This window comes from Pseudolysinimonas sp., from assembly GCF_044239695.1.
GTDB lineage: Bacteria > Actinomycetota > Actinomycetes > Actinomycetales > Microbacteriaceae > Pseudolysinimonas_A.
In genome coordinates this window covers 1-46490 of record NZ_JBIIAW010000012.1, presented here as the reverse complement: position 1 = coordinate 46490, position 46490 = coordinate 1, and the positions used below count along the sequence as shown (strand labels likewise).

The 46490-nt window shown below is 71.0% G+C and carries 44 protein-coding genes; 33 read left to right on the top strand and 11 right to left on the bottom strand.

Translation table 11 applies throughout. The annotated features are described in order from the left end of the window. Positions 1-986: hypothetical protein (locus tag ACILQS_RS03595; protein ID WP_395638728.1), on the top strand; the 986-nt coding region annotated here is incomplete at its 5' end. After that, complete coding sequence (locus ACILQS_RS03590; protein WP_395638727.1) at positions 944-2131, top strand: DNA adenine methylase; 1188 nt, start codon at positions 944-946, stop codon at positions 2129-2131. The genes ACILQS_RS03595 and ACILQS_RS03590, both read left to right, overlap by 43 nt. Here the strand turns inward: ACILQS_RS03590 and ACILQS_RS03585 are convergent. Continuing rightward, on the bottom strand, positions 2128-2508 hold the full coding sequence (locus ACILQS_RS03585; protein WP_395638726.1) for a VOC family protein: 381 nt from the start codon (positions 2506-2508) through the stop codon (positions 2128-2130). The genes ACILQS_RS03590 and ACILQS_RS03585 overlap by 4 nt on opposite strands. 150 nt (positions 2509-2658) lie before the next feature. Here ACILQS_RS03585 and ACILQS_RS03580 point away from each other — a divergent pair, with 150 nt between their 5' ends. Further along, complete coding sequence (locus tag ACILQS_RS03580; protein WP_395638732.1) at positions 2659-3624, top strand: TIGR03557 family F420-dependent LLM class oxidoreductase; 966 nt, start codon at positions 2659-2661, stop codon at positions 3622-3624. Continuing rightward, entirely contained in the window at positions 3624-4367 is a 744-nt protein-coding gene (locus tag ACILQS_RS03575; RefSeq protein WP_395638731.1) for a coenzyme F420-0:L-glutamate ligase, read from the top strand. Before ACILQS_RS03580 ends, ACILQS_RS03575 begins: the two co-directional genes overlap by 1 nt. A 149-nt stretch (positions 4368-4516) precedes the next feature. Here ACILQS_RS03575 and ACILQS_RS03570 read toward each other — a convergent pair whose 3' ends face one another. After that, complete coding sequence (locus ACILQS_RS03570) at positions 4517-4882, bottom strand: iron chaperone (protein ID WP_395638725.1); 366 nt, start codon at positions 4880-4882, stop codon at positions 4517-4519. A gap of 51 nt (positions 4883-4933) precedes the next feature. On the opposite strand from ACILQS_RS03570, the gene ACILQS_RS03565 reads away from it, so the two are divergent. Genes ACILQS_RS03565 through ACILQS_RS03555 form a run of 3 tightly spaced genes read left to right on the top strand, consistent with a single transcriptional unit; the run spans position 4934 to position 9448 of the window. After that, on the top strand, positions 4934-5956 hold the full coding sequence (locus ACILQS_RS03565; protein ID WP_395638724.1) for an AAA family ATPase: 1023 nt from the start codon (positions 4934-4936) through the stop codon (positions 5954-5956). A 17-nt stretch (positions 5957-5973) separates the two neighbouring features. After that, a complete protein-coding gene (locus tag ACILQS_RS03560) occupies positions 5974-7275 on the top strand; it encodes a DUF58 domain-containing protein (RefSeq protein ID WP_395638723.1) in 1302 nt (433 codons plus the stop codon). Then, positions 7265-9448 (top strand): transglutaminaseTgpA domain-containing protein, encoded by a 2184-nt coding sequence (locus tag ACILQS_RS03555; protein WP_395638722.1) that lies wholly within the window; start codon positions 7265-7267, stop codon positions 9446-9448. The genes ACILQS_RS03560 and ACILQS_RS03555 overlap by 11 nt, the downstream gene beginning before the upstream one ends. 77 nt (positions 9449-9525) lie before the next feature. Here the strand turns inward: ACILQS_RS03555 and ACILQS_RS03550 are convergent, their stop codons facing one another. The 3 genes from ACILQS_RS03550 to ACILQS_RS03540 are packed head-to-tail and all read right to left on the bottom strand — an operon-like array spanning position 9526 to position 12262. Beyond that, positions 9526-10293: an ABC transporter ATP-binding protein gene (locus ACILQS_RS03550; RefSeq protein WP_395638721.1), complete on the bottom strand. Its 768-nt coding sequence runs from the start codon at positions 10291-10293 to the stop codon at positions 9526-9528. After that, positions 10290-11306: a putative F420-0 ABC transporter permease subunit gene (locus tag ACILQS_RS03545; protein WP_395638720.1), complete on the bottom strand. Its 1017-nt coding sequence runs from the start codon at positions 11304-11306 to the stop codon at positions 10290-10292. Before ACILQS_RS03545 ends, ACILQS_RS03550 begins: the two co-directional genes overlap by 4 nt. Further along, entirely contained in the window at positions 11303-12262 is a 960-nt protein-coding gene (locus ACILQS_RS03540; protein WP_395638719.1) for a putative F420-0 ABC transporter substrate-binding protein, read from the bottom strand. The genes ACILQS_RS03545 and ACILQS_RS03540 overlap by 4 nt, the downstream gene beginning before the upstream one ends. Before the next feature lie 146 nt (positions 12263-12408). On the opposite strand from ACILQS_RS03540, the gene ACILQS_RS03535 reads away from it, so the two are divergent. Beyond that, on the top strand, positions 12409-12990 hold the full coding sequence (locus ACILQS_RS03535) for an NTP transferase domain-containing protein (protein ID WP_395638718.1): 582 nt from the start codon (positions 12409-12411) through the stop codon (positions 12988-12990). Here the strand turns inward: ACILQS_RS03535 and cofD are convergent. Further along, positions 12954-13934, bottom strand: a complete 981-nt coding sequence (cofD, locus tag ACILQS_RS03530) for a 2-phospho-L-lactate transferase (protein WP_395638717.1) — start codon at positions 13932-13934, stop codon at positions 12954-12956. The genes ACILQS_RS03535 and cofD overlap by 37 nt on opposite strands. A gap of 9 nt (positions 13935-13943) precedes the next feature. Then, positions 13944-15269 carry a PLP-dependent aminotransferase family protein gene (locus ACILQS_RS03525; protein ID WP_395638716.1) on the bottom strand — a complete coding sequence of 442 codons (1326 nt, stop codon included), beginning with the start codon at positions 15267-15269 and terminating at the stop codon, positions 13944-13946. Positions 15270-15371: 102 nt separating this feature from the next. Between ACILQS_RS03525 and ACILQS_RS03520 the strand changes: the two genes are divergently transcribed. The 15 genes from ACILQS_RS03520 to ACILQS_RS03450 all read left to right on the top strand — a co-directional run bounded on the left by ACILQS_RS03520 (position 15372) and on the right by ACILQS_RS03450 (position 29644). Continuing rightward, positions 15372-16223, top strand: a complete 852-nt coding sequence (locus ACILQS_RS03520) for a nitrilase-related carbon-nitrogen hydrolase (RefSeq protein WP_395638715.1) — start codon at positions 15372-15374, stop codon at positions 16221-16223. Next, complete coding sequence (gene hydA, locus ACILQS_RS03515; RefSeq protein WP_395638714.1) at positions 16223-17656, top strand: dihydropyrimidinase; 1434 nt, start codon at positions 16223-16225, stop codon at positions 17654-17656. Before ACILQS_RS03520 ends, hydA begins: the two co-directional genes overlap by 1 nt. 19 nt (positions 17657-17675) lie before the next feature. Continuing rightward, a complete protein-coding gene (locus tag ACILQS_RS03510; RefSeq protein ID WP_395638713.1) occupies positions 17676-18704 on the top strand; it encodes a TIGR03842 family LLM class F420-dependent oxidoreductase in 1029 nt (342 codons plus the stop codon). Positions 18705-18709: 5 nt separating this feature from the next. Further along, entirely contained in the window at positions 18710-19600 is an 891-nt protein-coding gene (locus tag ACILQS_RS03505) for an ABC transporter permease (RefSeq protein ID WP_395638712.1), read from the top strand. Continuing rightward, entirely contained in the window at positions 19597-20388 is a 792-nt protein-coding gene (locus tag ACILQS_RS03500; protein WP_395638711.1) for an ABC transporter ATP-binding protein, read from the top strand. Before ACILQS_RS03505 ends, ACILQS_RS03500 begins: the two co-directional genes overlap by 4 nt. Beyond that, positions 20385-21167: an ABC transporter permease gene (locus ACILQS_RS03495; protein ID WP_395638710.1), complete on the top strand. Its 783-nt coding sequence runs from the start codon at positions 20385-20387 to the stop codon at positions 21165-21167. Before ACILQS_RS03500 ends, ACILQS_RS03495 begins: the two co-directional genes overlap by 4 nt. Positions 21168-21216: 49 nt before the next feature. After that, positions 21217-22434, top strand: a complete 1218-nt coding sequence (locus ACILQS_RS03490) for an ABC transporter substrate-binding protein (protein WP_395638709.1) — start codon at positions 21217-21219, stop codon at positions 22432-22434. Positions 22435-22522: 88 nt separating this feature from the next. Then, positions 22523-23869: an aspartate aminotransferase family protein gene (locus tag ACILQS_RS03485; RefSeq protein WP_395638708.1), complete on the top strand. Its 1347-nt coding sequence runs from the start codon at positions 22523-22525 to the stop codon at positions 23867-23869. A 166-nt stretch (positions 23870-24035) separates the two neighbouring features. Beyond that, positions 24036-24515, top strand: a complete 480-nt coding sequence (locus ACILQS_RS03480; RefSeq protein ID WP_395638730.1) for a YceD family protein — start codon at positions 24036-24038, stop codon at positions 24513-24515. A gap of 2 nt (positions 24516-24517) precedes the next feature. Continuing rightward, the gene (gene rpmF / locus ACILQS_RS03475; RefSeq protein WP_191281622.1) at positions 24518-24721 is read left to right on the top strand and encodes a 50S ribosomal protein L32; all 204 of its coding nucleotides are present in this window, start codon (positions 24518-24520) and stop codon (positions 24719-24721) included. A 77-nt stretch (positions 24722-24798) separates the two neighbouring features. Then, positions 24799-25467 (top strand): ribonuclease III, encoded by a 669-nt coding sequence (rnc, locus tag ACILQS_RS03470; RefSeq protein ID WP_395638729.1) that lies wholly within the window; start codon positions 24799-24801, stop codon positions 25465-25467. A gap of 3 nt (positions 25468-25470) precedes the next feature. After that, complete coding sequence (gene mutM / locus ACILQS_RS03465; RefSeq protein ID WP_395638707.1) at positions 25471-26349, top strand: bifunctional DNA-formamidopyrimidine glycosylase/DNA-(apurinic or apyrimidinic site) lyase; 879 nt, start codon at positions 25471-25473, stop codon at positions 26347-26349. After that, positions 26346-28001 carry a LuxR C-terminal-related transcriptional regulator gene (locus tag ACILQS_RS03460; protein ID WP_395638706.1) on the top strand — a complete coding sequence of 552 codons (1656 nt, stop codon included), beginning with the start codon at positions 26346-26348 and terminating at the stop codon, positions 27999-28001. The genes mutM and ACILQS_RS03460 overlap by 4 nt, the downstream gene beginning before the upstream one ends. A 49-nt stretch (positions 28002-28050) precedes the next feature. After that, on the top strand, positions 28051-28545 hold the full coding sequence (locus ACILQS_RS03455; RefSeq protein WP_395638705.1) for a hypothetical protein: 495 nt from the start codon (positions 28051-28053) through the stop codon (positions 28543-28545). A 19-nt stretch (positions 28546-28564) separates the two neighbouring features. Next, positions 28565-29644, top strand: a complete 1080-nt coding sequence (locus ACILQS_RS03450; RefSeq protein ID WP_395638704.1) for a hypothetical protein — start codon at positions 28565-28567, stop codon at positions 29642-29644. Here ACILQS_RS03450 and ACILQS_RS03445 read toward each other — a convergent pair. The 3 genes from ACILQS_RS03445 to ACILQS_RS03435 are packed head-to-tail and all read right to left on the bottom strand — an operon-like array spanning position 29641 to position 32863. Next, positions 29641-30729: a GNAT family N-acetyltransferase gene (locus ACILQS_RS03445; protein ID WP_395638703.1), complete on the bottom strand. Its 1089-nt coding sequence runs from the start codon at positions 30727-30729 to the stop codon at positions 29641-29643. The genes ACILQS_RS03450 and ACILQS_RS03445 overlap by 4 nt on opposite strands. Next, entirely contained in the window at positions 30726-31805 is a 1080-nt protein-coding gene (locus ACILQS_RS03440) for a GNAT family N-acetyltransferase (RefSeq protein ID WP_395638702.1), read from the bottom strand. Before ACILQS_RS03440 ends, ACILQS_RS03445 begins: the two co-directional genes overlap by 4 nt. Next, positions 31802-32863, bottom strand: coding sequence for a GNAT family N-acetyltransferase (locus ACILQS_RS03435; protein ID WP_395638701.1), 1062 nt, complete (start codon positions 32861-32863; stop codon positions 31802-31804). The genes ACILQS_RS03440 and ACILQS_RS03435 overlap by 4 nt, the downstream gene beginning before the upstream one ends. Before the next feature lie 91 nt (positions 32864-32954). Between ACILQS_RS03435 and smc the strand changes: the two genes are divergently transcribed. The 3 genes from smc to ACILQS_RS03420 all read left to right on the top strand — a co-directional run bounded on the left by smc (position 32955) and on the right by ACILQS_RS03420 (position 38970). Next, the gene (gene smc, locus ACILQS_RS03430) at positions 32955-36470 is read left to right on the top strand and encodes a chromosome segregation protein SMC (protein ID WP_395638700.1); all 3516 of its coding nucleotides are present in this window, start codon (positions 32955-32957) and stop codon (positions 36468-36470) included. Between the two features lie 84 nt (positions 36471-36554). After that, positions 36555-38222, top strand: a complete 1668-nt coding sequence (locus tag ACILQS_RS03425; protein WP_395638699.1) for a hypothetical protein — start codon at positions 36555-36557, stop codon at positions 38220-38222. 19 nt (positions 38223-38241) lie between these two features. Then, positions 38242-38970 carry a hypothetical protein gene (locus ACILQS_RS03420; protein WP_395638698.1) on the top strand — a complete coding sequence of 243 codons (729 nt, stop codon included), beginning with the start codon at positions 38242-38244 and terminating at the stop codon, positions 38968-38970. A 13-nt stretch (positions 38971-38983) separates the two neighbouring features. On the opposite strand, the gene ACILQS_RS03415 is transcribed toward ACILQS_RS03420, so the two are convergent. Beyond that, positions 38984-39646, bottom strand: a complete 663-nt coding sequence (locus ACILQS_RS03415; protein ID WP_395638697.1) for a histidine phosphatase family protein — start codon at positions 39644-39646, stop codon at positions 38984-38986. On the opposite strand from ACILQS_RS03415, the gene ftsY reads away from it, so the two are divergent. The 7 genes from ftsY to ACILQS_RS03380 form a co-directional block, all read left to right on the top strand. Beyond that, entirely contained in the window at positions 39645-40514 is an 870-nt protein-coding gene (gene ftsY, locus ACILQS_RS03410) for a signal recognition particle-docking protein FtsY (protein ID WP_395638696.1), read from the top strand. The genes ACILQS_RS03415 and ftsY overlap by 2 nt on opposite strands. Before the next feature lie 121 nt (positions 40515-40635). Next, a complete protein-coding gene (locus ACILQS_RS03405) occupies positions 40636-41676 on the top strand; it encodes a Bug family tripartite tricarboxylate transporter substrate binding protein (protein WP_395638695.1) in 1041 nt (346 codons plus the stop codon). A 22-nt stretch (positions 41677-41698) separates the two neighbouring features. After that, positions 41699-42220 (top strand): tripartite tricarboxylate transporter TctB family protein, encoded by a 522-nt coding sequence (locus ACILQS_RS03400; RefSeq protein WP_395638694.1) that lies wholly within the window; start codon positions 41699-41701, stop codon positions 42218-42220. Beyond that, a complete protein-coding gene (locus tag ACILQS_RS03395) occupies positions 42221-43768 on the top strand; it encodes a tripartite tricarboxylate transporter permease (RefSeq protein WP_395638693.1) in 1548 nt (515 codons plus the stop codon). Next, on the top strand, positions 43765-44514 hold the full coding sequence (locus ACILQS_RS03390; protein ID WP_395638692.1) for an SDR family NAD(P)-dependent oxidoreductase: 750 nt from the start codon (positions 43765-43767) through the stop codon (positions 44512-44514). The genes ACILQS_RS03395 and ACILQS_RS03390 overlap by 4 nt, the downstream gene beginning before the upstream one ends. Next, complete coding sequence (locus tag ACILQS_RS03385) at positions 44511-45872, top strand: MmgE/PrpD family protein (RefSeq protein WP_395638691.1); 1362 nt, start codon at positions 44511-44513, stop codon at positions 45870-45872. The genes ACILQS_RS03390 and ACILQS_RS03385 overlap by 4 nt, the downstream gene beginning before the upstream one ends. Next, positions 45869-46490 (top strand): CaiB/BaiF CoA transferase family protein (locus ACILQS_RS03380; protein WP_395638690.1); only part of this gene is annotated, 622 nt, incomplete at its 3' end. The genes ACILQS_RS03385 and ACILQS_RS03380, both read left to right, overlap by 4 nt.

Here is a 46490-nt window from a genome sequence, read left to right as displayed (position 1 = left end):
CGCGCCACGGTGTTCTAATCAGAAGCAATTCCCACGTGGTACTGCGAACCGATCGGACGATCGCGCATTTGGCAGGTGAAGGTACGCATGAGGCAGTCTGGCAGGCGTTGAAGGCGTGGATGAAGACTGCCGACTCTAAGAAGTTCTTTCTTGAGGGCGTATTCCTTGACCAAAGTTCGCTGGCGGATTGGACCGCGACCCAGGGGACTGACGAGTTCCTTGATCGCCCGATGGATGAGATACTCGGTCTGATCGGGTACGACTTGCGAGAGTTCACTCGAGACCGCGCCCGACGGAACGCGTCGAGCTACGGCGCTTCCGATCTGAGGGGCCTGAGCAGTCCGAGCGACCTAGAGTGGCTGGTGAATGGCGTCCAAGACTTTTGGTCAGCCGCTGAGCCGCTGCTTTCCAACGGATTTGAGAGGCTCGACGCTCAGTTCTGTCTTCGGGTCCTCCTCCGAGCGCGAGAAGCGGCCGGCAAGAGCATGAAGCCCGAGCGGATCGATTCTGACTTCGCAAGGTTCGCGAGCAATCTAGGTGCCGCGCAACCTCGGGTGATTGGCCAGCAAGCGGCCGGCGTCGAGAATTTGCTTGGCTCGACGGTGTTTGAGTACGCGCTGAGTCGCGACCCATCGGTTCCCGAGGCGGCCGGAATGATTGCAAGAGCACTAATTCTAGCTAGGTTCGCCACATTGGCTGTGGATGGTTTGATTGTCGATTCGGGATTGAACGTCTCCGACCTCGATCCCTGGGCGGCGAGCGTTGGGATCGAAGCCGGACTTTGGAACTCGACACGTCAAACGTCGCTCTCTGACTTGTGGCACGACAGTGAATTCGCCGCCTCCGAGATGCTCGCCTTCGCTAGCGAGCCAACGCTCTCGGATTTCATGAGCCAGGCGAACGATCGAGTCTTTGGCGCAACATCATTTGGGCTCCTGTCGCTGTGGTGGCGCCGCAGCTGGAACGATCCGTTGCCGGTCGCATAGATATGAAGTACATGGGATCCAAGGCGGCCATGCTCAAGGTCGGCCTCGGAAGTCTGCTGCTGCGCGAGGTGACTAATCGCGACCGTTTCGTGGATCTCTTCTCGGGGTCCGCGGTAGTCGCATCAACCCTTGCGGTCTCGTATCCAACGGAGGTCGTTGCCGTCGACACTCAGGCGTACTCGGGCGTTCTTGCCGGCGCGGTACTTGAACGCACGGATCCAATTTCGATCGACGTCGTCAGCGAATGGCTCGAGAGAGCCAAGCTCCGCCGCATCCGCCACGGGGTGAGGTCCTATGCGGCGGGCGAGCCCCTTACGCGGTCCGCCGCGCTCAATGAACGCGAACTCGCGAGCTCGCTCGGCTCTTCTGGTTGGGTCACGAGAGCTTATGCCGGCCACTACTTTTCGCTTCAACAGACCCTCGAGATCGATTCGCTCATTGAGTCGATTGAGGATGCGCCTAAAGAGTCGAAGATTGTCTTACTCGCGGCGGTATTGGAAGCCTGCTCCAGCGCTGCTGCCGCGCCAGGGCATACGGCTCAACCGTTCCAACCGAGCGAACGCCTACTCCCGCACATATCCAGTGCTTGGTCCCGTAGCGTTTCGACGCTCGCTGAGAAGAGCGCAATCCGAATCGCCTCAATCCACGCGCAGCGAACCGGGTTAGCGGTCGTCGACGACGCTCAGCACTTTGCGGAGGAGTTTGTTCGCTCGAGCGACCTAGTCTTCTGTGACCCCCCATACTCAGAAGTTCAGTACAGCCGCTTCTACCATGTACTTGAGGGCATAGCACGTGGTGGTTGGGAAGAACTACAGGGAGCCGGCCGCGCGCCAGCGTTACGAGATAGGTTCACTTCGGATTTCAGTTCACGTCGCAATTCTTCTCGGGCATTTCGTGATCTGTTTCGGGCCCTAGCCGATGCGGGATCAACAGTGGTCCTAACGTTCCCGAACCACGCTTGTAGCAACGGCCAGAGTGCAGCAAGCCTTGAAGCGTTCGCGGCCGAGTTTTTCGCGGTGGAAAGATTGACGATCAGCGTCCCGCACAGTTCGTTGGGAGGTGCCCGAGCAACGGACTCGAAATCCTCCAGGTCTGCGCGGCGCAACGTCGAGGAGATGGTTCTCACCCTCCGCCCTAGGCGCTAGTCGATTCGTTTCGCGAACTCCCACACGTGACCCGAGGGGTCGGCGATCGCGGCTGTGCGGATACCCCAGGGCCGATCAATCGAACCGTTGAGCACCTTGATCCCGGCGGCGAAAAGGGACGCGACGGCGGCGTCGACATCCTCGACCTCCAGCGTGTACTGCGCGCGCACGCCGGCATCCCGACCACCGACCGGCGCGGGGGTGATGAGCTCGGGCGCCTCCGAGACCTTCAGCAGGTTGACCATCGTGCCGTCGAACATGAACACGACCGAGTCGTCGTCGGAGTAGTGCTCGGCGAGGCCGAACGCGCGGGCGTACCAGTCGCGGGAGGCGGCGAGGTCTTCGGTGAAGAGGGTGATGGCGATGATCGTCGGCATGCGGCGAGGGTACTCGGGGGTGGGTTTCGATACACCGCCTGCGGCGGCACTCAACCCGCGGAACCTCTCGGTTTCGATACACCCGCTACGCGGGCACTCAACCCGCGGAGGGCGCGATAATCGAGTGTGGGTGTGATCGGGTATGCGGCGATGCTCGAGCAGTTCCACCCGACCGAGATCATCGAGATCACGAAGGTCGCCGAACAGCACGGATTCACCGGCGTGATGGCGGCCGACCACTTCCAGCCGTGGGTGCCGCAGCAGGGGCAGGCCTCCTTCGTCTGGAACGTGCTGAGCGCCCTCGGGCAGACGACGACCGGTGACCTCGGCACGGGGGTGACGGCGCCGACGTTCCGATTCCACCCCGCGGTCGTCGCCCAGGCCTCCGCGACCCTCGCCGCCATGTACCCGGGACGCCACTGGCTCGGCCTCGGCAGCGGCGAAGCGCTCAACGAGCACGTCGTCGGGCAGTACTGGCCGGATGCGCCGGAACGCATCGACCGGATGTTCGAGGCGATCGACATCATCCGCAAGCTCTTTGTCTCCGGGTCGACGGGCAAGGACGTGCGGCACGAGGGCAAGTACTACCGACTCGAGTCGACGCGACTGTGGACCGTGCCGGCCACCCCGCCGCCGATCTACGTCGCGGCATCCGGACCCGTCACCGCCAAGCGGGCGGGCCGCGTCGCCGACGGCGTCATCACCGAGACGGCTCCGCGAGAGAAGCTCGAGAACCTCTTCCGGCGCTTCGACGAGGGTGCGCGGGAGGTCGGCCGCACGGGCGGGCAGCGCATCATGCGCGTGCACGTGAGCTGGGCGCCGACCGACGAGGAGGCGACCCGCAACGCCCTCGAACAGTGGCCGAACCTCGGGCTGCGGTTTCCGAAGGCCGACATCCGCTCGCCGTACGAGATCGAGCAGATGGCGCGGATGGTGCGTCCGGAACACTTCGAGGGGCGGCTGCACATCTCCGCCGATCCCGACTCGCACCGGGCGTACCTCCAGGGATTCTTCGACCTCGGTGTCGACCGCCTCTACCTGCACAACGTCGGTCGCAACCAGGCGGAGTTCCTCGAGGTGTTCGGGCGCGACGTGCTGCCGGGGCTGAACCCGTGATGACCGTGTGGGCGGTCGAAGGCCTGCCCGAGATCCACCCCGGCGATGACCTCGCACAGCTGATCGCCGACAGAGCCGGGGAACTGCAGGATGGCGACATCCTCGCCGTCACCTCCAAGATCGTGAGCAAGGCCGAGGGTCGCATCGTGCAGGCCGCGGATCGGGAGGACGCGATCACCGCCGAAGCCGTGCGCATCGTCGCGACTCGTGGCACGACCCGCATCGTGCAGAACCGCTGGGGGCAGGTGATGGCGGCCGCGGGTGTCGATGCGAGCAACACCGACGACGGCACGGTGTTGCTACTACCGGAGGACCCGGATGCCTCCGCCCGTGCACTCTGCGCCGCCCTCCGGGAACGCTTCGGCATCCGTCTCGGCGTTCTCATCACCGACACCTTCGGGCGGCCCTGGCGCGACGGGCAGACCGATGTCGCCATCGGTGCCGCCGGGCTGCGCGTGCTCGATGACCTGCGCGGCACCCGCGACGCGTCGGGTCACGAACTCGCCGTCACCCAGCCCGCCGTCGGCGACGAGATCGCCGCCGCCGCCGACCTCGTCAAGGGCAAGGCGAACGGCACCCCCGTCGCCGTCGTGCGGGGGCTCGGGCGCTACGTCACCGAGGGGATCGACCCGCACGGAGCGCAGGCGCTGATCCGGTCGGCCGACACCGACATGTTCCGCGTCGGTTCGACGGAGGCGTGGGACGAGGGGTATCGCGCGGGGCTCGAGGCCGGCGGGCCCTAGAAACGCAGCGGTGTCCAGCCGCGGAAGCGGGCCGCGCATATCGGCCCGCCGCCGGACGGCGTCGTCGAGCGATCGTGACGCCGTCCCCAACTCTCGGGATTCCGGGGACTCATCGACCAGACGTCGACAAAGCGTCGGAATCCCGAGAGTTACGAACGCACCGGCCCGAGCGCCGCGTCGATCTCGGCCTGTCGAGCCCGCACGAGGTGGTCGAATGCGGCGGTCGACAGCGGGTCGGCGTCGGTGAACCTGATCGCGCCCTTCGTCGCGGCCAGGCCGGTCGCGAGCGGGAGGGTGGAGGCGACGACGTCGGCGCTGAACGGGTACGCCGAATAGCCGCGCTGCGTGTGCACCACCGAGATGAGCGGACGGCCCCGGTAGCGCAACGCCGGCATGCCGTAACTGACGCCCTCGTCGGCGTCGGGCACGAGTTCGAGCGCCCGCGTGCGGAAGGTCTCGACGGTCACGGCGGACGCCTTCGACAGACCGGAGATGTAGCTGCTGTATTCGCCCATGACGGCACATTCTCAGCTGACGTATCGGGAATGCAATGGCAGACTCGCGGGATGAGTGAGTACTCCGGATCAGGGACCGGGACGCACGCAGAGACGAACCCCGCGCTGTCGCCGGGCGAGTTCCTGCTGGATGCCCGCGCCGTCGTCGCCGCGATCGAGACCGTCATCGACGGCAAGCGTTCCGTCATCGAGACCGCGGTGACGGTGCTGCTGAGCGAAGGGCACCTCCTCATGGAAGACGTGCCGGGCGTCGGCAAGACGATGCTCGCCCGGGCTCTCGCCCGCAGCGTCGACTGCTCGGTCAGCCGCATCCAGTTCACGCCCGATCTGCTGCCGGCCGACATCACCGGCGTCAGCATCTACAACCAGAGCGACCGCGAGTTCGAGTTCAAGCCGGGGCCGGTGTTCGCGAACATCGTCATCGGCGACGAGATCAACCGCGCCTCCCCGAAGACGCAGAGCGCGCTGCTGGAGAGCATGGAGGAACGGCAGGTGACGGTGGATGGTGCGAGCTACGCGCTACCCGACCCGTTCACCGTGATCGCCACGCAGAATCCGATCGAGATGGAGGGCACCTACGCCCTCCCCGAAGCGCAGCGCGACCGGTTCACCGCCCGCATCTCGATGGGCTACCCCGACCAGGCTGCCGAGGCCGCGATGCTGCGGCAGCGCGAGACCGGCAGCCCGCTCGACCGGCTCGCCCCTGTCGTCACCCTCGAGCGCCTGCGGAAGATGATCGACACCGTGCGCGCGGTGTTCGTGAGCCCTGCCGTCGAGCAGTACGCGGTGGCGATCGCCGCGGCGACCCGCGTCGATCGCGAGCTGCGTCTCGGCGCCAGCCCGCGCGCGACGCTGCAACTGGTGCGGGCGAGCAAGGCCCGGGCCGCGCTCGACGGGCGCGACTTCGTGCTTCCCGACGACGTCGACGCCCTCGCCGTGCCGGTGCTCGCGCACCGCCTCATCCCCGCCCGGTCGGGGGCGAGCGGCGCCCTCGGCGGGGAGGCGCTCGCCGAGATCACGTCGCGCATCGTCGCGAGCACCCCGGTGCCGCTCGGCGCCTCGGGCGCGGTCTGAACCCGGAGCCCCGCACCGTGGCCCGCACGTCCGTCGCGGTCGGCGATCCGGGTACCCGCGCGCTCGCGCGCACCCGGTCGATCCGCCTGACCTGGCGCGCCGGCACGTCGCTGGCGCTCGGGCTGCTCGCGGTGGTGCTCGGCTACAGCTTCGGCCGTCGGGAGTACTTCGTCGCCGCGTCGATCGCCCTCCTGCTGCCGGCCGTCGGGCTGCTCTTCGTGCGTCTGCGGCGGCCCAAGCTCGAGGTCTCCCGCCTGTTCTCGCCCCCCGTCGTTGCGGTCGGCGGCGTCACGCAGGTGACGGTGCGCGTCACCAACGTCGGATCGTCGCGCACGACCCCGTTCGCCTGGGACGAGTCGCTGCCCTGGTTCGAGCCGCTCGGGGCGCGCGAGATCGGCTGGATCAACCCGGGCCGGCGGCATCCCCGGCTCGTGACGTACGACCTGCATCCGCCCCGGCGTGGTCTCTACGCGATCGGCCCGTTCGTCGTGCAGCACGAGGACCCGTTCGGCATGGCGGTCTCGACGCTCGCCCTCGGGCGACCGGAACGGCTGGTCGTCGTCCCCGCCGTCTCGTCGCTCACCGAAGGCGGCCCGACGCTCGCCGACGGCGACGGCGAGGCGCAGCTCGTGCAGCGCAAGGTCGCCGGCAACGACGACGACCTCACCACCCGTGAGTACCGGAGGGGCGACGCGCTGCGCCGGGTGCACTGGCGCGCGTCGGCCCGCCACGGCGAGCTGATGGTGCGCCAGGAGGAGCACCGCAGCCACCCGGATGCCCGCATCCTCGTCGACACCCGCCGCCAGGGGTATCCCGACGCCGCGCGCGACACCGGGATGTCGTGGTCGGCCGACTGGGCGAGCGACGATTTCGAATGGGCCGTCAGGATGGTGGCCTCCCTCGGCCTCCACCTGGAGTCCGCCGGGTTCCGGGTCGGCGTCGAGGAGTCGGCGCGGTCGCAGATCGAGGGGATGGGCGACCGCTGGGAGGGGCGTCGCGCGGAGGGGTTCCTGACGAGCCTCGCGGGCGTGCAACTGCTCGATCCCGACCTGCGGGCGCCGTCCGCCTTCGCGCCGATCGACGGCGCGGGGCCGATGTTCGCGGTGCTCGGCGACCCGGAGGATGCCACCGTCGACTGGCTGATCCGTCGGCGGCTGCAGGGGGAGGCGGCCTACGCGTTCCTCGTCGGGGCGCGACCGGAGGTGCTCGAACGGCTGCGTGACGCCGGCTGGATCTGCGTCGCCGTCGACGACCGCGACGATCCCGGCGACGCCTGGCGGGCGGCCTCGAGCCAGACGGGCTACGTCCGTGGCCGCTGATCTCGTGACCCGTCGTGCCGCGGCCAACCGCACGTCGCTGCGCCTCGTGCTGTTCACCGTCGCGCTGCTCGTGGCCTTCGGCGGACTCGCTCCGCTGCTCGAGGGCGAGAACTGGTTTGCGCCCGCCGCCCTGCCCGTCATCCTGCCGGTGCTCGCGATCGGGATCGCCGCCCGGATCGGCCGCCGCCCCTGGCAGCCCTTCGTCGCCGGACTCGTCGCCGGCGTCGCCACCCTCACCTTCGGCTACGCCCGCGACGTCGCGTTGCTCGGGGTCATCCCGACGGTCGAGACCGTCGGCCGCTGGGGCGAGCTGGTCGGCCAGGGGGCCGCCGCCATCTCGACGCAACGCACCCCGGCGACCGCCACCGACGGCATCCTCTTCCTGCTGGCGATCCTCGCGGTCGTCGCGGTCGTCTTCATCGCGCCGGTGCTCGACCGCCTGCCCGCGACGGCCGCTCTGCCGCTGCTCGTCGTGCTCGACATCCCGGTGGCGGTGCGGGGCGGCCTCGCCGAGCCGGTGTGGTTCGTGCTCGCCGCCGTTGCGTTCCTCGCGTTGCTGCGGGTGGGGCGCCGACCGATGCCGCTGCCGGGCGTGCTCGCCACGGCGGCCGTCGTCATCGTGGGGTCGCTCGTGCTGCCGGCGGTGTTCCCCGAACCTCCCGACGCCCCGACCGCATCCGGGAACGGCATCGGCACCGGACTCAACCCGCTCGTCGACCTCGGCGACGACCTGCGCCGCGACGAGATCGTGCCGGCGCTGACCTACTCGAGCGACGCCCCCGGCGGGCTGTACCTGCGCCTCGCGACCCTCGACGAGTTCACCGGGATCACCTGGACGCCCGACACCGACACCGACCCCGCGAACGACGTCGCCGACTTCCCGCCGCCGCAGGGGCTCGACGACGCGGTGCCCCGCGCGGCCTACACCGCCGACATCCAGATCGCGGATGTCGGCGGACGCTGGCTGCCGGTGCCATACCCGGCGACCGCGGTCACCGGGGTCGAGGGTGCCTGGCGCTGGGAACCCGACGGGCTCTCGGTGCGCAGCGGGGGAGCGGATGCCCGCGGGCAGGACTACTCGGTGTCGTTCCTCGACATCCAGCCCGACCTCGCGCAGCTCAACGCCGACGCCCCGGTCGAGGATCTCGAGCGGTACCTGGAGCTGCCCGACTTGCCGACGAGCATCCAGCAGGTCGCCGACACGGTCGCGGGCAGCGGGACGACGTACGAGCGGGCGATCGCGCTGCAGAGCTACTTCGCCGACGGCGACTTCGAGTACTCGATCGACACCCCGGTCGAGCAGGACTACGACGGCACCGGCATCGGCGTCATCGAGCAGTTCCTCGAGACCAAGAGCGGCTACTGCGTGCACTTCGCGTCGTCGATGGCCGTGATGGCGCGGGCGGTCGGCATCCCGTCGCGGATGGTCGTCGGCTTCCAGCCGGGGGTGCGCAACAGCCTCGGCGATCGCAACGAGTTCCTCGTCGACTCGAGCGACCTGCACGCGTGGCCGGAACTGTTCTTCGAGGGCATCGGCTGGCTGCGCTTCGAGCCGACCCCGGGACGCGGGGCGGCGCCGTCGTATTCGACCGCGGCCGGTGTCGACGACCCCGCGACGCCCGAGAACGAGGCAGAGAATCCGGAGGCCGCGCCGGTGACGCCGGCTCCCGCGGCCCCGACGACGGCGCCCGAGGAGGAGACGGTCGACGACTCGCCCGTCGTCGCCGCGGCGCAGAGCCCGGTACCGGTGGTGCTCCTCGTCGCGCTCGGCGGCATCCTGTTGCTGCTCGTGCCCGCGATCTGGCGGGTCGTCGTGCGCTCACGCCGGATGCGGCTCGTTCTCGCCGGGGATGCCGCGGCGGCCTGGGCGGAGGTGCGCGACACCGCGCACGACCACGACTGGGTCGCCCCCGACTCCGAGACGCCGCGGCAGCTCGGCGCCCGACTCGCGGTCGTCGTCGGCGACGCGGCCGTGCGGTCGGTGCGACACGGGGTCGAGGCGGCGGCGTACGACCGACCCGGCGCGCGGGCGATGACGCCCGAGGATGTCGACGCCCTCCGCCGCGCGATCGCCTCCGCCGCGCCGCTCCGGGTGCGGCTGCGGGCGATCTTCCTGCCGCCGTCGCTCACGGCGCGCGTCGGTCTCACCCGCCGCGACGACCTCGGTGGTTGAGGAGCGCCGCATGCGCGTGTCGAAACCGCGAGGTTCCGCGGGTTGAGTGCCGCCGGAGGCGGTGTATCGAAACCGGCTCAGCCGAGCGCGAGCAGCGGCGTCCCGGTGAGCGGATTCGTCGTCCACGCCGCGCGCACGCCGTAGACCGCGTGGATGAGCTCGGGCGTCAGCGTCTCGGCGGTCGGGCCGGATGCCACGACCTGTCCGGCGGCTAGCACCACGACCTGGTCGGCGTGGGAGGCGGCGAGGGCGAGGTCGTGCATCGCGGCGACGACCGTCACCCCGTCGGCGGCGAGCCGCGCGAGCAGGGTGAGCACGTCGAGCTGGGCGGCGATGTCGAGGTGGTTCATCGGTTCGTCGAGCAGCAGCAGGCGCGGCTGCTGGGCGAGTGCCCGGGCGAGCAGCACGCGCTGGCGCTCACCGCCGGAGAGCGAGGGGACTTCGCGGTCGGCGAGCTCGAACGCGCCGGCATCCGTCAGCGCCTTCGTGACGAGATCGTCCGACGACGGGTCGCGACCGCCGAGCAGCGCCTCGTGCGGGGTGCGGCCGAGGCCCGCCACGGCGCGGGAGGTGAGGGGGAGTTCGGTCGACGCCTCCTGCTCGACGAGCGCGACGCGCCGGGCGCGGTCGCGGCGCCGCATCGCGAGGAGGTCGACGCCGTCGAGGTGCACGGTGCCGACCGCGGGGCGGCGGATGCCGGCGATCGCCCGCAGCAGCGTCGACTTGCCCGCGCCGTTGGGTCCGAGGAGCGCGGTGACCCGGCCCGCCGGGGCGTCGAAGGTGGCCTCGTCGACGAGGGTCGTCCCGTCGACGACGACGGTGACGGCGGCGACCGAGAGGCTCATGCCTCGCTCCGACGCCGCACGAGCAGGGCCGCGAACACCGGCGCCCCGATGATCGCCGTGACGATGCCCACCGGCAGCTCCCGCGGCTCGAACACGGTGCGGGCGAGGGTGTCGGCCCAGACCAGGAACACCGCCCCGGTGAGGGCCGAGAGCGGCAGCAGCGCGCGGTGTCCCGGACCGACGAGCAGCCGCACCGCGTGCGGCAGCACGAGTCCGACGAAGCCGATCGACCCGCTCACCGCGACGAGCGCTCCGGTGAGCAGGGCTCCCGCGCCGAGCAGCGTCCAGCGCACGCCCTGCACCGGGATGCCGACGCTCGCCGCCGTCGTGTCACCGAGGGCGAAGGCATCCAAGATGCGTCCGGTGAGCGCGAGCGGCACGCCGAGCACGAGCACCGCGATGCCGGCGATCGCCACGGAATCCCAGCGCGCGCCGGCGAGCGACCCGAGCAGCCAGGAGAGCACTTCGCGGTAGGCGTCGCCGGTGGCCACCCAGAAGATGACGAACGACGTGATCGCCGCGGCGAGAGACGAGACGGCGACGCCGGCGAGCACGGTGCGGGTCGGGGTGATGCGCCCGAAGGCCCCGGCGAGGGCGAGGGTCGCGGCGAGGGCGAGCACGGCGCCGGCGAACGCGGCGACCGGCAGCAGCACCGCGGCGCCGAGCAGCAGCACGGTGACGGCACCGAGGGAGGCTCCCGACGAGATGCCCAGCAGGTAGGGGTCCGCGAGCTGGTTGCGGGTGAGCGCCTGCATGATCGCGCCGACGAGGGCGAGTCCGGCGCCGACCGCCGCGGCGGTGAGGATGCGGGGCAGCCGCAGCTCCCAGACGATCCCGTCGCGCAGCACGGTGAGCTGCGAGTCCGCACCGGTGAGGTGCGCGCCGATCGAGCCCCAGACCTCGCCGACGGTGAGGTCGGCGGGGCCGATCGTGACCGCGAACGAGATCGAGAGCACGAGGGCGACCGCCAGCACGCCGCCGGCGATCACCCCTCGTGCCGTCGTGCGGGTCACGGCAGGTCGAGCTCCGCGAGTTGCGTCGCGACCGACGTCGCCGCGGAGACCGTGCGCACGCCCGCCTCGCCCGCCGGGAACGGCAGCACGAGGTACCGCGCGTTCCGCACCGCCGACAGGGCGGCGGTCGCCGGGTTGGATTCGAGCAGATCGATCTTCGACGCCGCGGTGTTCCAGTCGGCGTCGATCAGCACGATCACGTCGGGGTCCGCCGCGACGACCGACTCCCAGCCGAAGCTCGACCAGGTCATCTCGATGTCGGCGGCGATGTTGGTCAGCCCGGCGGTCTCCAGCACGAGCTGGGGGGCGCCGAGCCCGGCGCCGACGTACGGGATGTCGGTGCCCGACGAGTACCAGAGCGCGGTGAGTCCGCGGTCGTCGGGCTCGACGGCCGCCAGTTCCGCCTGCTGCGCGGCGAGCAGTTCGTCGGCGGAGACGCCGAAGATGTCGGCGGCCTCCTGGATCTCGCGGAACACCTCGTCGAAGGTCAGCTTCCCGGGAACCCCGGCCGACCGGCAGGCGGCGGGTTGCACGTAGGAGGCGACACCGAGGGCGGCGAGCTCGTCGCGTTCGCCGGCCGCATCGGCGGCGAACGCCGACTCCCACCCCGAGTACACGAGGTCGGGTTCGAGCTCGAGCACGGCCTCCTCGCTCGGCATGAAGTCGCTGATCTCGGGGATCCCGGCGGCATCGACCGCCCACTCGTCGGGAACCGGCCCGTCTTGGAACGCCGTGCCGACGATGCGGTCGCCGACGCCGAGCGCGAGCATCATCTCGGTCGACGTCGACTTGATCGCGACCACGCGCTGCGGCGGCTCGGTGAAGGCGACCGGCACGCCGCAGTTGTCGACGGTGACGGCGTCGGCGGTGGGCGACTCGACGGGAGGCGACGCGGCGGGAACCGCGCATCCGGCGAGGAGGACGAGAGGGACGAGCAGGAAGGGAACACGGGTCATGGGATCTCCGGGAGGGCGCGCAGGGACGAGGAGCGCCGAGACAGGCGCCGGTCGTCGCCCCAGAAACGGGAGCGCGAACCGCAGGCCAGAGTGAGCCCGGGGACCGGATTCCAGCCTAGCCGGGCGACCTGGTCTACCGTCGAGTGGTGGTGAGGCGCGGCGGATGGACGATCGTCGTGCCGCTCAAGCCCGCGGCCGCCGGCAAGTCGCGCCTGGGCGCCACGGAATCGGTCGTGCGGGCGCTCGGCGTCTCGACCGTCCGTGCGGCGTCGCGCGCGGTCGGAGTCGCCGCGGTCGTGGTCGTCACGGCCGATCCGGCGACCGCGGCCGACCTCGACGGGATGCCGCAGGTGCGCGTCGTGCGGGAGCTCGCGCCGCGCGGGCTGGCGGCCGCGATCGCGTCGGCCCTCGCCACGATCCCGGCGTCAGCACCCCGGGCGGTGCTGCTCGGCGACCTCCCGAACCTCGTCCCGGCCGAGCTCGCGCGTGCGCTCGCCGCGGCGGCCCGGCATCCCCGGTGCTACGTCGCCGACGCGGCCGGAACGGGAACGACCCTCGTCACCGCCCGCGCCCGGGTGTCCTGGCTCTCCGCGTTCGGACGGGGGTCGGCATCCCGTCACCGGGCGCTCGGGCTGCACCGGCTGCCGGTGCCGCGACGCTCGCCCCTGCGGCACGACGTCGACACCCCCGCTCAGTTGGCGAGGTCGACGGCGTCCGCCACGAGCTGAGCCGTCGTCGCGGGATCGGTCATCCACAGCGGCACGGCCCGGGTCGGGATGCCGTCCGCCGTGAGCGCGTCGACGACTCCGGCATCCACCGTGTCGACGAGCCAGCCGTCGAGCAGCCCGCCGTCGGTGCGCGACCCGTACCGTCGGGCGACCGCATCGGCGCTCGTCGCGACGCCGATCGCGGTGAGGCAGGCGTCGGCCATGCCGCGCACGACGGCGCCTCCGATGATCGGTGAGACGCCGACGACTCTCGCCGTCGTGCGGCCGAGTGCGTCGCGGATCCCGGGGATCTCCAGGATCGACCCGATCGACACCACGGGGTTCGACGGAGCCAGGAGCACGACATCCGCCGTGGCGATCGCGTCGAGCACCCCGTCCGCCGGGCGGGCGTCGGCGGCACCGCGCACCTCGAACGACGCGGCGGGCAGGGCCGCCCGGTAGCGCACCCACCACTCCTGGAAATGCAGCTCGGTGCGGCCGTCGTCGGCGGGTGCGGCGAGGTGCACGATCGTCTCGGCCTCGTCGCCGGTGGCCGGCAGGAGCCTCGCCCCGACGTCCCACCGGGCGGCGAGCCGGGTGACGACCTCGGCGAGCGGAAGCCCATCGCGCAGCCACGCCGTGCGGGCGAGAGAGGCGGCGATGTCGAGGTCGCCGAGCGTGAACCACGGCCAGGCGGCGCCCCACGCCGCGAGCTCGGTGTTGACCACTTCGGTGTCGCCCGCGCGGCCCCAGCCCCGGGCGGTGTCGTTGACGCCGGCGAGGGCGTAGAGGATCGAGTCGAGATCGGGGGTGACGCGCAGGCCGGCGAGCCAGAGATCGTCGGCGGTGTTGACGATCGCGGTGAGGTCGGCCGCCGGATCGGCCCCGGCATCCCGTAGGTACTGGCGGGCGCCGAGCAGGAAGCGGGCACCGCCTACTCCGCCGGCGAGCACGGTGATCTTCACCCGGCCACGCTAGCCCGCGGCGGCGGCGAGTGCGGCGGCGACGAGGGATGCGGAGGCGACCGGCACGACACCGACGGTCACCCGCACGTGCGGCGTCACGTCGTCGCCGAGCAGGAACGGCGTCCCCGGGGCGACGCGGATGCCCGCCGCGGCGAGGTGCACGAGGGCATCCCGTTCGTCGGCGACCGGCAGCCAGGCGTTGATGCCGTCGCCGGGCGGCAGGTCGATGCCGCGGTCAAGGAGTTCGGCCCGCAGCGCGAGTCGGCGCTGGAGGTAGGTCTCGCGGGCCGCCTCGACCTGCGCCACGGCACGCGTGTCGGTGAGCAGCCCGTGCAGGATCGACTGGATCGTGCGCGACGTCCACCCGGGCCCGAGCAAGCGGCGGGCGACGACCTTGTCGACGAGGGTCCGCGGCCCGCCGAGCGCTCCGATCCGGAGATCTGGTCCGTGAGATTTCGAGAACGACCGCACGTGGATGACGCGCTCCGGGATCGTCGTCGCGAGCGTCACGTCGGGGGAGGACGAGATCGACCCGGAGTGGTCGTCCTCGATCACGATCGCGTGAGGCGCGGTGCGGCTGCGGGCCAGCAGACGGCCCAACTGGGCGGCGCGCTCGGGGGAGAGCGACGCCCCCGTCGGATTGTGGGCGCGGGTCTGGAGCAGCACGACGGAGGGCGAGGTGCCGAGCGCCGCGGCGAACGCGTCGGGGAGCATGCCCTCGGCATCCATCTCGACCCCTACCGGTTCCAGACCGTAGGCGTCGAGCAGGTCGAGGAAGGGCGGGAACGTCGGATTTTCGACGAGCACCCGGTCGCCGTAGCGCACGAGCGTCGCGAGGACGCGGTCGATGCCGTCGAGGGCGCCGTTGGTCACCGTGATCGACTCCACCTCGGCCGGCCAGGTCGCGCGCAGCAGGTCGTGCAGCTCCGGGATGTCGGGCTTGGCCTGGTACGAGATCGTGTCGGCGTGCACCTCGAGCGACGCGAACAGCGGCCCGAGCCGGGGGAGCAGCGCCGGATCCGGGGTGCCGCGCGACAGGTCCAGCGCCGCCTCGAGAGAGCCGTCGAGTCCCTGGTAGCGCCGCGGCATCCACTCGCGGGGCATCGAGCGCACGAAGCTTCCCGATCGTCCGCGGGAGGTGATGAGCCCGGCGGCGGCGAGCGTCTGCCAGGCGTGGCTGACGGTCGCCGGTGAGACGCCGAGGTCGCGGGCGAGGTCGCGCACCGTGGGAAGGCGGTCGCCGGGGGCGAGGTCGCCGGTCGTGATGAGCCGGGAGATCGCCGAGGCGATGCCGTGCGGCGACCGCTCCTCGATCGCGAGAGCTACCGACTTCACCCGGAACCCCCCACACTTCTGTTACGCCAGCGTCACGGAATGAAACATCAGAGAAATGTTTACGGCGAACAATAACAAAAGGCAACCCTCGGAAGGACCGGCATGAGCAACGTGGTTCGCGCGGCGATCACCCAGACGACCTGGACCGGCGACAAGGAGTCCATGCTCGACAAGCATGAGGGCTTCGCGCGCGAGGCAGCGGCGCAGGGCGCGCAGGTGGTCTGCTTCCAGGAACTCTTCTACGGGCCCTACTTCGGCATCACGGAAGACAAGAAGTACTACCGGTACGCGGAGCCCGCCGACGGTCCCATCGTGCAGCGCTTCGCGGCGCTCGCGAAGGAACTCGGCGTCGTGATGATCCTCCCCATCTACGAGGAGGACATGACCGGCGTGTACTACAACACCGCGGTGGTGGTGGATGCCGACGGCGAGATCCTCGGCAAGTACCGCAAGCACCACATCCCGCACCTCGACCGTTTCTGGGAGAAGTTCTACTTCCGCCCGGGCAACCTCGGCTACCCGGTCTTCGACACCAAGGTCGGCAAGATCGGCGTCTACATCTGCTACGACCGGCACTTCCCGGAGGGCTGGCGCGAGCTCGGGCTCAACGGGGCGCACATGGTGTTCAACCCGAACGCGACGAAGCCGGGGCTGAGCAACCGCCTGTGGGAGGTCGAGGGGCCGGCCGCCGCGGTCGCCAACGGCTACTTCGTGCTCCAGCCGAACCGCGTCGGGCGCGAAGACAACGAGTACGGCGAACTCGCCGTCGACTTCTACGGCACCTCGCAGGTGATCGACCCGCGCGGCAACTTCGTCGGCGAGCGCGGTTCGGGCCAGACCGAGGAGATCCTCATCCGCGATCTCGACCTGGACATGGTGCAGCAGATGCGCGACGACTGGCAGTTCTACCGGGACCGCCGCCCCGAGTCGTACACCTCGACGGTGAAGCCCTGATGGCGACCACGCTGATCACCGGCGGCACCGTCGTCTCCGCCACCGGCCGGGTCGAGGCCGACGTGCTCATCGACGGCGAGAAGATCGTCGCCGTCGTGCACCCGGGCTCGAACGTCTTCGGCAGCGACCTCGCCGCGTCCGCCGACACCGTCGTGGATGCCACCGGCAAGTACGTCATCCCTGGCGGGATCGACGCGCACACCCACTTCGAGCTGCCGTTCGGCGGCACCGAGGCGTCCGACAGTTTCGAGTCCGGCACCCGGGCCGCGGCGTGGGGCGGAACGACCTCGGTCATCGACTTCGCGGTGCAGACCGCAGGCACCCGCGTGCCCGACGGCCTCGCCGCCTGGCACGAGAAGGCCGCCGGCAACTGCGCGATCGACTACGGCTTCCACCAGATCGTCGGCGGCGTCGACGACGCGTCCCTCGCCTACCTGCCGACGCTCGTGGATGAAGGCATCACGAGTTACAAGCTCTTCATGGCCTACCCGGGGGTGTTCTACTCCGACGACGGCCAGATCCTGCGGGCGATGCAGAAGGCCGCCGACCTCGGGCTGCTGACGATGATGCACGCCGAGAACGGTCCCGCGATCGATGTGCTCGCAGCTCAGCTCGCCGAGTCGGGCAAGACGACGCCGTACTACCACGGCATCGCCCGCGCTTGGCAGATGGAGGAAGAGGCGACGCACCGGGCGATCATGCTCTCCCACCTCACCGGCGCTCCGCTCTACGTCGTGCACGTGAGCGCGAAGCAGGCGGTCGCGCAGTTGGCCGCCGCCCGCGACAACGGCCAGAACGTCTTCGGCGAGACCTGCCCGCAGTACCTCTACCTCTCGCTTGAGGAGCAGCTCGGCGCGACCTCGGAGGAGTGGGGCGACTTCGAAGGCGCCAAGTGGGTGTGCTCGACGCCGCTGCGCTCCCGGGAGGAGGGGCACCAGGACCACATGTGGCAGGCCCTGCGCACGAACGACCTGCAGATGGTCTCGACCGACCACTGCCCGTTCTGCATGAAGGGCCAGAAGGAGCTCGGCACGGACGACTTCCGCAAGATCCCGAACGGCATCGGCAGCGTCGAGCACCGGATGGATCTGCTCTACCAGGGCGTCGTCACCGGGCAGATCACGCTCGAGCGCTGGGTGGAGATCACGAGCACGACCCCCGCGCGCATGTTCGGTCTCTACGGACGCAAGGGCGTCATCCAGCCCGGGGCGGATGCGGACGTCGTCGTCTACGACCCGAACGGGCGCACGACGATCTCGGCCGCGACGCACCACATGAACATGGACCACTCCGCGTGGGAGGGCTTCCAGGTCGACGGCCACGTCGACACGGTGCTCAGTCGCGGCAAGGTCATCGTCGACGACAACCAGTACCTCGGTCGGAAGGGCGACGGCAGCTACCTCAAGCGCGGCCTGTCGCAGTACCTGGTCTGAGTTCACGAGAGACGAGCGCATGGACTTCGGAGCAGTACTTCAGACCAACCCGCCGGCGAGCCGGACGGTGCACCTCGCCAAGCTCGCCGAGCAGCACGGCTTCAGTCACGTCTGGACGTTCGACTCGCACCTGCTCTGGCAGGAGCCGTACGTCATCTACAGCGCGATCCTCGCCGAGACGCGGCGGGTGAAGGTCGGCCCGTTCGTCACCAACCCGGCGACGCGCGACTGGACCGTCACGGCATCCGTCTTCGCGACGCTCAACGAGATGTACGGCAACCGCACGGTCGTCGGCATCGGCCGCGGCGACTCGGCGGTGCGCGTCACCAACGGCAAGCCGACGACGCTCAAGGAGCTGCGCGAGTCGATCCACGTCATCCGCGAACTCGGCAACTCACGCAGCGTCGAGTACAACGGCGCGGAGCTGCGGTTCCCGTGGTCGACCGGCTCGGAGCTCGAGGTCTGGGTCGCCGCCTACGGCCCGCTCGCGCTCAAGCTGACGGGGGAGGTCGGCGACGGCTTCATCCTGCAGCTCGCCGACGTCGACATCGCGAAATGGATGATCGCGACGGTGCGGTCGGCGGCCGAAGCGGCCGGACGCGACCCCGACGCGATCACCTTCTGCGTCGCGGCACCGTTCTACATCACCGATGGCACGGAGGCCGGCCTCGCCCACGCCCGCGAGCAGTCCCGCTGGTTCGGCGGGATGGTCGGCAACCACGTCGCCGACATCGTCGCGAAGTACGGGGACTCGGGTGCCGTGCCGCAGGCGCTCACCGACTACATCAAGGGTCGCGAGGGCTACGACTACAACTCGCACGGCAAGGCCGAGAACGACCACGTCGACTTCGTGCCCGACGAGATCGTCGACCGGTTCTGCGTGCTCGGCACCGCCGAGGAGCACGTCGCGAAGTTGAAGGAACTCGAGGCGATCGGCGTGCACCAGTTCGCCGGTTACCTCCAGCACGACAACAAGGAGGAGACCCTCCGCGTGTACGGCGAGACCGTCATCCCCGCCATGTCCGCACACATCACCGCGAAGAGCTGACCTACGTGAAGCACGCGCGCGCGATCCTGCTGGGCCTGGCAGGCATCGTCGCGCTCGTCGCCGCGTGGGAGTTGTACAAGTACCTCGGGCCGGCGGACGGCGTCGTGATCGGCGCCGTCGAGGGCGACCGGGGATCGGGCATCCGCATCCTGCCGCGCACGCATGACCGCGCGATGCCGCACGTCTGGGACATGGTGTCGCGACTGTTCGGAGCCTCCAGCGGCGGGGACTCGACGCCGATGTGGCAACTCGTGCTCGCCGCCGCGCTCACCACCCTCGGCGTCGCCGCCGTCGGCTGGCTGCTCGGGCTCGTCGTCGCGGCGGTGCTCGCGCTCGTCATGCAGCGCTGGCGGCTCGCCGAGTGGGGCATCCTGCCCTGGATCGTCGTCAGCCAGACGGTGCCGCTCGTCGCCTTCGCGCCGCTCATCGCGAGCCTCGGTCGGCAGGCGTCGCAGGGCGGCGTGCCCTGGCCGGAATGGATGTCGGTCGCCGTCGTCGCCTCGTATCTCGCGTTCTTCCCGATGACGGTCGGCATCCTGCGCGGCCTCTCGGCGCCCGACCGCATCCATCTCGAGCTGCTGCACAGCTACGGCGCCGGCTACTGGACGACCCTGCGGAAGCTGCGCCTGCCCGCCGCGGTGCCGTACCTGCTGCCCGCCCTGCGCCTCGGGGCGGCGAACGCCGTCGTCGGCGCGATCGTCGCCGAGGTGTCGATCAACATGGAGGGCGGCATCGGCCGGATGATCATCGGGCTCGCCAGCCAGGGCTCCTCCGACCCCGCGAAGCCCTGGTCGCCGATCTTCGGCGCCGTCGTGCTCGGGCTCGTCGCGGCGGGATCCGTCGCGCTGCTCGGCCTGTTCCTGAACCGCTACCGCCGAGGAGAAGTGCCCGCATGAGTGAGTTCGCCGTGAGGGCCGTCGGCGTCACCAAGACGTTCGCGTCGAAGGCGGGGGAGGTGCACGCCCTCGAAGGGATCGACCTGGAGGTCGCCGCGGGGGAGTTCGTCGCGCTCATCGGCCCCTCGGGCTGCGGCAAGTCGACCCTCATGCGCCTCATCGCCGACCTCGACGCGGTGAGCGCGGGCACCCTCGAGGTGTTCGGCAAGACGCCGACGAAGGCGCGCCTCGACCAGGACTACGGCATCGCGTTCCAACAGGCCGGGCTGCTGCCCTGGCGCACGGTCGCGGCGAACATCGCGTTGCCGCTCGAACTGCACGTCGCGTCGAAGACCGAACGCGCCGCCCGGGTCGCCGACCTCGCGGCGATGGTCGGGCTGTCGGACTTCGTCGGGCACTACCCCGACCAGCTCTCCGGGGGGATGCAGCAGCGCGTCGCGATCGCCCGGGCTCTCGCCGAAGGCCCGCGGCTGCTGCTCATGGACGAGCCGTTCGGCGCGCTGGATGAGATGACCCGCGAGCGGATGCAGACCGAGCTCGCCCGCATCTGCGCCGAAACCGGCGCCGCTGTCGTGTTCGTGACCCACTCGATCCCCGAAGCGGTCTACCTCGCCGACCGTGTCGTCGTGATGTCGCCGCGACCCGGCCGCATCACCGAGGTCGTCGACATCCCGTTCGGGGCGTCGCGCGCGGAGTCGCTGCGTGAGAGCCCGGAGTTCTTCGCAAAGGTCACCGCCGTCCGTGAGGCGCTGCACGGCACCCCCGTCACCCGGGCGGACGAGCGATGACCCTTCGACAGGCTCAGGGCAAGGCGGTGGCCGGCAGGATCGTCGCCCCGGTCGTCGTCGGGCTGCTGCTGCTCGGGGTCTGGGTGCTGCTGACGGATGTCGTGCGCCTGGCCCCCACGATGATCCCGAGTCCCGCGGCGATCGCCGGCCAGGTCGGCGAGTTCGGTGGAGTCATCGTCGAAGACGCGCTCATCACCGGCACGAACGCCGTCATCGGCCTGGCCGGCGGCACCCTCCTCGGCATCACGGCGGCGGCCCTCGCCGCGCGGTTCCGCCTCTTCGACGGCATGGTCGCCCCGCTCATCGCGGCGCTCGCCGTCGTGCCGATCGTGGCGCTCACCCCGATCCTCAACACGATGCTCGGCGCCTCCACCCAGTCGGGTCGCCAGGTCATCGCCGGCATCGCGGCCTTCATCCCGGTGTTCGTCAACGTGCTGCGCGGCCTGCGGCAGACGCGTCCCGTGCATCGCGACCTGTTACGTGCCTACGCCGCGAACGGCCGCCAGACCTTCCGCAAGCTGACGCTGCCGACGGCGATGCCCTATCTGCTCACCGGGGTGCGCATCGCCTCGTCGCTCGCCGTCATCTCCGCCCTCGTCGCCGAGTACTTCGGCGGCCCCGCGGAGGGTCTCGGTACCCCGATCGTCAGTTACGCGAAATCCGGCAAGACCGCCCTGGCGTGGGGCTACGTCGGCGCCGCGATCGCCATCGGCCTCGCCCTGTTCCTCCTCACGATGCTGCTCGAGTGGCTCGTGACGCGTCATCGTCCGTCGACGTAGCCGGAAGCAGTTGTTCCACCCCTGCATCCCACACCAGAGAGGAATCACCATGATCCACCGCAAGAGAAGCGCCCTCGCGCTGGCGACCGGCACCGCGCTCGCCGCGCTGCTGCTCGCCGGCTGCACGACCCCGACCGCCGAGGAGACCCCCGAGGCTCTCGACGACACCCCCACCGAGCTCCCCGCCGTCGATTGCGTCGAGCCCGACCCCGCGGCGACGCTCGCCCCGGTCACCCTCATGCTGCAGTGGTTGCCGCAGGCGCAGTTCGCCGGGTACTACGCCGCCGACTGCCTCGGCTACTTCGCCGAGGCCGGACTCGACGTGACGATCGTGCCGACCGGCGGCGACATCGTTCCGCAGGAGGCGCTGTTCGCCGGCGAGGCCGACTACGCGATCGCCTGGGTGCCGAAGGTGCTCGGCTCGATCGAGGCCAACAGCATCGAGGTCACCAACGTCGCGCAGATCTTCCAGACCTCCGGCACCCTCCAGGTCTCATTCGCCGGCGAGGGCATCGACACGGTCGCCGGGTTCGAGGGGAAGCGCATCGGCTCGTGGGGCTTCGGCAACGAGTGGGAGATCTTCGCCGCGATGGCGGCCGAGGGCCTCGACTCCACGTCGGTCTCGATCACGACGCAGGACTTCTCGATGAACGCGCTCCTCGACGGCGACGTCGATGCCGCCCAGGCGATGACCTACAACGAGTGGGCGCAGGTGCTCGAGACGGTCAACCCCGACACCGGTGAGCTGTACCAGCCGGAGGATTTCGACGTCGTCAGCTACGCCGACACCGTCGGCGCCATGCTGCAGGATGCGATCTGGGCCCGCACCGAGGCGCTCGGTGACCCGGCGTTCGAGGCGCAGACGGTCGAGTTCCTCAAGGCCGTCATCAAGGGCTGGGTCTACACCCGTGACAACCCCGAGGAAGGCGCGTCGATCTCCTACGCCGCCGCCCTCGACGCGGACGCCGCGTTCCCCGTCGGCCCCGGCCACCAGCTGTGGCAGATGAACGAGGTCAACAAGCTGGTCTGGCCGGCCGCGAACGGCATCGGCGTCGTCGACGCCAACGCCTGGGCGCAGACAGTCGACGGTTCGCTGGCGTCGGTCAACCAGGATGGTGTGAAGCTGATCACCACCGAACCGCCGACCACGGCGTACTCGAACGACTACATCCTGGAGGCGATCGCGGCTCTCGAAGCCGAAGGCGTCGACGTCACGGGTGCCTCGTTCAGCCCGATCACCGTCACCCTCAAGGCCGGCGGAATCTAAGCAGCACCGGATGCGGGGGGAGGCGTCCCGCCGGACGTCCCCCCGCATCCCTCCGCATTCGCACCACCGCACGAAAGGCACCACCCCGATGACCGACAACGCCGCCGACCTCGATCCCGCCCTCGGGAAGTTGACGTACGACCTCGACCGCGCGCACGTCTTCCACTCCTGGTCGGCGCAGGGTGCGCTCGCGCCGTTCGTCGTCGCCGGCGGCCACGGCAGCGAAGTGTGGGACTACGACGGCGCCCGCTACCTCGACTTCTCGAGCCAGCTGGTCAACATGAACATCGGCCACACGCATCCCAAGGTCGTCGCTGCGATCCAGAAGCAGGCGGCCGAGCTGCCGATGGTCGCGCCCGCGCACGCGAACCTCGCCCGCGGCGAGGCCGCCGCGCGCATCCTCGCGAAGGCGGGGCCCGAATTCGGACGGGTGTTCTTCACCAACGGCGGGGCCGATGCCAACGAGAACGCGATCCGCATGGCGCGTCTCACCACCGGTCGCGACAAGGTGCTCTCGACCTACCGCAGCTACCACGGCAACACCGGGGCGGCCGTCGTCGCGACCGGCGACTGGCGTCGGGTGCCGAACGAGTACGCCCGCGGCCACGTGCACTTCTTCGGCCCGTTCCTCTACCGCACCGAGTTCTGGGCGACGACCCCGGAGGAGGAGAGCGCCCGCGCCCTGCACCACCTCGAACGGGTCATCGTGTCGGAGGGGGCGGCGTCGATCGCCGCCATCCTGCTCGAAGGCGTCCCCGGCACCGCCGGCGTGATGATCCCGCCCCCGGGATACCTGTCGGGCGTGCGCGCCCTCTGCGACAAGCACGGCATCGTGCTGATCCTCGACGAGGTCATGTCGGGCTTCGGCCGCACCGGGTCCTGGTTCTCCTGGCAGCATCCCCTCGTCAACCCCGACGGCGTCGTGCCCGACCTCATCACCTTCGCGAAGGGCGTCAACTCGGGCTATGTGCCGGCGGGCGGCGTCATCATCTCCGAGTCGATCTCGGGCGCGTTCGACGACCAGGTGTTCCCGGGCGGCCTCACCTACTCCGGGCATCCCCTCGCGATGGCGTCCATCGTCGCGGCGATCGATGCGATGGAGGAGGAGGGCATCGTCGAGAACGCCGCCGCCATCGGTGAGGATGTGCTCGGCCCGGGCCTGCACGCGCTCGCGGCGAAGCATCCGATCATCGGCGAGGTGCGCGGTGTCGGCGTGTTCTGGGCGCTCGACCTCGTGCAGGACCGCGAGACCCGCGAGCCCGTCCCCGGAGCGACCATCGCCGCGCTGAAGGGCGAGCTGATGTCGCGGGGGCTGCTGCCGTTCGTCGCCGACAACCGGCTGCACGTCGTGCCGCCGTGCGTCATCACGCCCGAGGAGGCCCGCCGCGGCCTCGCGATCATCGACGAAGCCCTCACCGCCCTCACCGCGGGTTGAGTGCCGCGCGCAGCGCGGTGTATCGAAACCGCCCTCGAGTAACTCGGATGTGGGTTTCGATACACCCGCCTCCGGCGGGCACTCAACCCGCCAACTAGAATCAGAGCTTGTGTCCGCATCCCCGTACGTCGTGAATGTCCGCGACCTCGTGCACCGCCCCGGCGAGATGCGCGAGCGCACGCTCGACGTCGCCGCGCCCGAGAAGCTCGGCGAGGGCGCCGCGTCGGTCGCGGAGGGCGAGAACGTGCACGTCGAGGTGCGCCTCGAGGGGCTCCACGACGGCATCCTGGTGTCCGCGGAGGTCGACACGCTCGCCCGCGCCGAGTGCGTACGGTGCCTCGACCCGGTCGAGATCGACGTCGAAGTCGAATTCCAGGAGCTTTTCGCGTATTCTCCAGACGAAGCTTTCGACTTCGTGGTTCGAGACGACCAGCTGGATCTCGAACCCGTCGTGAGGGATGCGGTGGTGTTGTCGCTACCGTTCCAGCCGGTCTGCCGCCCGGACTGTCCCGGCCTCGACCCCCTCACCGGGGAGAGGCTTCCGGACGGGTTCGAGCAGCCGATCGATGAAGCGCCCGACCCGAGGTGGGCGGCGCTGCAGAGCCTTCAGCTCGACACAGACTCAGACACCAACGAGAAGAGATAGACATGGCCGTTCCCAAGCGCAAGCAGTCGCGCTCGAACACGCACTCCCGCCGTTCGCAGTGGAAGGCGACCCCGGTTCAGCTCGTGAAGACGATCGAGAACGGCAAGGTCACCTACAGCCTCCCGCACCGCGCGAAGGTCGTCGAGGACTCGGCCGGCACCCCCCTGTACCTGGAGTACAAGGGTCGCAAGGTCGCGGACGTCTGACGTCCCCTCGCCCGACGCCCGCGGGCTCTGCCTCAGACAACGCGGCACCCCCGGACGAACTCGCCACGAAGCTCGGCATCTCCGTTGATGCCGAGCTTCTCGAGCTGGCGCTGACCCACCGTTCCTACGCCTACGAGAACGGCGGGATCGCCCACAACGAGCGTCTCGAGTTCCTCGGCGACTCGATCCTCGGGCAGGCCGTGACGGTCATGCTCTACCGCGAGAACCCCGGACTCGACGAGGGCGAGTTGGCGAAGCGTCGCGCGAGCCTGGTCTCGGCCGTCGCCCTCGCTGAGATCGCCCGGATGATCGACCTCGGTGCCCACCTCCGTCTCGGGCGCGGGGAGGAGCTGACCGGGGGGCGCGAGAAGTCGTCGATCCTCGCCGACGCCCTCGAGGCGCTCATCGGGGCCGTCTACCTCTCGGCGGGCGGGGATGCGGCCACCGCGTTCGTGCTGCGGCTGATCGACCCGCTGCTGGCCGATCCGGAGCGGTTCGGCGCGGCGATGGACCCGAAGACGAGCCTGCAGGAGCTCTCCACCCGGCTCGGCAAGGGCCTGCCGCAGTACCTCGTCACCGACAGCGGCCCCGATCACTCGAAGCGGTTCCACGCGGTGGTGTCCCTCGCCGACGAGCAGATCGCCGAGGGCGACGGCACCAGCAAGAAGCAGGCCGAGATGGCCGCCGCGCTGGCCGCCTGGGCCGTGCTGCACTCCACCCAGAAGCCCCGTCGCGGCACGGCGTAGCGGATGCCGGAGCTCCCCGAGGTCGAGGTCGTGCGCCACGGCCTGGAACCCGCCGTCACCGGCGCGACGGTCACCCGCGTCGAGGTGCTCGATCCCCGGTCGCTGCGCCGCCACGACGGTCCCGAGGAGGACTTCGTCGAGCGGGTCACCGGCGCGCGGTTGCGCACCCCCGAGCGGCGCGGCAAGTTCCTCTGGATCCCCGTCGACGGCCGTGACGAAGCGCTCGTCGTGCACCTCGGGATGTCGGGTCAGGTGCTGCTGCGCGACCCCGACGCCGCGCGCGACCGGCTCACCCGCATCGTCCTGGATGTCGACAGCCCCGGTCACGGCCCGGTGCGGGTCGACTTCGTCGATCAGCGCATCTTCGGGTCGATGGCGCTGGACGTGCTGGTTCCGGCGCGCGATCATCCCGCGCAGCTGATCCCGTCGCAGGTGGGCCACATCGCCCGCGACCCGGTCGACCCGTTGTTCGACGATCGGCTGTTCCTGCGTCGCCTCGCCGCGAAGGACACCGGGATCAAGCGCGCCCTGCTCGACCAGACGCTGGTCAGCGGCATCGGCAACATCTACGCCGACGAGGCGCTCTGGGCGGCCCGCATCCACTACGACCAGCCGACGAGGAGCCTCAGCCGTCCCCGCGCGACGACGCTGCTCGCCGAGGTGCGTCTCGTGCTCGGCCGGGCGCTCGTCGAAGGCGGCACGTCGTTCAGCAGCACCTACGTGAACGTCAACGGAGCGTCCGGCTACTTCTCGCACTCCCTCAACGCGTACGGGCAGCACGGTAAGCCGTGTCCGCGGTGCGGTCGCCCGATCGTGCGCGAGGAGTTCATGAACCGCGGGTCGCACTTCTGCCCGTTCTGTCAGCGGATCCGGCTGCGGTGAATCGCGCGTCGGTCACCGCGGACGTCTTCCGCCTCGTCCTCGACGGACGCGCGACCGACGCGCTCGATCTCGTCACCGATCACGCGGGCTCGGGGGACGATCCGTGGTTCCTCGTGCTCGCGTCGTTCGCGGCGTTCATGCGCTCCGACTACGAGACCTCGGCCCGCCTCGCCGACGACGCCCTCGCGGGCGGAGGCGACGACACCGCGCGCGTCGGAGCCCTCGCCGCGCGCGGCCTGGCGGCCGCCGGATGGTGGCCGGGTGCCGCGACGACGTGGACGGATGCCGCGCCGACCACGACGGCATCCGGCGATCCGCTGACCGAGGCGTTCGAACAGCTGGGAACCCTCGACGCGTCGCCCGCCGCGGATGCCGTCCGCTACCTCGTCGCCGAGGCGGCGCTCGCCTGCGGACGGCTGAATCTGGCCGCCTCCGTCGTCGACGCGTCGGGCCCGGTACCGGCGTGGCCGGGAGATCATCCGTTCGGCGATCTCGTGCGGGTCCATCGAGCGCGCCTCCTGGTCTTCCTTGGCCGGATCGACGACGCCGAGGCGATCGTCCGCGACCTCGCGACGGGTCGGCGGGCGCCGCTGCTCGAGCTGCTCGTCGCCAGCGCGAACTCCCTCGTGCGCGGCAACGCCGCCGATCGAGGCGCCGCGCGCCGCCTCGCCGACCGGGTCGAGGCGGGCGATCTGGCCGCCCCCGGCTACCTGTCGAGCGGATGCCGTCTGCTCGCCGCGTTCGGGCTGACCGCCGTCGGCGACGTCCGGCGTTCGGCGCGGCTCGTGCTCGAAGCCGGCGGCGATGAGCGCCTCAGCGCGCTGACGATCGTCGACCGGGCGCTCGGACTCGAGCTGCTCGTCGCGCTGGCGGCCGCCGACGCCGACATCGACGCGGCCGAGGCCTGGGCGGATCAGGCCGTCCACCTGCGCGGACATCCGATCGCGGGTTCGACGATCGCGCGGCTCGACAGCCGCGTCGCGCTCCTCGCCGGACGCCCGCGCGAGGCGGTCGAACTCGCCGATCTCGCGGTCGGGCTGGCGACGGCCGAAGGACGTGCGGTCGAAGCCGCCGAAGGCGAGATCGTCGGCTCGCGGGCGCGGCTCTCCGCGTCGGAGGCCGGGGTCGCCACGGCGCGCCTGGAAGCCGCGGTGGCGCTCGCGGAGAGCACCGGCTTCCGCGCGGTGCGGATGTCGGCGGCGCGGGAGCTTCGGCGCAGCGGCCGGCGCCTGCGTCCGGTCGCGGGGGTCGGCTGGCCGGGCCTGTCGGCGCGGGAACGCGACGTGGCGCTGCTCGTCGCCCAGGGCGCGTCGAACGCGGGGATCGCCCGCGCCCTGCACCTCTCCGATCACACGGTACGCGCTCACGTCTCGCGGGTGCTCGCGGCGTTCGGTGCGGCTTCCCGCCTCGCCGTCGGGGAGGCTCTCGCCGATCGGGTCCCCGATGACGGGGTCGACGTGTCGCTCACCCCGCGTCAGCGGGCCGTGGCCGACGCCCTCGCCCGGGGTCTCGGCAACGCGGCGATCGCGCGGGAGCTCGGGATCAGCGTGAAGACCGTCGAGAAGCATCTCGCCGACATCCGGTCGCGCTGGCAGGTGTCGACGCGGGGCGAAGTCGCGCGATTGGCCCGGGCGGCGACTCGCGGCGAATAAGCCGGATCCCCACTGTTCGCCGCGATGCTGTCGCGAGGAGCATGGCGGGGTGATGAACCGCTCGCGCCTGGCGCTGCTCGCGACCCTGCCCGTCCTCGCCCTCGTACTCGCCGGCTGCGCGCCGACCGGGGGAACCGACGGCGGCTCGTCCGACGGGGGCGGTGCCGCGTCCGGGCCGACCTGCGACGGGGTGACGACCGCCGGGTACGACCTCTTCGTCGACCCGCGCCTCGAGATCGACCCGGTGCAGGACATCTACTCGCTCGGTGAGGGCGACAGCATCGCCTTCACCGACACGCCGGAGGAGGACGCGTACACGACGTACTCCTACTCCCTCTCCTACATCGACGACGGGGTGGCGTTCCCCAGCAACGGCGGCATCTTCGTCGGTGCCGAGGACACGAACGCCTGGACGCTCGACGGTCCGATCACGCCGACCGGGATCGTCGGCGGCCCGTACGCGTCGTTCGTCGACATCGAGGCGACGACCGACTCGGGCACGACAGTGATCGCCCGCATCTGCGCCGTGCTGCCGGCCAGCTAGGGAGTTCTATCCTGAACGGATGACTCGGCGGAGCACCGCGATCCTCGCGATCGTGCTGCTCCTCGCCGGCTGCACGAGCGCACCGACCCCCGCGGATCAGGCGTGGGTTCGGGTGCCCCTGCCTGCTGACGTCGTCGGATCGCAGGTGCTCGTCATCGACGGGAGGCTCGTCGTCGGCGGTTCGCGAGATGAGCAACCTGCCCTCCTCGTCGCCGATGCCGCCGGGGTGCTGGCGCCGATCCCGATCGAGGCCGTCAGCTATTACGGCGCTCTCGCCCGGTGGTCCTCGATCTCCGCCGAGGGGTCGCACCTGCGGGCCCTGGGCGGTCGCACCGGAGGCGGTCACGGCAATCCCCGGTGGAGCACCTGGGTCGGCGATCTGAACCGCCTGACCGAGCAGCCGGTTCAGGGACTCGAGGTCTTCGGCGGATGGCGCGGCGGCGGGATGGTCGGGGTGACGGAGGTCGACGGGCAGGCGGTGCTCGTCGGAGGCCGGGCGGGCGGCGGCCCGGGGCTCGACATCGCGATCTGGCTCGAGCACGGCGACAGCTGGATCGAGCAGTCGTCGACCGGCTCTCCGCTCGCCGCGACGGCCGATGTGCTGCCGTTCGCCACCTCGGTCGTCACCGATGACCACGATCTGCTGGTGACGGGTTTCACGCAGCGGCTCGGCGGGGGAGAGGTGCGCGTGGAGGCGGCCGCCTGGGTCGGCGGTCCGACGGGACCGTGGGAGCTCCTCGACCTTCCCCACGACGCGCTGGCGTCCCAGGCGGAGGCCGCGTGGTGCGAGGGCGGCCGGTGCGTGATCGTGGGGCGCGGCGACGGGCTGTTGCTCGCCTGGAGCTACGTCGACGGCGCGGCGACGCAATTCGCGCTCCCGCGGATCGAGGCGTCGGATGAGATCCCTGCGCCGGTGCTCTGGGACGGGGCGACGGCCCTGGTCGGAGCCGGGGTGATCGCGGTCTCCGAGGACGCGAGCTCCTGGCGCCTCATCGAGGGACCGGAGGGCGATCCCCTCGCGGCGGCCGCGTTCGGCGGCGTTCTCTACGTGCTGACGGTGGCGGCCGACGGTTCCGTCACCCTGTGGCAGTCGGCCTAGAGCCTCTTCAGCCAGGCGCCCTCGTAGGCGAACGGCACGAACCCGACGGCCTCGTTGACGTCGAGCATGTAGCGGTTCTCCTCGGCGTTGAACGTCGTGATCTCGGGATGTCCCGGATGAGTGTCCTGGAGGTGCTGGATGTTGGCGATCTTCAGCAGCATCCCGAGGCGGTGACCGCGGTGCTCGCGCATCACGATCGTGTCGCGCTGCTCGATGCCGCGGCTGGTCTCAACGGGGACGCTCAATTCGGTGTACCCGGCGAGCCGACCGGTCGGGAGGTGCTCGGCCGCCGCGTAGAGGATGGCCCGGGGCGATCGCGCCTCGAGCTCCTCGTGCTCGCGCCAGCGTTCGACGGTCCAGACGTCTTCGTCCTGGTCGAGTCCGGCGGAGGGGGCGTCGGTGCTCATCCGGGTGGCGAGCACGGCGAGATCCTCGAGCAGCGGCTCGGGCGCCCGCCCCGCCCAGAGGTGCACCCGGTAGTCGCCCGACCGCTCCTCGGCGAACGCGCGGCGCGCGGCCAGCACCGCCGGGTCGGCGGGCAGCGCGAGTCGGCTCGCGCGCTCGACCTGTTCCAGCGCGTAGCCCCGGGCGAGCAGGAAGCGCACCTCGCGCCCCTCGGCCGGCAGCGACCCGAAGCCCGTCGGTGACTCGAGCCGTGGTCCGCCTGCGGCGAGGGTCGCGGCGTAGACGTGCAGCTTCTCCTTGCCCTCCTCGCGGGCGACGGCTTCGACCGCGTCGGCGAGGGCGCGGCCGATGCCCCGACGGGTGAACGCCGGATCGACCTGCACCGAGAGCCACGCGGTGCTGACGGCATCCCCCCGCGTGCGCGTCTCGTAGGTGCCGCGCGCGACGATGCGGCCGTCGACCCGGGCGCCGAACAGCCGGCGACGCTCGTGGCTGTTCTCCTGCCACCGGGGCAGCAGTTCGGCCGCCGTGAACTCCATGCCGGTGGCCCCGAAGCTCGCGGCCTCCGCGAGGTTTCGCGCGTCGACCGTCTGCTCGAAGTCGCGCGCCGCGGGGGAGCCGTCGAGCGTCGCCGGGATCTGCAACTCCTCGATCGTGAAGTTCGACGACACGTCCGTCATGCCAGATCCTTCCGCCAGATGCCCTCGTAGGCGATGCCGACGAACCCCATCGCCTCGTTGACGTCGAGCATCGGGCGGTTCTCCTCCGCGTTGAAGGTCAGCGCGCTCGGGTGACCGGGGGAGATGCGCGGCAGGTAGTCGAGGTTCGCGAGTTTCACCAGCATCCCGAGGCCGTGGCCGCGGAACTCCTTCAGCACGAGCGTGCCGTACTGCAGCGCGGCGCGCCCGGGCTGCGGCGGCACCGAGTACTCGGAGTAGGCGACGAGCCGACCGGAGGGCAGGTGCTCGGCGGCGGTCGTCACCAGCTTCCGCGGGTCGTCGCGCTCCTTGCGAGCGTCTTCCTCGGCCAGACGTTCCGCGGTCCAGACGTCCTCGGGCGTGCCGACCCCGGCGTCCGGGGCGTCGGTGCTCATCCGGGTCCAGAGCACCGCGATGTCGTCGAGCCAGCGCTCCGGCGTCGGGCCGATCCAGGAGTGCAGCGCGAAGTCGGGTCCGCTGCGTTCGACCGCGGCCGCGAGCTTCTCGGCGATGCCCGCGACCGGCAGCGCGAGTCGGCTGAGGCGGTTGACCTGCTCGAGCCGGTAGCCGCGGGCGTCGCAGAAGCGCGTCGACCTCGACTGCTCGGGCACCGAGCCGAACCCGGTGGGCGCCGGACGCCGCTCGCCGCCGGAGCCGGTCTCGGGCACGTAGACGATGATCTTGCGACGGCCTTCGGCGGCGATCCCGGCCTCGATGGCGTCGGCGAGCCCGCGGCCGACGCCGCGATGCTCGACCTCGGGCGGCACCTGGACCACGACCCACGCCGTGTCGCGATCGTCGGCCTGGAGTTCGAACCAGGCGCGTGCGACGACGCCGCCGTCGACCCGGGCGACGAACATCCGCGACGGCCGGTGCGGGTCCTGGAAGTGCGGCAGCTCCTCGTCGGGCTCGTAGTCGCGTTCGCTCGTGCCGAAGGCGACGGCATCCGACCGCCGACCGGCCTGCGTCGCGGCGACGAAGTCGTCCCAGCCCTCCGCGCCAGGCGACACCGGAATCGGCAGCTCCTCGATCACGATGTTCGACGGCGTCGCGCTCATGTCAGATCCTTTCGCCAGGCGCCTTCGTAGCCGATGGCGACGAACCCGAGCTGTTCGTTGACGGCCAGCATGGGGCGGTTCTCCTCCGCGTTGAAGGTCAGCACGCTGGGGTGGCCGGGGGAGACCTCCGCGAGGTGCGCGAGATTGGCGACCTTGAGCAGCATCCCGAGGCGGTGGCCGCGGTGCTCGCGCAGCACGAGCGTCGCCCATTGGTCGACCGCGCGATGCGCCTCACGCGGCACCGAGAGCATCGAGTACCCCACCAACCGCCCGGAGGGGAGATGCTCCGCCGCGGCGACGATCCGGCTGCGCGGGTTGCTCTCCCAGCGGTCGTCGCTCTCCCGGATGCGCTGCGCGGTCCAGACGTTCTCCGGCTCCTCGAGCCCCGCGGTCGGGGCGTCGGTGCTCATCCGGGTCGCGAGCACGGCGCGGTCCTCGAGCCAGCGGTCCGGCGTCCGCCCGGTCCAGGTGTGCACGCGGTAGTCGCCCCCGGTCGCGCGCCGGGCGTCGGTGAGGAGGTCGTCGAGCCCGTCGAGCGGCAGCGCGAGCCGGCTCAGCCGCTCCACCTGCTCGACGCGGTATCCGGATGCCTGCAGGAACCGCGTCTCGCGGGCGTCGGCCGCGATCGAGCCGAAGCCGGTCGGCGACGACAGCCGGGCTCCGGCGAGTTCGGTGCCCGCGACGTACGCGATCGCCTTGCGGATGCCCGGGAACGCCGTCTCGGTCGCGTCCACCAGCGCACGCCCGATACCGCGTCCGCGGAACGCCGGCAGCACCTGCGTCGACACCCACGAGGTGTCCGCCTCGTCGCCCCGGTGGGTCTCGGCCGTGCCGCGTCCGACGACGACGCCGTCGACGCGCGCGACGAACACCCGGTGCGGCTGATACGGGTCGAGGTACTTCGAGAGTTCTTCGGCGGGCTCGTAAGTGATCTCGGCCGTGCCGTAGGTCTCGACCGCGACGAGGTTGCCCACCTCGACGGCGCGCACGAAGTCGCCGGCATCCGGAGCATCGATGCGCTCCGGGATGACGATCTCGTCGATCGTGAATGCGCCCACGGCGGGACCAGCCTTCCGCCGCCGGGTGGGCAGCCGACCAGACTACACAGACCGGGTACCGTAGGGGAGTCCATCATCGAAGCGGAGCCGCGTGTACCTGAAGAGCCTGACCCTCAAGGGGTTCAAGTCCTTCGCGACGCCGACCACCTTCGCGTTCGAACCGGGCGTGACGTGCGTCGTCGGCCCGAACGGCTCCGGCAAGTCGAACGTCGTCGACGCGCTCGCCTGGGTGATGGGCGAGCAGGGGGCGAAGACCCTCCGCGGCGGCAAGATGGAGGACGTCATCTTCGCCGGCACCGCGACCCGCGGGCCGCTCGGCCGCGCCGAGGTGCATCTCACGATCGACAATGCCGACGGCGCGCTGCCGATCGAGTACTCCGAGGTCACGATCTCGCGCACCCTGTTCCGCAACGGCGGCAGCGAGTACGCGATCAACGGCGAGCAGTGCCGGCTCCTCGACGTGCAGGAGCTGCTCTCCGACTCCGGCCTCGGGCGCGAGATGCACGTCATCGTCGGGCAGGGGCAGCTCGACGCCGTCCTGCACGCGACCGCCGAAGACCGCCGCGGGTTCATCGAGGAGGCGGCCGGCATCCTCAAGCACCGCCGCCGCAAAGAGAAGACGCTCCGCAAGCTCGAGGCGATGCAGGCGAACCTCACCCGGCTCTCCGACCTCGCCGGCGAGATCCGGCGGCAGTTGAAGCCGCTCGGCCAGCAGGCCGAGATCGCCCGCGAGGCCGCGCAGATCCAGGCGACCGTGCGGGATGCCCGCGCCCGTCTGCTCGCCGACGAAGTCGTCACCCTCCGGGCCGCCGTCTCCGACCTGTCGCGCGGCGAGAGCGAGCGCAAGACCGAGCGCCTCGTGCTGCAGGAGCAGCTCGACCAGGCCCGGCTGCGGCAGGGTCGGCTCGAGCAGGCGATGGTCGGGGATGCGGTCGACGAGGCGCGCCGCGTCGCGTTCGGCCTCGAGCAGGTGCAGGACCGGATGCGATCGCTCTACACGCTCGCCAACCAGCGGCTGTCGCTGCTGGGTCAGCAGGCGGAGCTGCCCGGGATGTCGTCGACGATCAGCCAGCGCATGGTCGACGACGCACGCGAAGAGATCACCCGCCTCGCGACCGGGGTGACGACCGCCGAGGAGACTCTCGGCCGCGCCTCCGCCGTCACCGCCACCGCCCGCGGCGCGCTCGACTCGCTCGACGAGGAGATCAGCGCGCAGAGCGCCCTCGTCTCGGCCCACGACCTCGAGCAGGGGCGCCTCGCCGGCGTCGTCGCGGCGGCCGAATCCCGGCTCACCGCGACCCGCGCCGAACTCGACCGGCAGAAGGCGTCGCTCGCGCAGGCCGAGGCGCGCCGCGAGACGGCGCGCGAGGAGCTGCTCGCCCTCGAAGGCGACGCCGACGCCGTCGCGCTCGATGTCGATCTCGCCGCGGCGGTGACGGCCGCCGAATCCGCCGTCGAGACGCTGCGCGCCGAGGTCGACGTCGCCCGCGACGAACTGCACGCCTCCGAGCGCGAGCGCGACGCTCTCGCCGCCCGCACCGGCGCCCTGTCGCTCGCGCTCGACCAGAAGGACGGCTCGGGTGCGATCGTCGGGGCGAAGGGCATCCGCGGGCTCGTCGCCGAGCACATCCAGGTACGGCCCGGGTTCGAAGCCGCGATCGCCGCCGCGCTCGGCTCGCTCTCCGACGCCGTGCTCGCCGACTCGCGAGAGGCGGCCTTCAGCGCTCTCGACGACGTGCGCGCCGCCGAGGCCGGCCGGGTCGAGATCGTCATCGCCGACTCCGCCGCCCCCGTGCTGCCGACCGGGCTCCCCGCCGGCGTCGAGTCGGCGGCCGCTCTCGTCACCGGACCCGACGGCATCCGCGGTCTTCTCGCCTCCGTCGTGGTCGTCGACGACCTCGCCGCCGCCCGGGCCTCGTGGCCCGCCGTGGCGCGCCTCGGCGGCCTCACCATGATCACCCGCGACGGCGACGTGCTCACCGAGCACGTGGTGCGCGGCGGCTCCGGCGGCGGGCGCTCGACGATCGAGCTCGCCGCCGAACGGGATGCCGCCCAGACCCGGCTCGCCGAGGTCACCACCGCGATCGAACGCCAGCGGTTCGCGCTCGCCGGCAAGCGGGAGTCGCTCGACCTCGCGCAGATCGACGCGGCCACGGCATCCGCCGCCCTCAAGGAGTTCGACACCCGCCTCGCGGAACGCAGCGAGGCACTCGGCCGCTCGCGGGTCGCGCTCGAAGCCGCGCAGGCGGAGGGCGAGCGTCTCGCCGAGTCGCTCCGCACGCTCGGGACCTCCGTCGAGGATGCCGAGGCCGCGCTCGAGTCGGCGACGTCGGAGCGGGACGCGCACGCCGCGAACCCGCGCCCGATCCTCGACGTCTCGGCGCGCGACGCGCTCTACGCCGAACTCGAAGCCGCCCGGGCCGCCGAAGTGCAGGCCCGCGTCGAACTGGAGACCGCACGTGAGCGCGTTCGGGCCCAGGGCCAGCAGGCCGACGCGCTGCAGGCGCAGCTCGAAGCCGAGCGGGCCGCCGCCGAGGAGGCCGCACGCATCGCCGTGCAGCGTCAGCACCAGGTCGCGGCGGCGCAGAACGTGCTCGCCGCACTGCCGGCCGCTCTGGATGTCGCCGACCGCTCGGTCTCCCAGGCGCGGGTCGCACTCGCTACCGCCGAAGCCGCGCGCAGCCAGCAGAACGAGGAGCTGAACGAACTGCGCCGCACCGAGAGCGCCCTGCGGGAGCGTCTCGCGACCCTCAACGAGAACGTGCACGGCCTCGAGATGCAGGCCTACGAGAAGAAGCTGCACCTCTCGTCGCTGCTCGAGCGCGCCGCCGAAGAGCTCGCCCTCGACGAGGACGTCCTCGTCGCGGAGTACGGCCCCGAGGTGCCGGTGCCCGAGCGCACCGAGGTCGACGGCGAGGAGGTCGTCACCGAGAAGCCGTTCGTGCGGGCCGCGCAGGAGGCACGACTCGTCACGGCAGAGCGCAAGCTCGGCCAGCTCGGCCGGGTGAACCCCCTCGCCCTCGAGGAGTTCGAAGCGCTCGAGCAGCGGCACCGGTTCCTCACCGAGCAGCTCGCCGACCTCACCGCGACCCGTAAAGACCTGCTGACGATCATCGACGAGATCGACGAGAAGATGCAGGACATCTTCGGGTCCGCGTTCGAAGACACCAAGAACGCGTTCAACCAGGTGTTCCCGGTGCTGTTCCCGGGCGGCAGCGGCAGCATCCATCTCACCGACCCCGACAACCTGCTCACCACCGGCATCGAGGTCACCGTGAAGCCCGCGGGCAAGAAGATCGAACGGCTCTCGCTGCTCTCCGGCGGCGAGCGGTCGCTCGCGGCGGTCGCGCTGCTGATGGCGATCTTCAAGGCGCGGCCCAGCCCGTTCTACATCATGGACGAGGTGGAGGCGGCGCTCGACGACGCCAACCTCGGCCGCCTGCTGACCGTGATGGAGGACCTGCGCACCGATTCGCAGCTCATCGTCATCACGCACCAGAAGCGCACGATGGAGATCGCGGATGCCCTCTACGGCGTCTCGATGCGTCAGGACGGCGTCTCGGCCGTCGTCGGCCAGCGGGTGGGAGATCGCGCGCACTCCGCTTAGGCGGAGACGCTTTCGCGTCTCCGCGCGGTGCCAGCGCCGACGCCCGTCTCGGGCGTCGGTTCACCTAGGCGCTATATTTCCGCCATGAAACGCTGGGTGGCGGCTGGGATGCTCGCGGTGCTGTCGGCGCTCGGGATGCCCGCCGTCGCGGCGCAGGCGGACGAAGCGGACTGCGCCGGCAGCCGCCAGATCGGCAGCGGGTTCGAGGTGTTCGACGTCGATCCGCAGTGGCTGCCGCCGTCGATGCGCGGCAGCGGCTGGGACTGCGCCCTCAAGGCGGAGGGCCGGGAGTTCGACGAGACCCTGCTCGAGGACGGCCGCTACGCGACGGCGCTGAACTTCATCCTCTACTACGTCGACATGAGCTACGACGAGCTCGTGGACTTCTACCGGGACTTCGAGCGCAGCGGATACTCGGCGCCCGGGACCATCAACCTCGTGGCCGGTTCGGACAGCGGGACCGAGAGCGTGGCCTTCGGGGCGGAGGACCTCGCGGCGCTCGATCCGACGCCGGGGTACGTGAACGCTCGGTTCAGTCATCCGCAGGATGTCCCGTCGCCGGGCGCTCCCGGCGCGAACATCTACGCCTTCACCTGGACCGACGGCGTCGACTTCGAGAGCGACTCCGGGATCGAGGGGCGTCCGCAACTGGTCGCCAACATCATCGTCACGACCCCGTTCCTCAGCGGAACCGGCCTCGACGACCCGAGCGTGCTCAGCGGTCTCCCGACGATCTACCTGCCTTCGGGCGTGCAGTGGGCGTACATCGGCGCCGGGTCGCTCATGCTGATGCTCGTCGTCGGCTGGCCCTCGACCCTGCTCAACTCGGTCGTCGGGTCGCGCTACCAGTCGATGGTGCGCTGGGTGACGACCCGCGTCCGGCGGAAGCCGATGGATGCCGCCGCGCCCGCGGCATCCACCGCTCCTCCCGGCTCTCCGCCGGCGATCCGCCGTTCGCGGCTGCCCGGGTGGCTGATGTGGCCCGGCTTCGCGTTGGCCGCCATCCTCGGTGCGTTCGTCGACCCCGACTTCGGAATCAACCTCATGTCGCTGCGCCTCGTGGTGACGTTGTTCCTCAGCTTCGTGCTGTTCAACCTGCTCGCCTGGGCGATCGTGCGCCGGGTCGCGGTGCGTCTCCAGCCGGATTCCGACCCCTACCTGCGGTTCCGCTGGGGCTCGCTCGCGCTCGTCCTCCTCGCGGTCGTCGTCGCCCGGCTGCTCGGTCTCGAACCGGGCGTCATCTTCGGCCTCGTCGCCGGCATCGCCTACGCGACCAGTCTGCAGGCGGCCAAGAGCGCCGTCGTGACGCTCGTCGGGTCGGCCATCGGGCTCGGGTTCGCGCTCGTCGCCTGGGTCGGCTACTCCCTGCTCGCGCCGGTCGAGGTCGACCACGTCGCCTACGTGTTCCTCGTCGAGTTCCTCGCCGGGGTCACCGTCAAGGGCGTGTCGACGCTGCCGCTGTCGCTGCTGCCGCTCGGCACCCTCGACGGCGCGAAACTGTACGGCTGGAAGAAGGCGGTCTGGGGTGCCTCCTACGCCGTCGGCCTGGCGGCGTTCATGATCGTGCTGCTGACGATCCCGAAGGCGTGGGGCGAGATCCCCGGCGACTTCCTCAAGTGGCCGATCCTGTTCGGCGCCTACGCGCTCGTCGCGATCGTCATCTGGGCGGTGAACGCCCGCCTGCTGAAGAAGAAGCCGCTCCCGCCGGAGGCGCAGCAGGGCGACCAGCCCGACGCCATCACGATCGACTGAGGCCTGCGAAGATCGGGGAGTGGACCGCGCCTACGACTTCACCCCGCTCGACGCGCCGCTGTCGTCCACCGAGTCGGCGGCCCGGCGCCGTGCGATCCTCGCCGGACGGTCGCTGATCGCCGACCTCTCTTTCGTCCGCACCCTCCTGCTCGTGGGCGTGGCGATCTTCGCCTGGCCGGCCGTTCTGATCTTCAGCGTCGTCACCGTGAACTTCGTGATCGGCTGGGTCGCCCGGAACGGCCCCACCGCCGAGTGGGGTGCGGGCACGCCTCTCCTGCTCGGCGCGGTCGTCGTCGCGGTCGGGCTGTGCGTCGTCGTCACCCGCCTTCTCCTGATCCCGCCGGCGTGGGGGCGCTGGGTGCGCATGCATCGGTTCGCCGAGGTGAACGGGATGACCTTCATCCGTCGTGCGACGCAGGCCGACCTCCCGGACGCGCCGATCGTCGCGCCCCAGGCGCCCGGAGCGACGCTGCTGTCGGATGTCTTCAGCGACCCGGTCGCGGGGATCGTGCTCGGCAACGTCGGAGCAGGCCCCGGCTCGCAGGCCTTCATCCTCATGCAGCCCGACGGCACCGGGATGGCGGCCATCGATGCGCTGCCGTTCGGCGGCTTCACGGTGCGCGAGACGCCCGACGGGCGGGTGGCGACGCGCTACCGCTCCGTGCGGATGCGGGACTCGGTGACGGTGCGGCGGATGTTCGCGACCGCCGACCTCGTGCTCGCGGGCGAGGACGACGCCATCCGCTGATCCCGCCGAGCGGTCAGCCCGCGTGGGTGCCGTCCTCACCTTCGCGCGAGGGCTGCTTCGCGGCGTGCTCGATCGGGATCTGCTCGAGGGGGATGCCGTTGACGGTGAGCACGTCCCAGCCGTCGGCGTGCGAGCGCAGCATCGAGACCGAGCCGTTGTCGATGCCCGGCACCGGCCGCCCGGCGAGCCGTGCGAGGGTGTAGCGGATGATCGTGCCGTGGCAGACGATGAGCACCGCCGCCTCCGGGGTGTCGGCCGCGATCTCGCGCAACGCCAGCGACCCGCGGGTCGCGACGGAATCGAGGCTCTCGGCGCCCGGATAGTCCCGGGACGGCCAGCGGTCGATCGCCGCCGCCGACGAAGTGCCTTCGAGGGTGCCGTAGTCGCGCTCGACGAGGCCGGCGTAGGCAGGCCCGAGCTCGATGCCGAGGCCGTCGGCGATGATCTGCGCGGTCTCCCGGGCGCGCCGCAGCGGGGAACTCACGACGACATCCCAGGGCATCGATCTCACCGTCATGAGGGCGTCGCGGGCCTGAGCCCGCCCGGTGTCGTTGAGCGGGATGTCGCTCGAGCCCTGGAGGAGCCCGTCGCGGTTCCAGTCGGTCTGGCCGTGCCGGATGAAGGCCGCGATCACGATGCCGGGTTCGGAGAGGTCGCCATGCGACCATGGTGGCATGGCAGCTGCGTGGTCCCTCGGTTCTGCCCTGCGGGGGATGTTCTCGCGCGCGACGATCGACGACGACACCTGGGTCGCCCTCGAGGATGCGCTCCTGTCGGCAGATTTCGGCTCCGACGTCACCGATGCGATCGTCGAGGAGCTGCGCGGCAAGGTCGCCAAGTTCCGCACGACCGACCCCGCTGACCTCCAGCGGATGCTGCGCGAGACGATCGAGGAGCGGCTCGCCCGTCTGGACTCGACTCTCGTGCTCTCGAACCGGCCGGCCGTGGTGCTGGTCGTCGGCGTCAACGGCGTCGGGAAGACGACGACGATCGGCAAGTTCGCCAAGTTCCTCGGCAACTACGGGCGCTCGGTCGTCGTCGGTGCGGCCGACACCTTCCGCGCGGCCGCGGTCGAGCAGCTCGCGACCTGGGCGGAGCGCGGGGGAGCGCAGATCGTGCGTCCGCAGCAGGCCGGGCAGGATCCGGCCTCGGTCGCCTTCCAGACCGTCGAGAAGGCGCAGCGCGAGGGCATCGAGATCGTGCTCATCGACACGGCGGGCCGACTGCAGACCAAGAGCGGTCTGATGGACGAACTCTCCAAGGTGCGACGCGTCGTGGAGAAGCTGGAGCCCATCGCCGAAGTGCTGCTCGTGCTCGACGCGACGACCGGGCAGAACGGCCTCGCCCAGGCGGAGGCGTTCATCGAGCACGCCGGCGTGACGGGGCTCGTGCTCACGAAGCTCGACGGCTCGGCCAAGGGCGGCTTCGTGCTCGCCGTGCAGGAGAAGACCGGCATCCCGATCAAGCTGGTCGGGCAGGGCGAGGGCATCGGCGACCTGACCGGGTTCACGCCGCACGTCTTCGCCCAGCAACTCGTCGGCTAGCCCGGGCCGGTCGCGGATCGGGCGACATGTCCCGCGGGTCGCTTGACACGTCGCCGTCGGCGCACGAAGATCGCGTCACCTAACAATGGAACAGTTGTTCCGTATAAACGAACGGATAAAGATGTCCACAGCGTTTTCCCGACGCGTTCGCCGGCCGCTCGTCGCCGTCGCGATCGCGGGTTCCCTGTCCCTGGCCCTCGCCGCGTGCAACCCCGGCACGCCGGAAGCCGACGTGCCCGCCGACTTCGAGGGCGAGCAGATCCGCATCATCGTCCCCGCCGAAGCCGGCGGCAGCATGGACACGATGGCGCGCCAGATCCAGCCGTTCATCGGCGACGCCCTCGGGGCGACCGTCGTCGTCGAGAACATGGCGTCGGGCGGTGCCATCATCGGCACGCAGTACGTGCTCGACAACGGTGACGACTGCCTGACGATCCTCACCACCAACACCCCCCACCTCAACATGTCGTACCTGACCAACGACGTCTCGTTCACGCTCGACGACTTCGCGCCGATCGCCGGCGTGACCGTCGAGCCGGGGCTCATCCGCGTGCGCGCCGACGCGCCGTGGCAGACCCTCAAGGAGCTCGTCGAGGACGCGCTCGACCGTCCGGGCGAGATCACGTTCAGCGTGAGCGACCTGGCCTCGAGCAACTACATCGGACTCGTGCAGATCATGGAGGCCACCGGGGCCGAGTTCAAGGTGATCGGCTACGACGGCGGCGGACCGGCGCGGACCGCGCTGATCTCGGGCGAGGTCGACGCCACCCACGCGGGCGTCTTCAACACGCTCTCGGTCGCCGCTGAGACACGTGCTCTCGGCGTGCAGGAGGACCAGAACCGCTGGGGCGAGCAGACCGACGACGCGCCGACGGTGAACGAGGCGCTCGACATCGAGGTGCCTGCCCAGTCGTCGCACCCGTCGATGGTCGCCTCGGCCGACTGCGCCGAGACGCACCCCGAGCGGTACCAGGCCCTCGTCGACGCGTTCGCCGACTCGGTCCAGGGCGACGAGTACCTCGCGACCCTCGAGGAGCTGGGTGAGAACGGCCGCGCCGACTACCTGAGCCCCGACGACCTCGGTGCGCTGCTCCAGCGCGCGGAGGACGAGATCACGGCTCTCCTGGAGGAGAACCCGGACGTCTTCACCGGTGGCCAGTGAGCCGCGCAGCACTCCGATGACCATGACCGACGGCCGGCACCCGATGACGGGAGAGCGCGCTCTCCGTCTCGCGGTGCCGGCCCTCGGGCTGGCCCTCGCGGTCGTGCTGCTCCTGACGTCGACCCACCTCACCGGCGGGTCCGGCTGGTACGCCCGCGTGCTCGTCGTGCTCTTCGGCGTCGTCGCCCTCGTCGGCCTGATCGTCGAGATCGTCCGATTCGTGCGTCACGCGCCGGCGCCGGTCCCGATCGACCCCCTCATCGACGTCGACGGCACCCCCGAGCCGCACGAGACCGACGGCAACGCCGCGCTGATCCGGGTCGGGATCGTCGTCGCCTCGATCCTCGCGATGGTGCTGCTCGCCAACATCCTGGGCCTCTGGCTCGCCATGGTCATCCCCGTCGTCGCGACACTGCTCGTGCTCGGGGTGCGCACCTGGTGGAAGGTGCTCCTCGCCACCGCGCTGACCGTCGCCGGCGGCTACATCGTCTTCACGCTCCTGCTCCAGGTGCGCGTACCCGAAGGAATCCTGGGGCTGCTCTAGATGGATGCGATCCTCCCCGGCCTGGAACTGCTGCTCCAGCCGATCTCCCTGCTCTGGCTCGTCGTCGGCCTCGTGCTCGGCTTCGTCGTCGGCATCCTGCCCGGCCTCTCCAGCTCCAACACGACGGCCCTTCTGCTGCCGCTCGTCGTCATGCTGCCGACCGAGGCGGGCCTCATCCTCATCGTCAGCATCTACGCCGGCGCCCAGTTCGGCGGCGCCGTCCCCGGCATCCTGCTGAACCTGCCGGGCGAGGCCGGCGCCGCGGTGACCGCCCTCGACGGGTACCCGATGACCCAACAGGGGCGCGGCGGCGAGGCGATCGGCATCGCCCGCATGGCCTCCGCGTTCGGCGGCGTGCTCGCCGGCGTCATCGTGCTCCTGCTGCTCGCCCCGATCGGCGCCCTCGCCCTGAGCTTCGGGGCTCGCGAGATGACGATCGTCGTGATCATGGGACTGCTCGTGTCGTCGGCGCTCATCGGCAAGAGCGTGCGCAAGGGCCTTCTCTCGGGACTGCTCGGGCTCGTGCTCGCGACCGTCGGCGCCGCGCCGGCGACCGGCCAGCCGCGGTTCACCGCCGGACTCTTCGAACTCTTCGACGGCATCTCGTTCATCGCCGCCCTGATCGGGCTCTTCGCGGTCAGCGAGTTGCTCGTCACGGTGCGCGATCGCGACCTCTCCAAACCGGCCCTGCCGCCGCGGCTGTCGTTCCGCGACGAGCTGGTCGGCGTCGTCAAGGGCGTGCGGCAGACCTTCACCCACTGGCGCATCGCGATCCAGTCGACGTTCGTCGGGCTGCTGTTCGGTGTCATCCCCGGGGGCGGAACGGCGGTCAGCAACTTCCTCAGCTACTCGCTCGCGAAGCGGCAGTCGAAGACTCCGGAGAAGTTCGGCAAGGGGTTCCCCGGCGGCGTCGTCGCGTCCGAGGCGACCGACAACGCCGTGACCGCCGCGGCGATGGCGCCCACGCTGACGCTCGGCATCCCGGGCAGCGCCACCGGCGCGGTCGTGCTCGCGGCGCTCTACATCCAGGGCATCCAACCCGGCCCGCAGATCATGCAGACGCACGGCGCCGAGGCGTACGCGGTGATCCTCGCGCTCATCCTGGCGAGCCTGCTGATCGTGCCGTTCGGCGTGCTGCTCGCCACGCCGCTGACCTGGGTCATCCGGGTGCCGGTGGCGTACCTCACGCCCGTCGTGCTGATGATCTGCCTCGCCGGCTCGTTCGCGGAGTCCAAGCTCGTCTTCGACATCGGGGTCGCGCTGGTCTTCGGCGTGATCGGCTACGCGTTCCGGATCGCCGACTATCCCGTCATCCCGATCGTGCTCGGCCTCGTGCTCGGCCCGCTGCTCGAGCGCAACCTGCTGCGCGCGCTCAACCTGGGCGACTACCAGCTGGCCTACTTCTTCGGTTCGCCCGTGGCGATCGTGCTCTGGTGCCTGCTGCTCGTGCTCGGCGCCTACCTGTTCTGGCGCCCTCGACGGTCCCGTGGATCGAAACCCGCCGCTGCGGAGAAGGCCGGCGCCGAGAAGACGGGGGAGAGCGCATGACCGAACGGGTGGCCCTCGTCACCGGCGCGACCCGCAACCTCGGCGAGGGGATGGCGCGCCGACTCGCCGCGGACGGTTTCGTCGTCGCGGTCAACGGCCGCAACGCCGACGCGGGGCGCGCCGTCGTCGCCGACATCGTCGACGCGGGCGGTCGCGCCCTGTGGGTGCCGGGCGACGCCTCCGTCGAGTCCGAGGTCGAGGCGGCAGTCGCGCAGGTGCGCGCCGAGGCCGGCCCGGTCGCGGCGCTCGTGAACAACGCGGGGCTGCGGCACGCCGGGCCGATCACCGAGACCTCGCTCGCCGACTGGCAGCGGGTGCTCGGCACGGTGCTCACCGGGACGTTCCTGTTCACGCGGGCCGTGCTGCCCGACATGTACGAGGCCGGGTGGGGGCGCGTGATCAACCTCGCCGGCGTCAGCGGCCAGATGGGCGCGGCCGATCGGTCGGCCCTCGTCACCGCGAAGTCGGGGATCATCGGCTTCACGAAGGCGGTCAGCCTCGAGGCGGCCCCGCACGGGGTCACCGTCAACACGGTCTCGCCGGCGCTCATCGACACCGACCGTGCCCCGGTCGCCGGGGATGCGGCGGGCGCGGCCGAGGACTACCGCGCCCTCACCGCGCAGCTGCCCGTCGGACGACCGGGTCGCGTCGAGGAGGTCGCCGCGCTCGTGTCGTTCCTGTGCTCCGACGACGCCGGCTACATCACCGGCCAGCTGTATGCGATCAACGGCGGGATCCTGCGATGACGACCTCGTTCACGGCGCGGGTCGCCGACTACCTGGTCGGTGCCGCGGATGCCGTGCTGCCGCCGGAGGTCGCGGAGCGTGCCGCCGTGCACACCCTCGACACCGTCGGGGCCGCGATCTCGGGCGCCGACCTCGAACCCGGGCGCTTCGCGGGGGAGGCGTGGACCGGTCTCGCCGGATCGGGCCGCTCGAGCCTCGTCACCGGTGGGTCGGCCGACCCGGTCTCGGCGGCGCTCGTGAACGGCTTCGCCGCGCACGCCGATGAGACCGACGACTCCCACCCGCCGTCGACGACGCATCCCGGCTGCGCCATCGTGCCCGCGGCCCTCGCCCTCGGCCAGCACGCCGGCATCGGCGGGGCGCACCTGCTGCGCGCCATCGCCGCCGGCTACGACGTGGGCACGCGGGTCGTCATGGCGATGCGCTTCACCGAGTTCCGCAGCGACCAGGCCGGCTTCAGCACGCACGGCATCGGCGGGGTGTTCGGCGCCGCCGCGGCCGGGGCGGTCGCGTTGCGGCTCGACGCCGACGCGACCCGGGCCGCGCTCGCCCTCGCCGCGCAGAGCGCCTCCGGCATCACCACCTGGCTCCGGGATCCGCACCACGTCGAGAAGGCCTTCGTGTTCGGCGGGATGCCGGCCTCGAACGGTGTGCGCGCGGCACTCCTCGCGCAAGCCGGGCTCCGCGGGGTGCCCGACGTCTTCGACACCGGGTCGAACGTCCTGGCGGCCTTCTCGGCGAGCCCCGACCCCGAGGAGCTCGTCGCCGGGCTCGGCGAGCGGTTCGAGATCACCCGCACGGCCATCAAGAAGTACGCCGTCGGCTCGCCGGCGCAGGCCGCGGTGCAGGCGGCTGTGGATCTCGTCGAGGCCGGGCTCCGCCCCGACGACGTCGCGAGCCTCGAGATCATCCTGCCGCGCGAGCTGGCGCAGGTCGTCGACGGCCGGGCGCTGCCGGTGATCAACGTGCAGTACCTCGTGGCGGGGGTGCTGCTCGACGGCGGGTTCTCGTTCGCGATGGCTCACGACGCCGAGCGGATGTCGCATCCCGCGATCACGCAGCTCACCGCGCGCATGCGGCTCATCCCCGATCCCGTGCTGCTGCGCGACCGCGTCGCGACGCTGCGGGTCACCCGCCGCGACGGCACCGTTCTCGTGCAGACCTGTTCGGGCGTGCGCGGCGGCCCCGCCGATCCGATGTCGGTCAACGAGGTGCTGGCGAAGGTGCTCGACCTCGCGTCGGCGCGCTCGACCGCCGCGCAGCTCGCCGCCCGGCTGCTGCGCCTCGACGGCGTCGCCGACGTCGCCGAGCTCCACGACCTGCTCATCCCGACCGACCGAGAGGCCTCCCGCCGATGACCCCCACCGCTGCCGGCCCGCTCGCCGGCCTGCGCGTCCTCGATTTCACGCAGTTCCTCTCGGGGCCCTACGGCACGCAGATCCTCGGCGATCTGGGTGCCGAGGTGATCAAGATCGAGGCGCCCGAGGGCGACCTGAGTCGCACGGTCGCGCCGAACTTCGTGCGCGGCGACAGCGTCTACTTCCACACGATCAACCGCAACAAGCGCAGTCTCGTGCTCGATCTCAAGCGCGAGGGCGCCGTCGAGGTCGTGCAGGCGCTGCTCGACGGGTCGGACATCGTGATGGAGAACTTCCGCCCCGGCGTGCTCGCCCGGCTCGGCGTCGATCGCGAGGCCGAGATGGCGAAGCGACCCGGGCTCATCTGGTGCTCGATCAGCGGGTTCGGTCAGGACGGACCGGCACGCGATCTGCCGGCCTACGACATGGTCGTGCAGGCGATCTCGGGCACGATGAGCCTGACCGGCGAGGAGGGCGGCCGCCCGCTGCGCACCGGCGTGCCGGTCGGCGACCTCGCGGGGGGCCTGCATGCCGCGATCGGCGTGCTCGCCGCGCTCGAGCGACGCCATCGCACCGGCCTGGGCGACTTCATCGACATCTCCATGCTCGACGGCCTCG

Bases quoted from the DNA above. Each gene is read 5' to 3' on its own strand.
- ACILQS_RS03585 (WP_395638726.1), bottom strand. From the start codon at position 2,508: ATGCCGACGATCATCGCCATCACCCTCTTCACCGAAGACCTCGCCGCC.
- ACILQS_RS03580 (WP_395638732.1), top strand. From the start codon at position 2,659: ATGCTCGAGCAGTTCCACCCGACCGAGATCATCGAGATCACGAAGGTC.
- ACILQS_RS03575 (WP_395638731.1), top strand. From the start codon at position 3,624: ATGACCGTGTGGGCGGTCGAAGGCCTGCCCGAGATCCACCCCGGCGAT.
- ACILQS_RS03570 (WP_395638725.1), bottom strand. From the start codon at position 4,882: ATGGGCGAATACAGCAGCTACATCTCCGGTCTGTCGAAGGCGTCCGCC.
- ACILQS_RS03565 (WP_395638724.1), top strand. From the start codon at position 4,934: ATGAGTGAGTACTCCGGATCAGGGACCGGGACGCACGCAGAGACGAAC.
- ACILQS_RS03550 (WP_395638721.1), bottom strand. From the start codon at position 10,293: ATGAGCCTCTCGGTCGCCGCCGTCACCGTCGTCGTCGACGGGACGACC.
- ACILQS_RS03540 (WP_395638719.1), bottom strand. From the start codon at position 12,262: ATGACCCGTGTTCCCTTCCTGCTCGTCCCTCTCGTCCTCCTCGCCGGA.
- ACILQS_RS03520 (WP_395638715.1), top strand. From the start codon at position 15,372: ATGAGCAACGTGGTTCGCGCGGCGATCACCCAGACGACCTGGACCGGC.
- hydA (WP_395638714.1), top strand. From the start codon at position 16,223: ATGGCGACCACGCTGATCACCGGCGGCACCGTCGTCTCCGCCACCGGC.
- ACILQS_RS03510 (WP_395638713.1), top strand. From the start codon at position 17,676: ATGGACTTCGGAGCAGTACTTCAGACCAACCCGCCGGCGAGCCGGACG.
- ACILQS_RS03500 (WP_395638711.1), top strand. From the start codon at position 19,597: ATGAGTGAGTTCGCCGTGAGGGCCGTCGGCGTCACCAAGACGTTCGCG.
- ACILQS_RS03495 (WP_395638710.1), top strand. From the start codon at position 20,385: ATGACCCTTCGACAGGCTCAGGGCAAGGCGGTGGCCGGCAGGATCGTC.
- ACILQS_RS03490 (WP_395638709.1), top strand. From the start codon at position 21,217: ATGATCCACCGCAAGAGAAGCGCCCTCGCGCTGGCGACCGGCACCGCG.
- ACILQS_RS03485 (WP_395638708.1), top strand. From the start codon at position 22,523: ATGACCGACAACGCCGCCGACCTCGATCCCGCCCTCGGGAAGTTGACG.
- ACILQS_RS03480 (WP_395638730.1), top strand. From the start codon at position 24,036: ATGCGCGAGCGCACGCTCGACGTCGCCGCGCCCGAGAAGCTCGGCGAG.
- rpmF (WP_191281622.1), top strand. From the start codon at position 24,518: ATGGCCGTTCCCAAGCGCAAGCAGTCGCGCTCGAACACGCACTCCCGC.
- mutM (WP_395638707.1), top strand. From the start codon at position 25,471: ATGCCGGAGCTCCCCGAGGTCGAGGTCGTGCGCCACGGCCTGGAACCC.
- ACILQS_RS03450 (WP_395638704.1), top strand. From the start codon at position 28,565: ATGACTCGGCGGAGCACCGCGATCCTCGCGATCGTGCTGCTCCTCGCC.
- ACILQS_RS03445 (WP_395638703.1), bottom strand. From the start codon at position 30,729: ATGACGGACGTGTCGTCGAACTTCACGATCGAGGAGTTGCAGATCCCG.
- ACILQS_RS03440 (WP_395638702.1), bottom strand. From the start codon at position 31,805: ATGAGCGCGACGCCGTCGAACATCGTGATCGAGGAGCTGCCGATTCCG.
- ACILQS_RS03425 (WP_395638699.1), top strand. From the start codon at position 36,555: ATGAAACGCTGGGTGGCGGCTGGGATGCTCGCGGTGCTGTCGGCGCTC.
- ftsY (WP_395638696.1), top strand. From the start codon at position 39,645: ATGGCAGCTGCGTGGTCCCTCGGTTCTGCCCTGCGGGGGATGTTCTCG.
- ACILQS_RS03415 (WP_395638697.1), bottom strand. From the start codon at position 39,646: ATGCCACCATGGTCGCATGGCGACCTCTCCGAACCCGGCATCGTGATC.
- ACILQS_RS03405 (WP_395638695.1), top strand. From the start codon at position 40,636: ATGTCCACAGCGTTTTCCCGACGCGTTCGCCGGCCGCTCGTCGCCGTC.
- ACILQS_RS03400 (WP_395638694.1), top strand. From the start codon at position 41,699: ATGACCGACGGCCGGCACCCGATGACGGGAGAGCGCGCTCTCCGTCTC.
- ACILQS_RS03395 (WP_395638693.1), top strand. From the start codon at position 42,221: ATGGATGCGATCCTCCCCGGCCTGGAACTGCTGCTCCAGCCGATCTCC.
- ACILQS_RS03390 (WP_395638692.1), top strand. From the start codon at position 43,765: ATGACCGAACGGGTGGCCCTCGTCACCGGCGCGACCCGCAACCTCGGC.
- ACILQS_RS03385 (WP_395638691.1), top strand. From the start codon at position 44,511: ATGACGACCTCGTTCACGGCGCGGGTCGCCGACTACCTGGTCGGTGCC.